Below are 57671 nucleotides of genomic sequence, written 5' to 3'. Positions count from 1 at the left end.
AAGAAGGACATGTTTATATAACGCAAGATCAGTTTATTGATGAAACTAGACAATTATTAATGAAACAGGATAAAGAGCTTGTCGAAGCAGTCGACATTTCTCGGGAAATGAAACGATTGGTAGCAGACGGAAAGCTAGTAATGGAAGATGAGAGAATCTATTTATCTGCACTTTATTATGCTGAGAAAGGCATTGTAAATGCAATCCAAAAATTATTAAGCAGTGCTCCAGATTTAGGAGAAATGACTGAAACTAGTTTTGCAAAAGAGCTAGAAGACCTCGAATCAAAAATGAATGTAAAATATGCCCCTTCACAAGCGAAAGCAATAAAAAAAGCTATGGAGTCAGCTATGATGGTCCTTACAGGTGGACCAGGTACAGGTAAAACGACAGTTATTAAAGGAATCGTTAATCTGTTTTCAACAATCCATGATTTATCATTAGATCAGCATTCTTACCCGAAAGATGATCCATTCCCTTATTTGCTTGCTGCACCTACAGGTAGAGCGGCAAAAAGAATGAGTGAAGCAACCGGATTACCGGCAGTAACAATCCATCGTTTACTTGGTTGGACAAGAGAAGGGGAGTTTAGCCATCATGAGGAAAATCCTTTAAATGGAAAGTTACTGATCATTGATGAGTTTTCAATGGTCGATGTTTGGTTAGGGAATCAATTACTCAAAAGCATTCCAGAAGGATGCCAAGTCATTTTTGTAGGGGATGAGGATCAATTACCTTCTGTTGGCCCAGGTCAAGTCTTAAAGGATTTATTAAACTCTGGTACAGTTCCAACCGTACGATTAAAAGATATTTACCGTCAATCAGAAGATTCATCGATTATTACGCTTGCACATTATATAAAAGATGGAACAATATCCGAGGATTTATTTGAACAAAGAAAAGATCGTTCATTTATCGGTTGTTCAAGTCAACAAGTTGTTGAGGTCGTCAAAAAAGTGTGTGAAAATGCCAATAAAAAAGGTTTTCCTGTAAGAGATATCCAAGTATTAGCGCCGATGTATCGTGGTCCAGCAGGAATTGATGCTCTAAATGAAGGGCTACAAGAAGTGTTTAACCCTAAAAAAGAAAAGCAACGTGAAATGAATTTTGGTGATACAACTTTTCGTACAGGTGATAAAGTTCTCCAACTCGTAAACGTTCCTGAAAATAATGTTTTTAATGGAGATATGGGTGAAATTGTAAACATTTTTTTCGCCAAAGAAAATGTTGAACAACAAGATATTATTATCGTTTCATTTGATGGAAATGAAGTGACTTATACTAGACCAGACTTTTCTCAATTAACTCTCGCTTACTGTTGTTCAATTCATAAGTCTCAAGGTAGTGAATTTGATATTATTGTGCTACCAATTGTCAAAAGTTATTATCGAATGCTTCGAAGAAATTTAATTTACACTGCAGTGACAAGAAGTAAGAAGTTCTTAATCATGTGCGGTGAACAAGATGCATTTATTCAAGGCATTGGAAGAACAGATGATGGTCAAAGACAAACTACGCTATGTATGAAACTAAAAGGGATTGAAAATGGTGAAGTACAACTAAACGAAGATTTACCATTTCAGCTTTCAGACGAATTACCAAATCTTTCACCTTATGATTTCATGTAAATGACTAAGAATATATAGTGCAAGACGATTCCTGTACTAACGTATATTTTTATGAAAATTTGGTCACAATGCTTAGAAACATTGCCTTTTTTAGGCTAAGGGAGCGAGCGTTGTGATTTGTCCAAATTGTCATAGTAAAGACTTAGGGAAAATAGGTGTAAATCAATATTATTGTTGGGGATGTTATATTGAACTAACAATTAATAAAGGTATAATTTATACCCACCAAGTTGAAGAAGATGGTACGTTAAGTTCGTTAGATGATTTGTTTGACGAAGAGGATCGAAAACTTAGTATGTAGGAGTGGGTAATTGATGGCTAGAAAAAGCTCTTTATTAGGTTTAGGTTTAGGTGCAGGTGCACTTGCGATGAAGTTAATGTACGATAACAAATGGCTTACTTCAAAGAACATGAAACGTATGAGAAAGTCATTGAAAAAAATGCTTTAATTTTTTGAGCACATGTCTATAGGGCATGTGCTTTTTTATTGCCGAAAAAGAGTATTACCAAATTTTCGTAAAAGGGTGTGGTTGATGTCCACTACGGGGTGCTCCGCTTTCCATGGGGCTAGATTCTTTAGCCTCCTCGGCGAGCCTGCGGGGTCTTTAGCCTTCCCGCTTATCCCATAGGAGTCGAGCATCCTTTTCGTTTCAATCAACTTATTCATAAATAATAGTTACACTAAAACCCCCTAATTTAATATCCTTTACTTAAAAGTAGCATAACAAATTGTTAATCAGCTTGTAGGTCAATTAAAATCGAACATCAACTTATTGTAATAACATGAATTATATTATCAATAAGATTCATTTAATATTTTAAATCCAATACAATCCTAATCATACAATCCTAATTTATTTAAAGTTTTTTCATTGAGAAAATGGTCATCATCTTTTATCATATATAAAAACATGGAAAAGAGATGGTAAATATGGGAGTGGGAGTTAAGCTTGTTAAGAATGATTTAAAGTATGCAGAGCAGGTATTTAATTTATCATCAGATTCAGGTGTGAAAGATGTTTTAGGAATAAAAGTAGATCATATTGATGATACAATCGGATTTATTAGCTATATTGTTCAGCAGGAATTAGATGGTAAAATAATAAATCGGATAATATTGAACGAACAAGATGAGGTAGTCGGTATAACTAGTTTAAAGCATATTGACCGAGGTGATGGAATTTGCCATATTGGCACCTGGATAGGGGTTCCATTTTGGGGGCAAGGGTATAATGAGGCTTCAAAAATAGAAATTTTAAAAATTGCTTTTAACGAGTTGAAAATGGATTATGTTTTTGCTGGAGCAAAAGAGTCGAATACTAGATCAAGGCGTGCACAAGAGAAATTAGCTTATATGACAATTGGTGTAGAGAAGGAATTTCCAAATGAACTAACAATCGTTGAAAAAGAGGCAAAAACGAAATGTGTATTGAATGTTGTTAAGAGAGAAGACTTTGTAAAATTTTTAACGAGTCACATAATTTAATTGAAATTCTCCATACTATTATCAGTATGGAGGTTTTTTATGGACGGTTTAAAGTTAAAATGGATATACCGATTATGTTTAATTTTGCTAATTGGATTAGTTGGAATCGTTTTTTATTATTTAAAACCGGTTTATTTGCATATTGTAATTGGTGTTTTAAAATCGATGGTTCCATTTTTGATTGGTTTAATCATTGCCTATTTGTTACATCCAGCAATTGAATATATTCATAATAAAGGGATAAAACGAGTAATTGCGATTTTATTGATCTATTTATTATTTTTTGGAGGGTGTGTACTAGGGCTTTATTTATTACTCCCTATTTTTAAACAACAGTGGCAAGATATTTTAAGAGCTTTTCCTAAAGTCATGGCATTATATGATAATTTCTTATCCAAAATCGAACGAAAGACTTCGAGGATGCCAATTTTTCTTCATAATCGTGTTGATTTAATGATTAATGGTGCTGAAAAATCGGGATTATCATTATTGAATAAATCTGGTGAATGGATGAAGCAATTAGTAAATAATATTATTTCACTATTTATCATTCCGTTTATCGTTTTTTACTTTTTAAAAGACTATAAGGTCTTATCGAATATGTTTTGGAAAATTATCCCTTACAAATGGCGATATGAAGCAAAGGGTTTAGCAAAAGAACTTAATAATACATTTGGAAAATATATTCGTGGTCAAATATTAGTTTGTTTTTTACTATTTGTATTAGCAACAATATTTCTATGGATTGTTCGAATGAAATATGCGCTAGTATTAGGAGTGGTCATTGGAATAACAGATATCATTCCGTATTTCGGACCTGTTATTGGAGCTGTACCAACTCTGTTTCTAGCCGCTTCGGAAGGGACAAGTTTATTAATTAGAGTAGGTATTACATTAATTATTTTACAATTGATCGAAGGTAACGTCCTTTCTCCGATGATAATTGGAAAGTCAATTCATATTCATCCAGTTATTATTATGTTTTCATTATTAGTTGCAGGGGAAATAGCTGGTTTTATTGGCTTGTTAATTGCCGTACCATTATTAGTTGTCATCATTTCTGTTATTCGCTATTACAGTAATAGAAAAGAACGTCTCTCAACTTGACTTTCATTTTTGACAATGATACTATTTTTTCATACAATTTATATTTGCAAAATTTTGAAGGAACAAGTATGTCACTAAACCATTTAAGCGTATGCAAAAGAGAGAAGTTTCCTAGGCTGAAAGAAACTTTAATGAAGGGTGACAGAAAAGCTACTCCTGAATGCAGCTAATCACTGACGCGTCAGACCACGTTACGGTCTCTTGAGGTGATGAATAGACTTCGAGGCATTTTGTCTAAGCAATAAGCTTTCTATTCATAATCAGGGTGGTATCGCGAGTAAATCTCGTCCCTGTTTTAGGGACGGGATTTTTTTGTTTTTATAACATTATAAATTTACTAAATGGAGGTTAATATAATGAAAAAGCTAACTGCTGCTCAAATTCGCCAAATGTACTTAGACTTCTTTAAAGAAAAAGGTCACTCTATTGAGCCAAGTGCATCTTTAGTACCAGTAGAAGATCCAACTTTATTATGGATTAATAGTGGTGTAGCAACATTAAAAAAATATTTTGATGGTCGAGTAATTCCAGAGAACCCAAGGATAACAAATTCACAAAAATCTATTCGAACAAATGATATTGAGAATGTTGGGAAAACAGCTCGTCACCATACATTTTTTGAAATGCTAGGTAATTTTTCAATCGGAGATTATTTCCGTGAAGAAGCTGTAACATGGGGTTGGGAACTTTTAACTTCATCTGAATGGTTTGGTTTTGAAAAAGAAAAATTATTCGTTACTGTTTATCCTGAAGATAAAGAAACGTATGATTTATGGATTAAATTAGGATTAGATCCTGAGCATATTATCCTGTTAGAAGGTAACTTCTGGGAAATTGGTGAAGGACCATGTGGACCATGTACAGAAATTTTCTATGATCGTGGAACAAAATATGATCCAGAAAACATTGGAATTAAATTATTAAAAGAGGATTTAGAAAATGATCGATATTTAGAAATTTGGAATATTGTATTCTCTCAATTTAATTCAAAAGATGGTTTAGACCGTAAAGAATACCCTGAATTACCAAACAAAAACATTGATACTGGCATGGGCTTAGAGCGTATGGCAAGTGTACTACAAGAAGTAGACACAAACTTTGACACTGATTTATTTATGCCGATTATCAATGTTGTTGAAACAATTTCTGGTCAAAAATATCGAAATGGACAATTAGATCAAGATACTGCTTTTAAAGTAATTGCTGACCATATACGTACAGTATCTTTTGCTGTTGCAGATGGCGCTCTTCCTTCAAATGAAGGTCGCGGATATGTATTACGTCGATTAATCCGTCGTGCTGTTCGTTTTGCTAAAAAATTAGGTATTGAACGTCCATTTATGTTTGAACTTGTTCCAGTTGTTGCAGAAATTATGGAAAGCTACTATCCAAATGTGAAAGAAAAAGTACCGTTCATTCAAAAAGTAATTAAAAATGAGGAAGAGCGTTTCCATGAAACATTACATGAAGGATTATCACTTCTTACAAATGTAATGAAGGATGCGAAAGCAAAAGGAAGTTCTGTAATTAAAGGTGAGGATGTTTTCCGTCTTTATGACACATATGGATTCCCGATTGAATTAACAGAAGAATATGCAGAAGAAGAAGGATTAACAGTTGATCATGACGGTTTCGAAGTTGAAATGGAAAAACAACGTGAGCGTGCTCGTTCTGCTAGACAAGATGTTGACTCAATGCAGGTACAAAGTGAAGCACTTCGTGAAATCAAGGAAACTTCAGCTTTTGTAGGTTATAGCGAAGGTTCGGTTGAATCTACAGTTCTTGTTCTAGTACAAGACGGAGAAAAAGTTGAAGATGTAGCAAATGGCGAAGAAGCTCATTTAATTCTTGATGTAACTCCTTTCTACGCTGAAAGTGGAGGTCAAATTGCAGACCGTGGAACTTTAACTGCTCCTGGTTTAAAGGTAGAAGTGCTTGATGTTCAAAAAGCTCCAAACGGACAAAATTTACATCGAGTGAAGGTTGTTGAAGGTGCGTTATCAGTTGGTGCTAAAGTTGAATCAACAATTAATAAAGCTAACCGTTCAAGTATTGTCAAGAACCACACAGCTACTCACTTATTACACCAAGCATTAAAGGATGTACTTGGAACTCATGTAAATCAAGCTGGTTCATTAGTAAACCAAGAACGCTTACGTTTTGACTTCTCACATTTCGGTCAAGTAACGTCTGAAGAACTTGAAATAATTGAAAAAATTGTGAATGAAAAAATTTGGGAAAGCATTCCAGTTCAAATTTCTGAAAAAGCAATTGCTGAAGCAAAAGCAATGGGAGCAATGGCATTATTTGGTGAAAAATATGGTGATGTAGTACGAGTAGTACAAGTTGGAGATTATAGTCTTGAGCTATGTGGTGGATGTCATGTTGATAACACAGCATCTATCGGTACATTTAAAATAATTTCTGAGTCAGGAATTGGAGCTGGTACGCGCCGTATTGAAGCAGTAACTGGCAAATCAGCTTACGAATATATGCAAGAACAAATTGGTCAACTTAAAGAGGCAGCTAGCCTATTAAAATCAAATACAAAAGACGTCGTTACTCGTATTGAAACTTTACAATCAGATTTAAAACAAGTACAAAAAGAGAATGATTCACTTTCTTCAAAATTAAGCAATATTGAAGCAGGAAATATTAGTAATAATGTGAAAGAAGTAAATGGAGTAAAATTCGTCGCTGCTAAAGTAAATGGAGCAGATATGAATAGTCTTCGCACAATGGTTGATGACCTTAAAAATAAAATTGGTTCTGTTGTTGTATTACTTGGTTCTGCTAATGAAGGTAAAGTAAACTTAATTGCTGGTGTTACAAAAGATTTAGTAGGTCAAGGATATCATGCAGGAAATCTAATAAAAGAAGCTGCTTCAATTTGTGGCGGAGGAGGCGGAGGCCGTCCTGATATGGCTCAAGCTGGCGGTAAAGATCCTTCAAAATTAGACGAGGCTGTTGCTTTTGTTGAAAAATGGATGAATACGATTTCAAAATAATACAAAAATCGTGTACAATAACAGATATAAAAATTTTTAGCTGATTCGTAACTGCGTAATAAAAATGGTACAATGTAATTAGCTAAAAATATACGGATAAGTGGGGTGCTTTGTATGGATTCATTTGATAAAACGATGAAGTTTAGTTTGCAAGATGAAGGTCAAGATATACGAGTTAATGAAGTTTTGTTAAAGGTTCATGACGCGTTACAAGAAAAAGGCTATAATCCAATCAATCAAATAGTAGGATACTTATTATCAGGTGATCCTGCATACATTCCTCGTCACAATGACGCAAGAAGTATGATGAAAAAATTAGAACGTGATGAAATCATTGAAGAATTAGTTAAATCTTACTTACTACAACATCGTGGAGAATAATTAATGAGAGCACTTGGGCTAGATGTAGGTACTAAAACAATTGGTGTAGCTGTAAGTGATGCTCTTGGTTGGACAGCTCAAGGTATTGAGACAGTCAAAATTGATGAAGAACGTCAGAAATTTGGACTAGACCGACTAAAAGAAATCATCGACAGCTACGAAATCGAAAAAATAGTTGTAGGCTTACCTAAAAATATGAACGGAAGTATTGGAGAACGTGGTGAAGCTTGTACGCGTTTTGGAAAAATGCTTGAAGAAGAATTCAATCTTCCGGTTATACTATGGGATGAAAGACTTTCAACAATGGCTGCCGAACGTTTTCTAATCTCTGCTGACGTAAGTCGTAAGAAAAGAAAACTAGTAATCGATAAAATGGCAGCAGTAGTTATTTTACAAAACTACTTAGATAGTATAAAGTGATAAAGAAGAATGGGGAATGGCCGACAATACTTGCAGTATAACTTATTTTTGCGGCCCCTCCAACTATTCACTTATACATAAAAGGATTAAAATAATTGAGGTGATATAAATGGAACACGGTGAAGACAGACAAATTACAATCGTCGATGAGGAAGGTAATGAGATACTTTGTAATATTATCATGACTTTTGAATCAGATGATTATGGTAAATCATACGTAATTTATAGTCCAGTTGGACAAGAGTTTGATGAAGATGGAGACCCAATCTACCATGCATCAAGCTTCATTCCTGCAGAAGATGGTGAAGATGGAGAGTTATATCCAATCGAATCTGACGAAGAGTGGGAAATGGTTGAAGAAGTATTAAACACTTTCTTTGACGAAGAAGAAGGAGAATAATATCTTTGGATTTAAAAATGCTAAGCGCTTATAAAGTGTTTAGCATTTTTTTTATGTAGAAAATTGCCGATTTAGCACATATTTGTAGTATACTATAACGTGGAAAAGGAGGTAGATAAGTTTGTCATTTAATGATTTTAATAAAAATGGATACAAGAATACAAATAAAAAAAGCAGAGGTATGCTTATTTTTACATATTTAATTATTGCTTGTATTGTCGTAGTTGGAGCGGGTTTTGCAACTTATAAATATATGTTAAAACCTGTAAATTCAGCAAATAAACAAATTAAATTGGTAACAATTCCTGAAGGAAGCTCTGTTGATAATATTGCAGCAATTTTTAAAAAGAAAAACTTAATAAAAAATACATCAATTTTTAAACTATATGTGAAGTTGCATAACAACGCTAGTCTAAAATCTGGGAATTATCATTTTAGCGAAAACCAAGGGGTTGCAACGATTGTAAACCACTTACAGGTAGGTGGTAAATATCAGGTTGCAGTAAAGAATTTAATGATTCCTGAAGGTTCTCAATTAAACGAAATCGCAGCGATTATTGCAAAAGAATTTAAATTAGATCAAGCAACTGTACTAAAACAGTTGAATGATAAAGCATTTATTCAGGGGCTACAAAAAAAGTTTCCTCAATTAATAACGAATGATATTTTTAAACCTGGGATTCGCTATCCATTAGAAGGGTACTTATATCCTTCAACTTATATGTATGGGGATTTTACTCCGAGTTTAGAGGAAATTATCACACCGATGCTAAATGAAACAGTGAGAATTTTAGACCAATATAAAGCAGAAATGAGTAACAAAAAACTTACGCCTCATCAGACATTAACAATGGCCTCGTTAATTGAGGAAGAAGCAACTGGTACAACCGATCGAAAGTTAATTTCAAGTGTATTTTATAATCGACTTAAAATAGGAATGCCATTACAAACGGATCCTACAGTTTTGTATGCATTGGGTAAGCATAAAGAACGTGTATTATATAAAGATTTAGAAGTTAAATCTCCTTATAATACTTATTACGTTAAAGGGCTACCGGTAGGACCAATCGCAAGTGCTGGCGTTGATAGTATAGTAGCTGCTCTGGAGCCTGCCAAATCAGATTATTTATATTTCCTTGCTGATAAAACAGGTAAAGTAATCTTTACAAAATCGTTACAAGAGCACAATACTGAAAAAGAAAAGCATATAAAATAAAAAGTTGGAAATACTTGTATATTAAATATTAAATTCCTCAGTAGTATAAATAGTCTACTGAGGAATTTTGTAAATTAAAAAATAGTGAAAGCGTTGCAACTATTCTTGGTACTAGCCAAGGGTCTTTTTTTTATGTTAGAATATTACGGGTCTAAAAAAATTCAGATACACAGAAATTTTACTTACACCTTGTTTTTAGACAAGGTTGTATTTCTATTGGAGGCTTTATAAGCAATGGATGACGTTTTAGTTCGTCAATACTTGGCGAATTTTTATAAACATAGAGAACCTTTTATAGAAGAAATGGAAACTTATGCATTTGAGCATCATGTGCCGATAATGGATAAAGCAGGCATGGAATTTATGCTTGGTTTACTTTATTTAATACAGCCAACTTCCATTCTTGAAATTGGTAGTGCGATAGGCTATTCAAGTATTCGAATGGCAAAAGAGTTTCCAAATGTGAAGATTGTTACAATGGAGCGAAATGCTGAGAGAATTCGAAAAGCAAAAGAGTTTATTGAGCGAAGCGATTATAGTAATCGAATTCTAATTTTAGAAGGTGATGCTTTACTTTTAAAAGAAAAGTTGCCTGAGAACAGACTATTTGATGTTATTTTTATCGACGCAGCTAAAGCTCAGTATAAACGATTTTTTGAATTATATGAGCCTTTGTTATCGGACAGAGGTGTAATCATTTCAGATAATGTTCTATTTAAAGGCCAAGTTGCTGAAAGTGCGGATTTAGTTGATGATCGACGAAAGAAAGCTTTAATAAAAAAGATTCAAAATTACAATGAATGGCTAATGAATCACCCTAAGTATGATTCGACAATTATACCAATTGGTGATGGAGTTGCTATTAGTAAGAAAAGGGGAGTTAATAATGATCAAGCCTGAATTATTAGTTACGCCAACTAACCTAAATGATATAGATAAATTAGCTGATGCTGGTGCAGACGCAGTTATTATTGGTGAACAACGTTTTGGATTACGCTTAGCGGGCGAATTTAAACGTGAAGCTGTAAAAGAAGCAGTAGAAATTGCACATAAAAAAAATGTAAAAGTATATGTAGCGATGAATGGCGTTTACCATAATGAAATTCTTGACGAAATTGAAGATTATATTGCTTTTTTAAGAGATGCAAATGTGGATGCAATCGTATTCGGAGATCCTGCAGTTCTTATGTCAGTACGTGCGATTGCACCTAATATGCAATTACATTGGAATACAGAAACAACGGCTACAAACTGGTTTACTTGTAATTACTGGGGTAAACGTGGATCTAAACGTGCGGTATTAGCTAGAGAATTAAGCTTTGAAGCTGTTGCTGAAATTAAAGAAAATGCTAAAGTAGAAATCGAAGTACAAGTACATGGAATGACTGCTATGTTCCAATCAAAACGTTCACTTGTCGGTAACTATTTTGAATACCAAGGAAAGAATTTAGAAATCGTTGAACAAAAGAAATATGAAGAAAATATGTTCTTAGTAGACCACGAGCGTAATAATAAATATCCAATTTTTGAAGATCAAAATGGAACGCATATTATGAGTCCAAATGATATTTGTATTGTTAACGAGTTAGAAGAATTAGTTGATGCAGGTATTGATTCATTCAAAATTGATGGTGTCTTAAAATCTTCAGAGTATATCATTGAAGTAACAAAACTATACAGACAAGCTATAGACCTATGTGTAGAAGACCGTGAAGCTTACGAAGAAATCAAAGACGAACTTTTCGACAAAATCGAAGCAATCCAACCTGTAAACAGACCACTGGACACAGGATTCTTCTTTAAAGAAACAGTGTATTAATAGAGGTTAGATTAATGAAGGAAAAGCAGGAAAGCCAGGGAAATCTAGAAATCAGGAAAAGCTGTATCTTAGAACTTTGTACCTTACCTGTATTAAAGAGGAGGACTAATAATGGCAATTGGACAATTAGATAAAATAGTTGATGGCAAACGTGTAATCGTGAAAAAACCTGAGCTATTAGCACCGGCTGGTAATTTAGAAAAATTAAAAATTGCAGTAAGATATGGCGCAGATGCTGTATTTATTGGTGGTAGAGAGTTTGGTTTACGTTCGAATGCAGATAACTTCTCTATAGAAGAAATGGCTGAAGGGGTAGAATTTGCAAACAAATTTAATGCGAAAATTTATGTAACAACAAATATATTTGCTCATAACGAAAACATGGACGGATTAGTTGAGTATTTACAAGGAATTGAAGCTGCAGGCGTTACAGGTATTATTGTAGCTGACCCATATATTATTGAAACATGTAAAGAAGCTGCACCTAAATTAGAGGTACATTTAAGTACACAACAATCTTTATCAAATTATCGTGCTGCACAGTACTGGAAAGAAGAAGGATTACATCGATTAGTACTAGCACGTGAGACGAGCTATGAAGAAATAAAGGAAATCAAAGAAAAAGTAGACGTCGAAATTGAAACATTTATTCATGGAGCAATGTGTATTGCTTATTCAGGCCGTTGTACTTTGAGTAATCATATGACTGCCCGTGATTCAAACCGTGGTGGATGTTGTCAATCATGTCGTTGGGATTACGATTTAGTTCAAACTGAGTCACAAAATCCAGATGCTTCAGAAAATGCTTTATTTGCTGAAGAAGATGCACCATTTGCAATGAGCCCGAAAGATTTAAATTTATTACGTTCAATTCCTAAATTTATTGAAATGGGTGTAGATAGTTTAAAAATTGAAGGACGTATGAAATCGATTCATTACGTAGCAACAGTTGTATCTGTTTATCGTAAAATAATTGATGCATATTGTGCTGACCCAGAAAACTTTGAATTTAAAGAAGAATGGGTTGAAGAACTAGATAAATGTGCGAATCGTGACACTGCTTCTTCATTCTTTGAAGGATTCCCAGGAATGAAAGAGCAAATGTATGGAAATCATAGCAAAAAAACAACGTATGATTTTGCAGGTCTTGTATTAGACTATGATGATGAAACTGGTATCGCAACAATTCAACAACGTAACTACTTCAAACCAGGTGACCAAATTGAATTCTTTGGACCTGAAATTGAAAACTTCAAACAAACAGTTGGTGTAATTGTTAATGAAGATGAAACAGAAGTAGACGCTGCAAGACATCCATTAGAAATTGTAAAAATTAAAGTGGATCAAAAAGTCTATCCTTACAACATGATGAGAAAAAAGTTAGTTTGATAAGAAAGAGGGATTGAAGTATGGGGAATAAGCCCATTGTAATTGGAATTGCTGGAGGGACTGGCTCTGGTAAAACTTCTGTAACAAAAGCAATCTATGATCAATTTAAAGGTCATTCAATTTTAATGATTCAGCAAGATTCTTATTATAGAGATCAAACGCATTTACCAATGGAAGAAAGATTGAAAACAAATTATGACCATCCATTAGCATTTGATAATGATTTGTTTATTGAGCATATAAAAGATTTATTGCAATATAAAGCAATTGAAAAACCTGTATATGACTATACAATTCATACAAGATCTTCAGAAACAATCCCTGTAGAGCCAAAAGAAGTTATTATTTTAGAAGGTATTCTAGTATTAGAAGACGAGCGTTTACGTGATTTAATGGATATAAAGATATTTGTAGATACGGATGCTGATCTGCGAATACTTCGTCGAATACAACGAGATATAAAAGAACGTGGAAGAACAGTCGATTCTGTGGTAGATCAATATGTAAATGTTGTACGCCCTATGCATAATCAATTCTGTGAACCATCTAAGAAATTCGCAGATATTATCATACCAGAAGGCGGTCAGAACTTTGTGGCTATTGATTTAATGGCTACAAAAATTCAGACTATACTTGAAAGAGTAAGTGTATTATAATACGTTCATATGAGAGAATAATTCCTAAATATAATTTTGGAAAGATGGAGAAGCAATCACTTCTTCATCTTTCTATATAAAAGAATGCGTTTTCATAAGTTGAATGTTTCATTAATTATTCTCATACACTGTTTGTACAACTACATTGTATAAACATAAATTTAGAAGTTCTACATAAAAGAAACGGTGGATACTAAAAGGAGTGTACAAAATGGCTAACGAAAAAAAATTCCCTATGACTTTAGCTGGGAAACAAAAATTAGAACAAGAATTAGAAAATTTAAAAACAGTAAAGCGTGCTGAAGTAGTAGAGCGTATTAAAATTGCTCGTAGCTTTGGTGACCTTTCAGAGAACTCTGAATACGATGCTGCAAAAGATGAACAAGCATTTGTTGAAGGACGTATTACAACTTTAGAAAATATGATCCGTAATGCTGAAATTATTACTGAAAATAATGATGCATCAGATACAGTAACTTTAGGTAAATCTGTAACTTTCTTAGAATTACCAGCTGGTGACGAAGAAACTTACACAATTGTAGGTAGTGCAGAGGCTGATCCATTTGAAGGTAAAATTTCAAATGATTCTCCAATCGCAAAAAGCTTATTAGGCAAAACTGTTGGTGAAGAAGTAACAGTTAATACTCCAGGTGGAGATATGCAAGTAAGAATACTTGCTGTTAAATAATTTGATTTGTTTAACAATTTAATTGTTTGAAAAAAGAACACCCCGTCTACACTGTAGATGAGGTGTTTTTTATATGCATAGACGGATAAAAGCCATATTAATTATAATTTCGTTACTATTTTCTTTAATTGTGTACAGATGTTTCGATATTAGTATACTTCATCAAAAGAATTTTGGCCCACAAAAGGTAAATTTAATTGAAAGAAGTGTTGCTCAAAGAACATTTCAGTTTCGGATTGATAATGGACGTGGAAAAATACTTGACCGAAATGGAAAATTATTAAGTGCAGCTTACACTCCAAAAGTTATTTTATTTCCATTTTTAAAAACAATCGATTGGCCGATTGATAAATTATCGTCGATTACAGGAGTACCGGTTGCAAATATTAAAAATCAGTTTAATGGTAAAAAAGAACCTTTTACATTAGAAGGAATGAAAAAAACATTAACATCGGAAAAAATTGATGAAATAAATAATTTACATGTTTCTGGATTAATTTCCATGTTGTCTCAAGACAAAGACGACAAACAATTGGCAGAACACCTAATTGGAATAGCCAGAGAAAATAAAGAACAATATGAAAAACAGTATGAAAGTGATCGAGATTTTAAGCCTAAAGAATTTGGAGTAATTGGTTTAGAAGCTCAGTTTGAAGATTTCTTAAAATCTGATGGCACATCTAATTTAATGCTTCACGTAGATAATTTAGGTAAACCGATGTTTGGAAACGAAGTAAAATATGCAAAACCTAGTAATCCATTTTATCCAGTTTCCCTTTCTACTACACTAGATAAAGATTTACAACAAATTTTAGAACAAGCTGTTGACCAAGCTAAACTTCAAAAAGGTGCAGCAGTGCTAATTGACGTAAAGACGAACAATTTATTAGCAATGGTTAGCCGACCAAATATGAATTTCCAAAATTTATTTTCTTCGAATGATAATACGGCGACTAATTATGCACTATTAGCTAGTACACCTGGTTCCGTCTTTAAAACAGTTGTAGCGGCTGCTTCAATAGATCAAGGTATTGTTAAAGAAAATCAAATGTATAATTGCAATAATAATCTAGTCGGTAAATACGAAGATGAAGAGAAAAAGCGAAAAGGTAATTTAACTTTTCAACAAAGTTTCTATGAAAGTTGTAATTACACATTTGGCCAATTAGGTAAGCAATTAACTTTAAAAAATAAAGATATGTTTCAAACATATGCCAAAAAGCTAGGTTTAGATGGTCCAGTAGGATGGACAGGATCTGTCTATCATGAGTCTAGTTTTAGTCAATTTCAAAATGAAGGGAAACCAACTTATTTTGTAGGAAACTCTTTAAGTGATAAGCTCTTAAATACATCCATTGGGCAACAGGATGTGAAAGTATCCCCTTTAGCCGTAGCTAATATGATGGCTACCATTGCGCGGGGTGGAAGCCCAAAACAAGTAAAAGTAGTAGATTCTGTATTATATAAAAATGGTACAGAAATGTTTAAATTCCCAGAACAGACATTGGCTGATGATTATCTAGCTCCAGATTCAATGCAACAATTAAGAGAGTTACTTCGAGGTGTAGTTACGAATCCGAAAGGAACGGGAAATCGATATACTAGTTTGCCTTACCCTTTAGCAGGGAAAAGTGGCACAGCGGAAACAAAAGTAGTAGATGGTAAAATAGTCGAACAAAACAAATGGTTTGCAGGTTATTTTCCATATGATAAGCCAAGGTATGCATTCGCAGTAGTTAGTTTAAATGTTTCAAACGAGGTTACATCTACTTCTGACACTGTTACAAGTTTAATAAAATCTATCTATAACTTTGATAAAAACCACACAAAATAGCTATTTTTAATTAATTAACTCTATGTTAAAATAGGGAAAAATTAGTTGTTTTTGGAGGATTTTGTCAATGTCTTCGATTGAACCAAACAAAAGGGTCCAAAAATTAAGACGAGTACGAAGAGGAAATTATTTTTACAGAATACTACTTATTCCACTTCTTTTTGGAATCATCTATTTAGGGATAAAAATAACTTTACCAATCGTCAACCAACAAAAGATAGAGCCTAATACTGCAAAAGCTAAAATTACTACGATTGCTCAAGAACCAAAGCAAATGACTGATATACCGAATCCATATCAAGCGAAATATCGTGAAAAAGTAAATGAGATTATTAAAGATTCGATAAATGATGAAAATATTATCGAATCGACTGTAAAAGAATGGACACCTAACAAAACAAGACAAATTGAGCCTCATACAGTTCACTATAGTCATAAGTCTCAAGACTTTTATGAAATGGAAGAAGCGGTATCAAATGCGATTTCTTTAACAAAAGAAGATTATTCAGTTTGGCATATTGGTCAAGGATACGATCCACAAAGTATAAAAGTATACGTTGCCACAAACGACTTAAGTTATAAATATGTCGTATACTTACACTGGGTTGTAAAAGAAGGCTGGCTCCCTATTTTGGTACAAGAAGTAAAAGAGTTAAAGTATTAGCGGTATTAAAATTTGAGTCCCTACAAGAGCAAACAGAAAGCTTACGCCACATAGAAAGCGAGCTCCTGTAGGGTAAATAACGCCTTTCTTTTTAAGAATTAAAGTGTTTTTTGTTGTACGTATTCTTAAAGATGAATGATATGTCGCTATATGGTAAAATGATTAAAGTTTGAAAGAGAAAGTAGGGAATTGAAAGAATGAAAATAGCTATTATTGGAGCAATGGAAGAAGAAGTACATGTATTACGTGATAAATTAGACAACCTAAGAAAAGAAGAAATTGCAGGTTCAGAATATAACATAGGTACATACGAAGGAAAAGAAGTAATTTTATTAAAGTCTGGAATTGGTAAAGTTAATGCAGCAATGGCTACAGCAATTCTTTTAGAAAAATATCAGCCAGATGTTGTTATTAACACAGGATCTGCAGGCGGACTTCATACTGACTTAAATGTTGGCGACGTTGTTATCTCAACTGAAGTGCGTCATCATGACGTAGACGTTACTGCATTCAATTATGAATATGGTCAAGTTCCAGGTATGCCAGCAGCATTCCCTTCTGATGATAAATTAAAGTCTATCGCTAAAAATTGCGCTGAAAAAATTAATGGTATCCAAGTTGTTGAAGGATTAATCGTAACGGGTGATTCTTTTATGAACGATCCAGTAAGAGTTGACTTCGTAAAAGAGAAATTTGGTGATCTGTATGCTGTAGAGATGGAAGCAGCTGCAATCGCTCAAGTTTGTTATGCTTTTAAAGTGCCATTTGTTGTAACACGAGCATTGTCAGATATTGCAGGTAAAGAATCAAATATTTCATTTGATCAATTCCTTCATACTGCAGCTGTTAATTCAACATTAATGGTTGAGGAAATGATTAAAGCGTTATAAATCGTTTAAAGAAAGATGTCTTATAGGCATCTTTCTTTTTTTATTAAAATACAATTGAGTGAGTACTCACTTTTTGTTGACTGACAATAAAAAGTGAATTAAGATAAAGGTATAAAGTGAGTACTCACTCATTTTGGGTACTATAAAAGAAATAGTCTTGAACGGAGGAATAAGATGAACAATGTTGTCCAAATCCAAAAGGTTGACCGTTTATTTGGAAAAAGAGCTGTGCTAAAAAATATTTCAATGAACATTCAAGAAGGAGAGATATTTGGGATTTTAGGTCCATCAGGTTCTGGTAAAACAACGTTAATAAAATTGATTGCTGGGATCGATAAAAGTTCAAAAGGAGAAGTATTAGTTTACAATAATGAAATGCCTAATTTCACAGTCCTTCCGTCAATAGGCTATATGGGACAATCTGACGCTTTATATAGCGATTTAACAGGTGCTGATAATCTAAGTTTCTTTGGTGCCCTATATAATCTAAAAGGTAAAGAACTTAAGTCGAGAATTCAAGAAGTAGCCCAAATCGTTGGGTTAGAGGATTCATTAAACAAGCAAGTTAATCAATACTCTGGGGGAATGAAAAAACGACTATCTCTTGCTATCTCAATCCTCCATAAACCTACATTACTAATCCTTGATGAACCAACAGTCGGAATTGATCCAGTACTAAGAAAGCAAATTTGGAATCAATTTTTTGAAATGAAAAAACAAGGTACTACAATAATCATTACAACCCATATCATGGAAGAAGCTGAAAAATGTGAACGAATCGGATTAATTAGAGAAGGAGAATTTATCGCTTTAGATACTACTGAAAATTTAATCTCGCAATCAAAAACAGGTAAAATCGAAGACCTATATTTTAATACTGAGGTGAGCTCATGAGAGTCTTTGCTATTTCTAAACGAATAATTAAACAATTTTTAAAAGATAGAAGATCTCTTGCGATGATTTTCGTTGCTCCTATCGTATTATTGTTTTTATTTTCTTATATCTTAAAACAAGATGATACAAAACCAACTTTAGCACTCGTAGATGCCCCTCCAGCATTCGAGCAAATTGTGAAAGATTATGCGAAAGTAAAAAATGTAAATCCTTCAGACATTGAAGATAAATTGAAAAAAATGGATCTTGATGGTGCAGTTTTGTTCAAATCAGGAGAGATAGTTGTACAGTTTGAAGGGACAGATAAAGCAAGAACAACTGCAGTAATGGATGCTATTCAATCTGCAGTTAAAGAAAATACACCTTCTAATCTTAAAATTGTAATGGACCCAATTTATGGTAGTAAAAATATGGAATCATTTGATTCAATTGGACCAATTTTTATTGGATTTTTCTCGTTCTTATTTGTATTTATCTTATCAGGTATTTCATTTGTAAGGGAAAGATTAACAACAACACTTGAAAGATTACTCGTCACGCCAGTCAAAAGATGGGAAATTGTTGTTGGTTATATTTTAGGCTTTGGATTTTTTGCTTTAATCCAATCGATCATTATAACAGTCTTTTCAATCAGTGTATTAGATATGTATAATGTAGGAAGTGCATGGGAAGTCTGCGTAGTTAATATTCTATTATCTCTAACTGCTCTTACACTTGGTATGCTGTTATCTGCATATGCAAATAATGAATTTCAAGTTGTACAATTTATTCCAGTTATTGCTGTCCCACAAATACTTTTTTCAGGTATATTCTCAACGGCGTTTTTACCAAATTGGTTTAAATTTATCGGGGGTATTTTACCACTGACATATGGAGCAGAAGCACTTAGAGGTATTATGATAAAAGGGCAGTCGCTTTCTGATGTTGTATATCAATTATTGATCCTTCTTGGATTTTCATTAGTATTTATTTCTTTAAATATAGTTGCATTAAAGAAACAGCGTTCAATTTAAGGAGTGTTACCAATTAAATTAGAAGAGTTTTTTCCAGAAGAAAAATTACAAGAAATGAATGAAAAAGAAATAAAAATCCTTGAAGCTGCAATTGAAATTTTTGCAGAAAAAGGTTTTGTTAGTACATCTACCAATGAAATTGCAAAAAAAGCAAATGTTGCTGAAGGTACTATTTTTCGTTACTTTAAAACAAAAAAGGATTTATTAAAAAGTATTATCAAACCGACATTAGTAAAAACAATTGCTCCTTTTGAATTGGATCGTTTTTCTAAAGCAGTATTTCATTTAGAGTACGAAACATTTGAAGATTTTCTTAATGCGCTTATAAAAAATCGCATGGAATTTGCAAAGAAAAATAAGGCAGCTGTAAAAATAATCATACAAGAAATGCCATTCCAAGACGATATGCAAGAAGAGCTAAAAAGACTCTTTAAAGATAAAATGTACCCTAAAGTAGCCACTGTATTACAATCGTTTATCGATAAAGGGCAAATAAAAGAACTTCCGATACCGACAGTACTAAGACTAATTATCTCAACAGTAATTGGTCTAGTTATCTCTTCAATCGTCCTAGAAAATACACCTTTTTGGAACGAAGAACAAGAAACTGAACGTACGATTGAGTTTATTAAGAATGGATTGAAATAATCTATAGCTAAGATAGTGAAAACATTCAAAGAAGAAAGTGATTTTAAATAAATAATCCCTTTCTTCTTTGTGTTGAAATTTACACTGGTAATACTTTAGTAATATAATTTTAGCGAAAAAGATAAAAGGGAAATCTACAAGACAATACTTATTTTATTGACAAATTGTACTTACTAATCTCTACATATAATGCCTTTAATTACCTTCACTTTTCTTGTATAAAGTATGTTAAAGTTATTAAGTCAACAAGAAGGGAAGGTGTAGTATTCGTGAATTTAAAAAAGCTACAGGCGAAGGTTAATGATTTTAAAACATTTGGAGCAATAACAACAGCATTGGCTACTTTTTTCTATATCGGGACTCTCCTTCCAAAGGACGGATTAACCCAACATAAAATATTAATGGTCGAAAGTATCGTTTTTACAATGCTGATTTTTGCATTAGGTTTCTTTCTGACATCAAATTATTTTAAACGCAAAATGCAAAAAGAAGAGCAAGCATAAAACCACTAAAATGAATGCACTCCAATTGTTAGATAAGACTAACAATTGGAGGTCATATTCATCTTTAGTGGTTTATTTTTTATCTTTTTTCTTTTCTTTTTCAGCTCTTAAAAACTCGTGGTACATTTTCATTAAAGCACGTTTTTCAATTCTCGAAACATAACTTCTTGAGATTCCTAATTTTTTTGCAATTTCACGTTGAGTTAGTTCTTTATCCATATCAATACCAAAGCGTTGAATAATTACATCCTTTTCACGGTCATCTAGAATTTTAATATATTGCTTGATTTTTTCTAATTCCATATTAAGTTGAATTTGATCAACTACATCTTCTGTCTCAGTTTTTAATATGTCTAATAGTGAAATTTCATTGCCCTCTTTATCCTGACCTATCGGATCATGTAGGGAAACGTCTTTTTTTGTTTTCTTTAAAGCACGTAAATGCATAAGTATTTCGTTTTCAATACATCTAGCAGCATATGTGGCTAATTTTGTTCCTTTACCTTGAACAAAGCTCTCAATTGCCTTTATTAAACCTATTGTGCCAATCGAAATTAAATCTTCAGCATCTTCTCCGGTATTTTCAAATTTTTTGACGATGTGAGCAACAAGTCTTAAATTATGTTCAATTAATAAATTTCGTGCTTCTCCATCCCCATTTGCCATACGATTTAAATAGAGCGTTTCTTCGGCTTGTGAAAGAGGTTGAGGGAAGGCGTTATTTTTAACATAGGAAACAAACACAAACACTTCTTTTAAGAAAAGACTTAAGGCGGTAAATAAACCAGGCATATAATCACTCCTAAGGAAGGTAAGGTTAGTTGTTATTTATATATTTATGTAATGTACAAATTCTGTGTGTCTGTACCATAAAAAAAATGTAAGCTGTGTAAAAAAAATGTTGAAAATAGTAAGCGCTACCATTCCAATAACGATGTATCTTTTATAAAAACGTTACATATTCTAGAAAAAAAATGCATTGACAGCCTATTTAAAAGTGCTTTATAATCCTCATTAATAACTTTTTTAATGAATCTTTTGAAAATTAAATAGATTGCGTTGATAAGGGCACAGTAGGCATAACTTCCCTGTTTAAGAGAGCTGACGGAAGCTGCGAGTCAGTACATAAGGTATGCTGAATTACATTCTTGGAGCAATTTCTATTTCATTTAATGAAAATAGAAACGGTCATTTTGATCGTTAACAAAATGAAGGTGGTGAACAGAGTTTTTGTTCACAACTAGGGTGGTACCGCGATTAAATAATTCGTCCCTACTGTTTATTCAGTAGGGACTTTTTGTTTTCATTTTTTACATACTTACTTCTTGATAAAAGAGGTGGTATTGGAATAGACATTAAAAATTTGAGGAGGAAAAAGAAATGAGTACAAATAATGAGTTAGTGCAATTACGTGATAAGGTTGATGAGATTAATTTGAAAATCGTTGAATTATTAAACAAGCGTGGGAAAGTTGTTCAAGAAATTGGTCAGCAAAAGATTAAACATGGTATTAAGCGTTTCGATCCAGTTCGTGAGCGTGAAGTTTTAGATATGATTGCAAATGTAAATGAAGGTCCATTTGAAACTTCAACTTTACAACATATTTTCAAGACGATTTTCCAAGCAAGCTTAGAACTACAAGAGGACGATCACAGAAAAGCTCTTTTAGTTTCAAGAAAGAAAAAGCCTGACAATACAATTGTTAAAGTGAAAAATGATATTGTCCTTGGTGATGGTTCTCAATCATTTATTATGGGTCCTTGTGCAGTTGAAAGCTATGAACAAGTACGTGCAGTAGCACAAGCTATGAAACAACAAGGTTTAACAATGATGCGAGGCGGTGCATTTAAACCAAGAACATCTCCATATGATTTCCAAGGACTTGGATACGAAGGACTACAAATTTTAAGAGAAGTGGCAAATGAATTTGATTTAGCCGTAATAAGTGAAATACTAAATCCAAATGATGTTGAAAGATCTTTAGAATACGTTGATGTAATTCAAATTGGTGCACGTAATATGCAAAACTTTGATTTACTGAAAACGGTTGGTCAAGTAAATAAACCAGTTTTATTAAAACGTGGATTGTCAGCAACAATTGAAGAATTTATTAATGCAGCAGAATACATTATTTCGCAAGGAAATGACCAAATTATTCTTTGTGAAAGAGGAATTCGTACTTACGAGAAAGCTACAAGAAATACATTAGATATCTCAGCAGTACCTATTCTGAAGAAAGAAACACATTTACCAGTTGTTGTCGATGTTACACATTCTACAGGTCGTAAGGACTTACTATTACCGACAGCTAAAGCAGCATTAGCAATTGGAGCAGATGCAGTAATGGCTGAAGTACATCCTGATCCAGCAGTTGCTTTATCAGATTCAGCTCAACAAATGAATATCCCACAATTTGAAGAATTTATGTTTGAATTAAAAGACTTCCGTGCAAAACTACAATCATAAATAATATTACTTAATGAAGGATAGGCGGTGAATGCCTTGAAAAAGAACGTCCTTTTAATTGGCACAGGATTAATCGGAGGCTCAATTGCCTTGGCAATAAAAAAAGTTCATGATGTAAATATAATTGGATATGATATAAACGAAAAACAACTTGAAATTGGTAAAAGAATTCAAGTTTTAGATGAAATCTCGGTACAGCTTAAAGACTGTGCCGAGAAGGCTCATCTAATCATTTTTTCTTGTCCTGTAGAGGAGTCAATAAAATATATACATATGTTAAGTGAATATGAACTAAAGCATGATGTCATATTAACTGATGTAGGCAGTACAAAAAGTGAAATTATGAGGCATTCGAAGACTCTTACAGGTAAAGGTTATTGCTTTATTGGAGGTCATCCGATGGCAGGCTCGCATAAAACTGGCATCGAGAGTGCAAAAGTTCATTTATTTGAAAATGCATATTTTATTTTGACACCAAGTGAAAATACTAAAAATGATCAAATTGATGAATTAAAAGAATGGCTTAAAGGAACAGGTTCACATTTTGTTGTAATTGATGAAGAAACACATGATCAAATTACCGGAGTGGTAAGCCATTTTCCACATCTAATTGCTTCTAATCTTGTGAAGCAAGTTAAAACTTACTCCAAGGACGAGCCATTAGTAACAGCCTTAGCTGCCGGAGGGTTTAGAGATATTACTAGGATTGCATCAAGCAGCCCAAAAATGTGGACTGATATTGTGATTCAAAATAAGGATACATTGCTTTCATTAATTTCGAATTGGATTGATGATATGAAACAAATGTATCAGCTTGTTGAAAGCCAGGATAAAGATGATATTTTTCACTATTTCAAGGAATCAAAAGATTTTAGAGACAACATGCCAGCAAAAGCAAATGGCGCCATCCCAAGTTATTTTGATTTGTATGTAGACGTTTTAGATCGAGTCGGTGAGCTTGCCAACATTACGACAATCTTATCGATTCACCAAGTAAGCATTACGAATCTAAGGATCATAGAATCACGTGAAGGGTTACCAGGTGTACTAAGAATAAGCCTTCAAACAGAAAATGACAGAGAGAAAGCTGAAAAATTCCTAAATGTTAATGGTTATGAGACATATATTGTTTCATAAAAAATTTCAGACTTATTTACACATTAAAAGCACTTCTGAAGGGTGCTTTTTTTGGGTTAAAGAGCGACAACGTGATCAAGTTCTTCGCTTGTTTGCAAAAGTCTATCTGACATTTCAAATAAAAATGAATAGTCAGTCTCTTTTGTGTACCAATTTTCTGAACTTTATATTATAATTTAGTAGGTTAGGTTTTTAAATCGTTAAACATGGAGGGATATCAATGTCTCAGTTTGAAAAATCATTAGAAAAATATGCTGAACTTGCGGTAAAAAGTGGTGTTAATATCGTACCAGGACAAACATTACAAATAAATGCACCAATCGGAGCTGCAGAATTCGTTCGTAAAGTTGTAAAATTCGCTTACGAAGCTGGAGCTAAAAATGTAAACATCGATTGGAATGATGATGTAATTACTCGTACTAAATATGAACTAGCTCCTGAAGAAGTTTTTGGAGAATTTCCAGGCTGGAAAGTAACAGCAATGGAAGAATTAGCTGAAAATGGAGGTGCTGTTTTATCAGTCATTTCACCAAATCCAGAATTATTAAAAGGGATCGATCCAAAGCGTATTGCAACTTTTAATAAAACAGCTAGCCAAGCATTACATAATTATCGTGAATACATGATGGCTGATAGAATTCGTTGGTCAATCGTAGCTATTCCATGTGTTGAATGGGCTGAAAAAGTTTATCCAAATGAACCAATTGATAAAGCGATGGAATTACTTTGGGACTCAGTATTCAAAATTTGCCGAGTAGACAATGAAAATCCAGTTGAAGCTTGGGTTAAACATAACGATTTCTTACAAGAAAAAGTTGTTCAATTAAATGACAAACGTTATAAAACATTACATTACACAGCACCTGGTACTGATTTAAAACTAGATTTAGTAGATAATCATGTATGGAAAGGTGGCGGGGCTAACAGTGAAGATGGAAAATGGTTTAATCCTAATATTCCAACTGAAGAAGTTTTCTCTATGCCACATAGCCATGGTGTAAATGGTACTGTTCAAGCTACTTTACCATTAAATTACGGTGGAAATTTAATTGAGAACTTCTCTTTAACATTTAAAGATGGTAAAGTTGTCGATTTCACAGCTGAAAAAGGCTATGAAACTTTACAACATTTATTAGATACTGATGAAGGTGCTCGCCGTCTAGGTGAAGTAGCATTAGTACCACATGATTCACCAATTTCAAATACAGGTTTAATTTTCTTCAACACATTATATGATGAAAATGCTTCTTGCCATTTAGCTTTAGGTAAAGCATATCCAAACAATATGAAGGATGGAGAAAAATTACCTTCAGAAGAGCAAGAAAAATTAGGCATCAACCAAAGTTTAACTCACGTTGATTTTATGATCGGATCAGCGGAATTAAACATCGATGGAATTAAAGAAGATGGTACAGTTGAACCAATCATGAGAAATGGTAACTGGGCATTTTAATAGTAAATAAAAATAGAAGGGGTGCCTCGAAAGATTTTTTGAGACACCCCTTTATTTTTACTTTTCTTAAATTGTTTGAAATTGATCGTTACTTCTTAAAACCGTTATAAAATCATCTAATATTGTATGACTCACAGAGAATCCCTTACGTTTATAAAATTCTAGAGCGTCTTCATTTCCATTTGAAACATAGATAAAATAATCCTCTACATCATCAAACTGTTTTAGCCAGTTCATTGACATTTTGAATAGTACGGAGCCTACTCCATATTTTCTATATTCCTCTTTAATGTAAAATTGAGATAAACAACCAACATTCTTTTTATGGACGGATGAAAGGTCAAAAAAAGTTGCAAATTCGCTTACGTATACTTCCTTTGGAGAAATATTTGAATAAACGTAACCAACGATTTGATCTTCATCTTTCACGATAACAATATAATTATGTATAGCTTTTTTTACTGAAGGAACCATACGTGTTTCGAAATTCATACTATCAAACAACTCGGGTTTTATCTTCGCTTTTGCCTTTTGAAATGTCATTAATTCATTACATAACTCTCTACATAATCCAATTTGATCCTCGTCAATCACTTCATAAGTTAAATTCATCTTGTCACCCCTCATTAAAATTGATTTTTTTACCTATAAATAAATTTCGTATGATTTAATTTTATAATATAGGTTCTTGAAAACAAATGAAATAATAAGTTGATCCGTTTTTGGTATATAATGGAAGTGTCATCTAGAATCAATTCATCATTCTACACATAAAACAAATGGAGGATGAGAAAATGGAAGATCTTAAGTATGAGTTTTATATTGGAGCGAAACCAGAAGAAGTGTGGAACATATTTGTTTCGCCAGAAGGAACTAAAGCTATCTTTTTCGGTTGTATCTTAAAATCAACATTTGAAGTCGGAGCAAAATATGAATATATTGGACCAGGAGAAGCTGGTGATCATACAGTGCATGTTTATGGGGAAATTCTAGCTTTTGAGCCGCATAAAATGATGAGTTATACAGAACATCCAGGCCCCGTTTACCGTGAAAATCATGCTGAATTAGAAACTAGAATTACATTTACACTTGAAGAGATGGGTGAATGCACAAAATTAACACTAGTAAACGACCAATGGCCAGAAAATCACCCTTCATATGAAAATACAAAATCTACCTGGCCAATGATTTTAAGTAATGTAAAAACATATGTAGAGACCGGTAAAACATTAGATTTTGGTTGGTAAAATTGAAAAAATAAAAAAACCTCTGGGAACAGAGGTTTCAGACTGTTGACAAACGTTCGCTTTCTTCGTTGCTTCGCCTGTCTGCGGTGCTCATTACCGTTTAAGGTAACTCCGCTCCTCACCAGGCTTCGCGCCTCGAAAGACAAACGCTTGCAATCAGTCTGAAAATCAAGTTTTTTGTAGTTTGTCTACACACTGAAACCTCTGGGAACAGAGGTTTTTGTTTTAGATTTAAATTTCTCGGTTCATCTAAAAATATGAAAACCGACATATGCACTACAAATACTAATAATAGTAGATAAAATGATATAAGATAACGCAGTTTTATACTTTTTTGCAAGCAATAATTGAATCGATTCGTAACCAAATGTAGAAAAGGTTGTAAACCCACCTAATATTCCTACCCCAATAAACAGCCACATTATAGTAGAAATCGATTTATCGAGATATAAATGGTTTATTAAACCTAAAATAAACGATCCGAGTATGTTTATAACGAAAGTTCCAAAAGGAAAATTTGTTTTAACTTTTTTATTAATGTAGTTTCCAAGGGCATAGCGAAATATTGCTCCGATTCCCCCACCTATTCCAACAATAACAATCATGATGAGGTTTCTCCTTTTACTTTATTGAATTTAACAGCCGCTTTAAAACCAAGATACGCCAAACTAATTCCGATAACTAAACTTGAGATGATATAGACTAGACTTACTAGTAATTTTTTTTCATCCATCAGAGCTATATTTTCAAGTGAAAAAGTAGAGAATGTAGTGAATGCTCCAGTAAATCCAGTTCCGATTAATAAAGTATATTCAGGTTTTAATTTAACTTTAGCCATCGGTAAAAAGAAACCTAAAAAGAAGCATCCTATTATATTAATTAAAAACGTTTGAATTGGAAATCCATTTGAAAGTGGATGGATTGATAGACCTATTATATAACGAAGAATTGCTCCAAAAAATCCTCCGATTAGTATTAATAAATAATTCATAATACACCTCATAAATACATTATAAAAACGCCCCTAGGAGCGTTTCAGACTGTTGACAAACGCTCGCTTTCTTCGTTGCTTCGCCTATTGAGCGGTGCTCATTACCGTCTAGGGTAACTCCGCTGCTCAACAGGCTTCGCGCCTCAAAAGACAAGCGCTTGCAATCAGTCTGAAAGTCAAGTTTTTAGTACTTTGTCCACACACTGAAACGCTCCTTAGAGCGTTTTTTTGTTAGTTTACAATAAAAAAAGCAATAATTGAAACTAAGTTATTTAAAAAATGGGCAAAAATCGTAACTTCGATTTTTTTTGTTTTGATATAGATAATACCAAAAATTAAACCAGCTAAAGAATAAGATAGCAATGCATAGATTGAAAAACCAGCAAGCATATGCAATAAACCAAACCCAAATGAACTTACAATTAAACCAATAATCGGCGAGTTTTTAAAAATCGAGCCAATAATTAACTTACGTGTAATCCATTCTTCTTTAATAGGTGCAAGAATAACCGCAGATATAATCATAAGGACTGGATTAGTTCGCAATAAGCCTTCCACTGCTTTTTGGTTATCTGGTGTAGCAATTGAATAATTGAAATGTTGAAAAATAACATCAAGAAGTTGTGAAGAAGCCATAAGAACCACGTATGCTCCTAAAACGATCACAACGTCAATCACATTTATATTTATACGTCTTAAAGTTAGAAGCCCTTTTTTCTTCGTATAATAATAGAGCCATAATAAGCTGAGGACACCAAAAATTGAATCCGAATAAATTGATACGGTATTTACAAGATTATCAAATTGTTTTTCAGTAAGGTTTATATCCGCAACACTAACAAAAATCATACCCCATATTGAAGCAATTAAGATTAGTAAGTTCAAGCCAACAATAAATATTAAAAAATAGTAGCCAAGTGTTTTTAAGGCGGACTTACGTTCATTCGGAATATTTTCTGGAATAATTGTTTTATAGTTTAATTCATTATCCAAATCGGCTCCTCCAATTTTTTGATCTATGTTCATAAACTTTCTAATTTACATTTATACTAACATATCCTATTTTATCTTAAATTTAAAGCTGAAAGAACTAGAAATAGAATATATGAGCCTAATTATTTTAGTAACTTTGTTATATAATATATGAAAGATTGAGTGCATTATATGAGTTGAGAATGTACTAAAACATACTTAAAAAAACAAGGTATGTTAATATACCTTGTTTTCTTAAGTTCTTATCCAAACTCCTGCGTAAATCAATTCAACTGTTCTACTTGATCTCTAATCATTTCCATTTTATAGTCTAATGAATTTACAGTTGCGGAAGCTTCGTTGAGACTTTCGATAATTGCTTTTGGGACCTTTTTATTGTATTTATAAAAAATCTTGTGTTCAAGGCTTGCCCAGAAATCCATTGCAACTGTTCTAATTTGGATTTCCACTTTAACTCTTTTCGTTTCAGAAGCAAGGAAAATTGGAATTTCAATAATCATATGAAAGCTTTTATAGCCATTTGGTTTTGGATTTTTTATATAATCTTTTATTTCTATTATATGAATATCGTCTTGTTGTTTTAATAGTTCATAGATCATGTAAATATCACTAATAAATGAACAACTAATACGAACTCCAGCTATATCACTCATATAATTTTCCAGATTATATTGTGTTAGTTCTAAACCTTTTCGCTCAAGCTTTTCTATTATACTGTCAGGTTTTTTTAAACGTGATTTTACGTGCTCTATTGGATTATGATTATGAGTTAAAGTAAATTCTTCATTTAAAATTCTAATTTTAGTATTGATTTCATCTAACGCAAATTTATAGATTAAAAGTGTGTTAGTCCATTCACCTAAGCTTTGATCTTTCAACATAGGCAACCTCCTAATGTATATTACATTAGTAATTGTACCAGTTTAATGTGAACTCAGTGTGAAATCTTGGTGAACAGTTAGTGACAAGTAAAATACAGGAATTTTAAGTGTTTAGATTAAAGGGAATAGTAAAGGGTAGCAATGGCAGGATCATTAGAAAAGGATTAAAGAAGTAGAGAGTGCAAGTTATAATAAAAGAATAAACAATTTATAGCAGCGACAGTAAGGTCATTTAGGGTTTTGTTAGTTTTGGAATAATATGTTATAAATTTATATATATTATTTTAGTTAGGAGTACATTGATGAAACAGAGTTTTTATCGTTTGTTTATAGAGTTGACGAATAATCGTTTTACTTCGGGTCTTTTGCGTAGGCTTGCTACTTCTAGATTTAGTAGGGTTTTTATTAATCCTTATATTAAAGCGTTTAATTTAAATATGGATGAAAGTAAAGAGACTGTTTTTCCTACTTTACATGCCTTGTTTACTAGAGAATTAAAGCAAAATGCTAGGCCGATTCATGCTGGTGAAAGTGAATTAGCTTGTCCGGTAGATGGTGTATTAGAGTCTTGTGGGAAAATTGAAATGGATATTAAATTTGTCGTTAAAGGAAAGACATATAGCATTATTGAGATGTTAGGTTCAAAGGAAATGGCAGATAAATATGATGAGGGTTATTATATGGTATTGTATTTAAGTCCTAGCCATTATCATCGTATACATAGCCCAATCGAAGGCGATATTGTATCACAATTCGAGTTAGGTGCTAAATCTTATCCCGTGAATAAAGCAGGATTAACGTATGGTAAAGATCCACTTTCAAAAAATTATCGAGTTATTTCAGAAGTATTTTGCTCTGAAAATAATAAACATGTTGCGATGATTAAAGTTGGTGCTATGTTTGTTAACACAATCGTAGTAACCAAAAAAGAAAATCGTTTGAAAAAAGGTGAAGAAGTAGGGTATTTTTCTTTCGGTTCTACAGTTGTTTTACTTTTTGAAGCTAATAGTTTTTCACCAAATTTGAAACTTCAATCTGGCCAAGCAATCAGAGTTGGTCAAAATCTTGGTAAATTACACTAAGTATGCACTTTTTTTCACGAAATGAGAGCCATCGTATAGAAAGATGGTTCTTTTTCTGTTATTGTAAAGAGTACTTGTATTTTAATTTCACTTGTATTATTTGCATATATTGAAAATAATAAAAATGTTTAAGATGTTTTTTTTATATAGTAATCTAGACCTCTTCGTTTAATTTCTTTTTCAATTAAATAAATGAAGGCAGGATCAAGCTTTAAACCTAGTGCTTTTTTGTATGACTCAAGTAACAACTCATCATTTAATTTGTACATATTTTTTGCCCGGTTGGGCATTCACCTCCGAGTGAGAAAAGTTTTTTGAATTTCTTCGTAAACTTAATGTATCAAATTTTTAAAAATAGAACAATCGTTCGTTTATCCACAGAAATAGGTGGATAAGTTGTGGGTAATTTGTTTATATATTCTAAAAAAGATAGGTTCTTGGACTAAGGATAATGTGTATAAGATTTATCCACAGTTAGAATGATTGTAGTTATTTGTCGAACGATTTTAAGAATATATTGAGGTGTAATAATGTTTAATAAATTTTTACCGAGTGAAACTGTTAATAATGTTTATGCAATTACGCCTGAGCATTTAAAAGGCTTAGGAATAAAAGGAATCATTACTGATTTAGATAACACGTTAGTAGAGTGGGACCGTCCATTAGCTACTCCAGAGCTAACGAAATGGTTCAAAAGCATGGATGATGCAGGGATTAAAATTACAGTTGTATCGAATAACAATGCTGAGCGTGTTGGAAAGTTTTGTGATCCTTTAGGAATTCCATTCATTCATCGTGCGCGTAAGCCACTCGCTACATCATATAAAAAAGCATATAAACAAATGAATTTAAAGCCAAATGAAGTCGTGATGATTGGAGATCAATTGCTTACAGACGTATTTGGTGGCAATCGTCAAGGCATTCATACAATTTTAGTTGTTCCGGTTGCAAGTACAGATGGAATTTGGACAAGATTTAATCGAATGGTAGAACGTAGAATTCTTTCATCCTTAAGGAAGCAAGGATTGCTACAATGGGAGGATAAAAAGTGAGTAATACAGAAGTAAGATGTATTGGTTGTGGAGTTGAAATTCAAACAGAGGATAAAGACAAGCTTGGATATGCACCTCCATCTTCATTAGAAAAAGAAGAGATTATTTGCCAACGTTGTTTCCGTTTAAAAAACTATAATGAGATTCAAGATGTAGAGTTGACTGATTCTGACTTTATTCGTATCTTAAATGGGATAGGTTCTAAGGACTGTCTTGTTATTAAAGTAGTTGATGTTTTTGATTTTTCTGGCAGCTGGTTAAATGGAATTAATCGATTCGTTGGAAACAACAAAATATTATTAGTTGGAAATAAGGCAGATTTAATTCCGAAGTCAGTTAAGAAAAATAAACTTACGCAATGGATGAGCGGAACTGCAAAACGTTGGGGACTTAGACCTGTAGGTGTGCATTTAATTAGTGCAGTAAAAGGCACTGGTATAGACGAATTAGCTGAAAGTATTGAGAAGCATCGTGAAGGTAAGGATGTGTACGTAGTAGGTTGTACAAATGTTGGAAAATCAACATTTATCAATACAATGATTAAACGTTATAGTGAAGAAAATAGTAATATCATTACAACATCGCATTTTCCGGGCACAACACTTGATATGATTCAAATCCCACTTGATGATCAGAGTGATCTAATTGATACACCAGGTATTATTAATCATCATCAAATGGCTCATTTCGTTGATAAAAAAGGTTTAAAGATTATTACACCGAAAAAAGAAATTAAGCCTATGGTTTATCAATTAAATGAAGGACAAACATTATTCTTTGGTGGGTTAGCTCGTTTTGACTATTTAGAGGGAGGAAGACGTTCTTTTACTTGTCATTTCTCAAACGAATTATCAATTCATCGTACTAAACAAGAAAATGCTGATGATTTATATGAAAGACAAGCTGGGGAATTATTAGTTCCACCATATGGTGAACAAATTAATGAGCTTCCTAAATTAGTGAAACACGAATTTATGATAAAAGATGCAAAAACTGATATAGTTTATTCAGGGTTAGGATGGATCACAGTGAATGAACCAGGTACTAAAATTGTTGCTTATGTACCAAAAGGTGTAGCTGTAACTCTTCGTAATTCTATTATATAAGAATAATTTGGGGGCTAAGAGAAATGAAAGACCAATATTATGTAATCGGTCAACCGATTGGTCATTCAATGTCACCAACTATGCATAACGAATGGTTTGGCTCTAATCATATTTCGGGTCACTATTCTGCAAAAGAAGTTGGGATAACAGAATTAGAATCAGTTATGACAGAATTTCGTTCAACTGTAAAAGGATTTAATGTTACAGCACCACTAAAAGTAGAAATTATGCAGTACTTAGATGAAATTGATCCATTAGCAAAAGCAATTGGGGCAGTTAATACTGTCATCAATAAAAATGGAAAACTGTATGGTAAAAATACTGATGGAATCGGTTATTGTAGAGGCTTATCTTATGTTTTGAAAAATCCGATTGAAGATGAAAAGATTTTAATCATCGGTGCAGGCGGTGCTGCTAGAGCAATCCTTTATAGTTTACTGCACTTGGGTGTTAAGCATATTACAGTCACCAACCGAACATTAGAAAAAGCAGAAGATCTACTAGATGGTAAGCTGATGAATGAAGTTAATATTATATCTATTTCAGATGCTGAAGAACATTTAGGTCACTTTTCTCTTATCATTCAAACAACGTCTGTTGGAATGAAGCCAAGTGAAAATAGCTCGCCCTTAGCACTAACTAATTTATCACCAGATGCAATTGTATCGGACCTAATATATAGCCCATTTAAAACAGTATTCTTAAAAGAAGCTGAAGAAAGAAATGCAACTATACAAAACGGGTTACCGATGTTTATTTATCAAGGAGCATTAGCATTTCAAGAGTGGACGGGAATTTTTCCAAATACGATTGATGCATACTCATTATTAGAAAGAAAACTTGGAGGAACAAAATGTTAACAGGTAAACAAAAAAGATTTTTACGTTCAAAAGCTCATCACTTAAACCCTATTTTTCAAGTAGGTAAAGGTGGAGTAAATGAAAATATGGTTAAACAAATTTCAGAAGCGCTTGAAGTACGAGAACTATTAAAAGTAAGCATACTTCAAAATTGCGATGATGATCGTTATGATGTAGCAGATCAGTTAGCTGAAGGTTCAAATGCTGAACTAGTACAAGTAATTGGACATACAATTGTTTTATATAAAGAGTCTAAAGAAAATAAAACAATCGTACTACCTTAATATGTTAAATACCGTTAATTAGAGGAGAAGCGGATTAATGGATAAACAAAAAGCACTTTCACTTGTAAAAGAAAAACTAACAAACGGGCGTTTTACACATACTATTGGTGTGATGGAAACTGCAGTTAGACTTGCCGAGAAGTACGGTGCGGATGTAAAAAAAGCTGAATTAGCTGCAATTTTCCACGATGTCGCAAAATGTATGCCGATAAAAGAGTTAAAATCTATTATGGAAGAAAATAAACTTTCCTTAAAGCTTTTAAAGTATAATAAAGAATTATGGCATGCTCCTGTTGGTGCATTTCTTACTGAACATGAATATGGGATTGATGATAAAGAGATTTTACAAGCAATCACATATCATACAAGTGGTCATAAAGAGATGAATTTATTAGATAAAGTAATTTATGTAGCAGATTATATTGAACCTAATCGTAGTTTTCCAGGTGTAGAGGAAGCTCGTGAATTAGCGGATCAAGATTTGGATCGAGCTTTATTATTTGCATTAAAAAATACAATTACATTTTTGATTGATAAAGAACAAACAGTCTACCCATTAACGGTTAAAACATATAACTCAATATTAAAGCAAGTTAAAAGCCAGGGGGAATAAAAGAATGAATGAAAAAGAATTAATGATGCTAGCTGTAAATGCTGCTGATGATAAAAAAGCTGAGGATTTAGTCGTATTAGAAATGACAGGAATCTCTGCGATTGCAGATTATTTCATTATTTGTCACGGTAATTCAGATAAGCAAGTTCAGGCTATTGCAAGAGAAGTGAAAGATCAAGCTCAGCAAAATGGTAAAGATGTTAAACGCTTAGAAGGATTTGACGAAGCTCGTTGGGTTTTAGTAGACATCGGTGACGTTGTCGTTCATATTTTCCATCGTGACGAAAGAAACTATTACAACTTAGAAAAACTTTGGGGAGATGCACCTTCTCTTGATGTTTACGGAGAGCTTCTTTCATGACATACAATCGCTTCGCGTATTTGTATGATCAATTAATGAATGATGTCCCATATGAAAGATGGGTTCAATTCCTAGAAGATGTATTTCAAAAATATGAAATGCTTCAGCCGTCAATTTTAGATATAGGTTGTGGAACGGGTACATTGCCCATCTCATTGGCAAAATTGAATTATTCAGTTAGCGGGGTTGATTTATCTGAGGAAATGTTAAGTGTCGCAATGGCTAAAGCAGAAATTGAAAAAGTTAATATCCCTTTTTTTCAACAAAATATGGTGGAATTAGAAGGGTTTGATCAATTAGATTGTGTAACAATTTTCTGTGATTCACTTAATTATTTAGAAACAGAAGATCAAGTAAAACAAACCTTTTTAAAAGTAAATGAAAGCTTAAAAGATAATGGTTTATTTTTATTTGATGTACATTCTCCTTATAAAATTGAAGAAATCTTTGGTGAAGAGACATTTTTTATTGATGATGCAGAGTTAAGCTTAGTCTGGTCTTGTACGCAAGGGGAACATCCTTTAAGTGTTGAACATGATTTAGTTTTCTTTATGAAAGAGGAAAATCGTGATTTATATGAACGCTTCGAAGAGTATCACAATCAAAGAACATTTCCAATAAATACGTATAAAACATTGTTAAATCAAACTGGATTTGAAGTGAAAGAAATCATAGCAGATTTCGATGAAGTTGTAGATGATACTTCTGAACGAATCTTTTTTATAGCAATGAAAAAATAAAAAACCCTTTTAAGAAAATTCCTTTTCTTAAAGGGTTTTTTACTTTGTTAGACGTACAAAATTGAATTTTGTATTTTTGTTGCGAATGGATTAAAGCAGTATAATCATTTATAAGTTAATCAAAATTGTTCCTTTACTCGCTCAATTTCCTTATCAAACTTATCATGTGTTTTTTCAAAAATTTCTTCGAATAAATCTCCTATTCGTGCTTCTAATACTTTAATACCTTCTCCAGTTATACCGCCTTTTACGCATACCTTTTCTTGAAGTGTCTCAAGCGTAAAATGTTTTTGTTCAATTAGTTTTCCAAAACCAATAATCATTTCTTCTGCTAAAATCGTTGCTTGCTCTTTTGAAATTGAAGTTTGACAAACAGCCGCATCGATAAATTTTTGAAGCAAGTAACTAAAAAATGCGGGTCCACAGCTTGCGATATCTGATGAAACTCTTGTGATATCTTCTGTAATCATGACTGGCTTTGATATGTTCGAAAAAAGCTCGATTATTTGTTCCTTACTTTTGGCCGTACACCTTTTCCCAAAATTAACTAAAGTTACCCCACTCAAAGCTTGATTCGTAATACTTGGAATAACTCGTGCAACTTGACATGGTAATATTGCTTCTAATTGTTCAACATTAATCGGACTGGTGATCGATATAACGCAATGTTTTTTAGTGAAATGTTTTTGTAAAGATGATAATAGTGGCTGAATTTCTAAAGGTTTTACACACACTAATACAACGTCTGAAGCCGTAATTACTTCTTTGGCTGTCTCAACAACCTTTAAATCAGGATATATATTTTTTAGCTCATAAGCTTTATACATTGAACGGTTTGTAACAGTCAATTCGGAGGGCTTCACGGCATTTGATCTTATAAATCCATTGAGCAAAATGGTACCCATATTTCCTGTACCTATGATTCCTACGTTCATTAGTACATCCCTTCCTTTGCATACATTCTCTCCTACACTATATGAAGCAAGGTCGAAAATAATGATATAAGTTAAAATGGAGGACTAATAATGAAAAAATTAATTCATAATAAACTAGTTTGGATTTGTCTCGTAATTGTCTTTATTTTAGTCGTAAATTTTTATCAAACTGAGCGTAAAAATGAAGTAGTTTTTGCAAAGAAATCACTTGAAGAAGAGATTGTAAAGAAAGACGATAATCAGAAAAAAGAAGTTAGTATGGCAGTGAATTCGAAAGTATTTATGGTAGATGTAAAAGGAGCAATACAAAGACCGGGTGTAATCCAATGTAACGAAGGAGAACGTGTTTATGACGCGATTAGATTGGCGGGGGGATTTAAAGAAAAAGCTGATGTTAATAAGGTTAATTTAGCTGAAAAAATTTTTGACGAGATGGTCATTTATGTACCGTTTATTGGAGAAGAAACTGATCGAACTATAATGACTAATAAGGGGGATGAAACCAAAGAAAATGAGACGATTGATATAAACCATGCATCACAGTCAGAATTGGAAAAAATTCCGGGTGTTGGTCCGGCAAAAGCAAAAAATATTTTAGATTATATTGATAAAAACGGACCATTTACTTCAGTAGAGCAATTAGAATCTGTAAATGGAATCGGAAAAAAATCCCTTGAAAAAATGACTCCGTTTATTGTCATTCGTTAAATTAAATTAAGATGAGTATTTATCTGGCTTATATTGTATTTGTTCAAATAATAACAATCGTCTTTTTTAAAAGCTATAATTTAATCTTTATATTAATATTACTGGTTTTAATGATTTTATTAGTCGGAAAGAAAAAATGGCTACTTTTATTAATTTGTATTATTTCGCTATGTAGTACGTCTAGTATATGTTACCTTCAAAACAATAAATTGAATTCCCCTAAACCAAAGCCCTCGCAAAATTTTCAAGGTGAGATCGTCTCTACCCCAATAATAGATGGTAATAAAGTTACGTTTACATTTAAACTCCATAATCAAGAAATCTTACTAAATAGTTTTGCTAATACAAAAGAACAATTAAAAGTTTTTCAAAAAAGAAAAATAGGTGAAATTTGTGATGTAAAAGGTGAGGTTACTTTGCCTTTAGAAAGCTCGAACCCATACTTATTTAATTATAAGAAGTACTTATTAAATCAAGGGATTCACTGGATTATTACAGCTAATCCAAATAGTTTAGGGGATTGTGAAAATGGAAAACGAACCATCATTCAATCAATAAATTATAGTCGTCATGCCTTAACTAAATATGTAGAGGTAAATTTCAATTCAAATACAGAAGGGTATATTAATGCTCTACTATTTGGGGAACGTTCAAAAATGAATGCAACTACAGAATCTCAATATCAAATAGTAGGAATTGTGCATTTACTTGCGATTAGTGGTTCTCATATTAGTTTATTGAGTCTTGGCATCTATTTTTTATTAATTAGAATTGGAGTAACGAAGGAAACCAGCTTATTTATAACGATTTTGTGTATTATGTCGTATGGTTTTCTAGCAGGTGCTTCAGCATCAGTTGTCAGGGCAGTTATTATTGGTGTTCTAATTTGCTTCTACAAGTTGGCAAAAATGAAAGTTGACATTACTTCACTATTATTCACTTCCTGTATAATCATGTTATTTGCAAAACCAAATTATATTGATGATATTGGATTTCAATTTTCCTTTGTAACTAGTTTTGTACTGGTTTTAACTTCTGAACAAATTTTAAATTATAAATCTTGGTATGCAAGGGCTCTTTATACATCGAGTATTACCCAATTAGCATCAATACCTATATTACTTTTTAATTTTCACGAATTATCACCATACAGTATAATAATTAACCTACTTTTCATTCCTTATATTAGTTTTATTATTATGCCACTATGTATTTTTTGTTTTGGTTTAAGTTTTATTAAGTTAGAAATCAGCGAAATGTTAACTTTACTGCTGACATTCTTTATTAACATATCAGATAAATTGCTAAGTATATGCATGCAATTACCGTTTATTAAGTTGATTTTTATACATCCTTCAAAAGGAATTCTGTTTATCTATATCGTACTAATATTTTTAATTTTATACTATATGGAAAGTCAAAAAGGGAAGAAATTATTGATGAATTGCCTGATCGGATTTTTTATTCTTATTTTCGGGCATTTATTATATCCCTCTATTAATCCAGTTGGAAAGATTATGTTTATAGATGTAGGGCAAGGTGACTGTATACTTATAAAATTGCCTTTTAATAAAGGGAATTATGTAATTGATACTGGGGGTAAGTTAACTGGAAAAGAAGAAACATGGATGAAGCGTAAAAAACCATTTTCAACTGGAAATGATCTATTGATTCCAATATTAAAAGGAGAAGGAATTAGTAAAATAGATAAATTAATATTTACACATGGTGATATTGATCATATTGGAGGTGGAAAGGAGGTACTACAGTCATTTAATGTAAAGCAATTAATCGTAGGTGACAAGACGAAATTTACTTCAGCAGAAAAAGAAAGAATGAATATAGCTGTAAAAAAGGGAGTCGAGATTAAAAAAATAAGCGAAGGTATGAGTTGGAAAATCGGTACAAATTATATTCAAGTGATTTCACCAATTAAAGACTATGTAGGTGAGGAAAACCAAGGGTCAATTGTTTTAAAGGCACATATAGGCGGGAAGAATTGGCTATTTTCTGGTGATTTAGATGAAAATGGAGAAAGTCGGCTGATCTCTAAATATCCTGATTTAAAGGCAGATGTTTTGAAAATAGGGCATCATGGGAGCAAAACTTCTACTTCTGAAAAATTTATTAGAGCAGTTATGCCTAAAATTGGCATTATTTCAGTTGGAGAAAAAAATCGATATGGTCATCCAACAAAAGAAGTACTTGATCGATTAAAAAAGTACAATGTTAAAATCTTACGTACTGATGAACTTGGTGCAATAACTTATGAATTTAAAAGAGGACAAGGTACCATTTATACATTTAAAGCATATCGTAAAACAAATAACAGAAACCAAGAAGAAAATTAAAAAGACTGCCGAGGCAGTCCAATCATTTGATTCTATGTATTATCGCGTAACAAACTCCACAATAGTTGCGATGATAAATAGAGTTGCGAAGAAACCAAATGAAACAGCAAAGCCAACGCCAGAATCTGTTGAATCATTACGTTTGCTTTGAACATTTTTTTCAAAAGTATTCACAAATAACCCCTCCTAATTCAATTTTAGTATAAATCAATATAACTAAAAAATCCATAGTATGTTTGTTTAGTTATACCGTTTTAAATGAAGAAACCGGGTCTTTATTTAAAACGTTAATATAAATTAGAGATTAGTATTTACTAATCTCTTCCTTCTCATGTAGGACATGTTATACTATACTAAGAAAATTAGTGTAGAGGAGCAAAACATGATTAATGATTTACATAAAAAATTGAAAAAGAATGTATCGCCAATGTATTTATTGGTAGGTACTGAAGATTTTTTACTTCAAGAAGCAGAAAACTTAATCGTGAAAGCAGCTTTACAAGGAGAAATTGATGATTTTAACTATCAAACATATGATTTAAAAGAGTCTTATTTAAGTGAAGCTCTTGAGGATGCTCAAACACCGTCCTTTTTCGGTGGAAACAAAGTTATCATCATAAAATCATGTTTGTTTTTAACAGCTCAAAAAGAAAAAATTGTACAAGATATAGAACCATTATTTGATTATATTGAAAATCCTGCGCCTTTTTCTACTGTTGTTTTTGTTGCTCCTTTTGAAAAATTGGATGAACGTAAAAAAGTAACAAAAGCGATAAAAAAACAAGTAGAGCTAGTAGAGTGTCATCCTGTTGAAACGAGTAATTTAGACGGCTGGATTAAAGAGCGGTTCAATGGAAATGTAACGATTACTAAAGAAGCAATTGAAAAATTAAAATTACTCGTTGGAAATAATTTATCAATCTTAAAACTTGAATGTGAGAAGCTACAATTGTTTATTGGGAATGAAGGAGAAGTTGATGCAGACCTAGTAGAGATGATGGTAGCAAAAACCATTGAACAAAACGTTTTTTCTCTTATCGAAAAAACAGCAGTAAGACAGACAACTGAGGCACTTAAAATTCTTCATGAATTATTATTTATAGGTGAAGAACCGATAAAAATAGTTGCATTGTTAGCTAGTCAGTTTAGATTATTGTATGGAATAAAACAATTATCAAGTAGTGGATATTCAAATAATCAAATTGCCTCTTCAGTTGGTGTATCACCAGGAAGAGTGTTTTATGGGCAAAAGCAAGCGAATAACTTTCAAGCAAGTGAATTGAAAGAAGCAATACGATTAATTGCTGAAGTTGATTACAAAATGAAGACTGGTCAAGGAGATAAGGTTATGATCCTTGAAATGTTGATTCTTCAATTAAATAAATAATTGTAAGAAGTTTAGTATTAAATGATTAGATTAAAAAATTAAATAACAAATCAAATGGCAGTCCGATCGCATTAAATTGGACTGCCATTTTTGTGATATAAAAAGGCAGCAATTTTCCGTCTATAACTTTTTACAATTTGTTATAATGTAGTAATTGTGAATGTTTACCAAGAAGTGGTATTTGGGAGATGGCTGAATGGAGGAAATTCCTAAAGAAATAAACGTTGTATTAGATACATATTTTCATTATTTTGATTTAAAATTACCTAATTTAATTGAATCTTTTTATCTTTATGGGTCGATTACATTAGGTGCTTATAAGATTGGATTTAGTGATATCGATTTTATGGCTGTTGTAATGCGCAAAGTAACTGATGCCGATTTAAAAATATTGAAAGAAATTCATAAAGATGTGCAAAAAAAGTTTCCTAATACAATTTTGGATGGGTGGTATATTCTTAATGAAGATATCGAGTCCTTAAATAAAGAAGGAAATTCAAGTATTCGTTTCAATGATGGGAAGTTTCAAGGTTTAAATAAATTTCAAAAGAACTCCTTAGATGCTTTTCAATTAAAAAAATACGGCATAACTGTAAGAGGGATAAATATTGATAATGTGGATCTTTTGGTAAACTGGGATACAATACTATCTAATATGGGTGATAATCTTAATTCGTATTGGCTTAGCTGGTTAAACAACTGTAAGAAGTTCCCTACAGTTAAATACTTGAGTTTATTTGTAAGTTTAAGAAGTATTGAATGGGGAATTTTGGGAGTTTCTCGACTTTATTACACATTTAAAGAAAAAGATATTACATCGAAAGTAGGAGCAGGTGAATATGTTTTAGAGGTTGTTCCCAAAAGATGGCATAAGATTATTAATGAGTCAATGAGATTGCGAACTGAACATAAAAAATCATATTACAAATCAATTTTTACAAGAAGAAAAGATGCGATTGATTATATGGAGTTTATGATTCGAGAAATTAATAAACTTATTTGATAAGCGATCCCGTTTTTTAAAACTAACATATATGGTTCGATTGCAAATATGTATTAAAAAAACGCTAGTGAAAAACTTTATTGCACGAAAAAATGGTGTCTCAAATGAGACACCATTTAATTCATTACGCGTTCATAGCGTTAACTTTTTTAGCTAAACGAGACTTTTGACGTGAAGCAGCGTTTTTGTGGATTAGATTACTGTTAACAGCTTTATCTAATTTTTTAGAAGCAGTTAATAAAGCTTCTTGCGCTTTTTCAGTTTCGTTATTAGTAACTAAAGCTTCAACAGTTTTCACTGCAGTACGCATTTCTGATTTTAGAGATGCGTTGTGAGCACGATGAGCTTCAGCTGTTTTTACACGTTTAATAGCTGATTTAATATTTGGCATACCTTTCACCTCCCGAATGCAGTCGAGAAATTTGCCTCGAATACAAATAGAACAAAACTTATTTTATCAAAACAAGTCCCATTTGGCAATAGAATTCATAAAGCTATTTTCGCCTTTTCAAAAGAAAAATAAACAATTCGTTTAGAATTGGTAACATCTAGCTAAACTAGTTAAGAAGAGAATTGTTAAATTTCGATGAGTATTGTGGAGGCTAGATAAATGAGTGAGTTAGATTTAAGTCAATATAGTGTTCGAACAGATTTAGCAGTAGAGGCAAAAGAGATGCTTGAGGAGCGTGAACAGACAAAGGAAGAAATTACCGGCGTAATCGTTAAAGAACGTGAAGCAGATGGTGTAAGTATTTCTCATGTTCATATTAAAGAATCGGCATCTGAAAGAATCGGTAAAAAGCCAGGAAATTATTTAACACTTCAAGTTCAAGGTATTCGTGAACAAGATACTGATCTTCAAGAAAAGGTTGAAAAAGTTTTTGCAAACGAGTTTTCTGCATTTTTAAAAAATTTAGGCATTACGGAAGATCAAACTTGTTTAGTAGTCGGATTAGGAAATTGGAATGTGACGCCTGATGCACTTGGTCCAATGGTTGTTGAAAATTTAGTTGTTACGAAGCATCTTTTTGAATTACAGCCTGAAAGTGTACAAGATGGTTATCGTCCAGTTTGTGCTCTATCTCCTGGGGTAATGGGGATAACTGGTATTGAAACGAGCGATATTATTTCAGGTGTTATTGATAAAGTAAAACCAGATTTTGTCATTGCGATCGATGCACTTGCAGCGAGATCCATTGAGCGAGTAAATACAACAATCCAAATTACAGATAATGGCATTCATCCAGGGTCTGGAATAGGGAATAAACGTAAGGAATTAAGTAAGGAAACACTAGGTATTCCAGTAATTGCTATAGGCGTTCCAACTGTTGTTGATGCTGTTGCTATAACAAGTGATACAATTGACTTCATTTTAAAACATTTTGGACGAGAAATAAAAGAGGGAGACAAGCCTGCTAAAGCGCTAATCCCCTCAGGAATGGCATTTGGAGAAAAGAAAAAGTATACCGACGAAGATATGCCTAGTGAAAAGGAACGAATGGCTTTTATGGGGATTGTAGGAACACTTGAAGAGAATGAAAAACGGAAATTAATTCATGAAGTACTGTCACCACTAGGTCATAACTTAATGGTTACACCAAAAGAAGTGGATACATTTATTGAAGATATGGCAAATATTATTGCTGGCGGTATGAACGCTGCTCTGCATTCTAAAATTAATCAAGACAATATGGGCTCATATACTCATTAATATTTCATAAGTGAGGAGAAACAAATGAAATATATGGTTCGGTATTTTACGCTAATCATCATTTTTTCGATAACAATCATTACTTGTATGCAAGTTGCGAAAGATGGAATAAGTAAAGTTACTTCAACTGATTACTATCATGTAGACGATGTAGTGAAAATTTCAAAAGAAGATGGGAAAGCTGGTCCAGTACTTTTTGGAAAAGATTACACGAAAGAAGGACTAGCAATTAGAGAAGATCATTTAGAAAGATTAGGGGCATTTAATTATTTTACAGTTGTTGGTAAAGGACTATCCCATTTTGTTACGTATGTAACTGAAAAAGGGGTTAAGATTGTTGAAAAAATTCCTTCTATTATTGATAGCTTTAATTAGACCTTCTAAACTTCATTCGACATATACTGCTAATAGAGATTGAATATTTCCCTATTTTTTTGATATAATCAAAACTATCTATGCTGTCGAGAAATTTAGGAGTGATGAAATGAATAAAGAGTCAAGATCAGAAAGACAAAAGAGAATTAGAAACTTTTCAATCATCGCACACATTGACCATGGAAAATCTACATTAGCAGATAGAATTCTTGAGAAAACAAATGCACTAACTCAGCGTGAGATGAAGTCTCAGCTATTAGACTCAATGGATTTAGAGCGTGAACGTGGAATTACCATTAAATTAAATGCTGTGCAGTTACAATATAAAGCTAAAAATGGAGAAGAATATATTCTTCATTTAATCGATACACCTGGACATGTCGACTTCACTTATGAAGTTTCACGTAGTTTAGCAGCTTGTGAAGGCGCAATTCTTGTAGTTGATGCTGCACAAGGTATCGAAGCGCAAACATTGGCGAACGTATATTTAGCTTTAGACAATGATTTAGAAATCTTACCAGTTATTAATAAGATTGACTTACCGAGTGCAGAGCCTGAACGTGTAAGACAAGAAGTTGAAGATGTAATTGGATTAGATGCTTCTGAAGCGGTATTAGCATCTGCTAAAGCAGGAATCGGAATAGAAGATATTCTAGAACAAGTTGTAGCAAAAGTACCAGCTCCAACAGGTGATCCAGATGCGCCTTTAAAAGCACTTATTTTTGATTCATTATTCGATCCATATCGTGGTGTTGTAGCTTATATTCGTATCGTAGAAGGTACTGTAAAAGTAGGTCAAAAAATTAAAATGATGGCTACAGGTAAAGAGTTCGAAGTAGTTGAAGCTGGTGTATTTACTCCTCGTACTACACAACGAGATGAATTAACTGTAGGTGACGTAGGTTTCTTAACAGCTTCTATTAAGAATGTTGGAGATACTCGCGTTGGGGATACAATTACCCTTGCTGAGAATCCAGCAACTGAACCACTACCAGGTTATCGTAAATTAAATCCTATGGTATTCTGTGGATTATATCCAATTGATACTTCTAAATATAATGATTTACGTGATGCACTTGAAAAGCTTCAATTAAATGATGCAGCTTTACAATTTGAAGCAGAAACTTCACAAGCTTTAGGATTTGGTTTCCGTTGTGGATTTTTAGGATTATTACACATGGAGATCATTCAAGAGCGTATTGAACGTGAATTCAAAATTGATTTAATTACAACAGCACCAAGTGTTATTTATAGTGTTTACACAACAAAAGGCGAAACGATTACAGTTGATAATCCAGCTCATATGCCTGACCCTCAATCAATTGATCGAGTGGAAGAGCCTTACGTAAAAGCAAAAATCATGGTTCCAAATGATTTTGTAGGAGCAATCATGGAGCTTTGTCAAAAGAAACGCGGTAACTTTATCGATATGCAATACTTAGATGCAAACCGCGTAACGTTAACTTATGAAATTCCATTATCTGAAATTGTTTATGATTTCTTTGACCAATTAAAATCAAGTACAAAAGGCTATGCTTCATTTGACTATGAGTTAATTGGCTACAAAGCGTCTAAACTTGTGAAAATGGATATTTTATTAAACGGTGAACAAGTAGATGCTCTATCATTTATCGTTCATAGAGACGCTGCTTATGATCGTGGAAAAATTATCGTTGAAAAATTAAAAGAACTTATTCCAAGACAACAGTTCGAAGTACCAGTTCAAGCGGCAATCGGACAAAAAATCGTTGCTCGTTCAACAATTAAGTCAATGGGTAAAAACGTATTAGCAAAATGTTACGGTGGGGATATCTCTCGTAAACGTAAGCTATTAGATAAGCAAAAAGAAGGTAAAAAGCGAATGAAAGCTGTTGGATCTGTAGAGGTTCCACAAGAGGCATTCATGGCTGTTTTACGTATGGATGATTAATAATTAATTTTGGAAATCATCAATTATAGAATGGATGATTATCTAAAGATGCCACCGTAATTTATTTGCGGTGGCATTTTTAAATTTTAGATAGATAATTTTTTACTCAAATTGTTATGAATAAAAAGTAAGATGTAAATAATGATTAATAATAGTAAAGCGATTAATTAGACAAATATCATAAGAAAATATACAATCATAAAGTTGAAATCAACAAGAGTCCCTGAATCTGCACCTTAGAAGGTATTGGATCAGGGGCTTTTCACATAGAAAAGAGGAGAAGGTATGGCATCTTCCGTTTATATTCATATACCATTTTGTCAGCAGATTTGTTACTACTGCGATTTTAATAAATTTATGATGGACCGTCAGCCGGTTGATCAATATTTAGACTATCTAGAAAAAGAAATTGTTGAAAGTTTAAAAAGAAATCCGATTTCAGATTTGAAAACAGTTTTTGTAGGTGGAGGAACTCCAACTGCATTAACATTACCCCAAACTGAGCGCTTAATAGAAATAATTAATAAACAGATCATTAAAGGGAAAAAAGAAATCGAAATGACTTTTGAAAGTAATCCTAACGAAATTTCAAAAGAGAAGCTACAGATTTTAAAAGATGGTGGTGTGAATCGAATTAGTTTTGGAGCACAAACATTTGATGAAGGTTTACTGAAAAAGATTGGAAGAACACATTCACCAAATGAAATAGAAGAAGCAATTCAAACCGCCAAAGAAGTTGGAATTGATAATATTAATCTTGATTTGATGTATGCATTACCTGGTCAAACAATGGAACAATTCGTTGATTCTTTAGATAAAGCAATGAAGTTACCGATTCAGCATATCTCAGCATATTCATTAATTATTGAACCAAAAACGGTTTTTTACATAGAAATGAATAGGGGCAAGCTTAAACCAGCCCCAGAAGAAGATGAAGCGGCTATGTATGACTTTTTAATGAACTATTTAGAGAAAAAAGGCTTTCATCAATATGAAATCAGCAATTTTGAAAAGAATGGCTTAGAAAGTAAGCATAATCTTGTTTATTGGAAAAATGAAGAGTATTTTGGATTTGGTGCAGGAGCACATGGCTATATTAATGGAATTCGATATTCAAATGCAGGACCATTAAAGAAATATTTTCAGTTGATCGATGATACTGGTGTCCCAATTGTTCATGAGCATACAGTAACGAAGCAAGAAATAATGGAAGAAGAAATGTTTTTAGGGCTACGTAAAATGAAGGGCGTTTCGGAAAAAAAGTTCCAAGAAAAATTTGGTTCAAACTTTAATGAAGTATTTCCGAACGTAATTGAAAAACTAATGAAAGATGGATTAGTCGAGATGAATGGAGTATTTCTTCGATTAACCCACAAAGGAAAGTTATTAGGAAACGAAGTATTTCAAGCATTTTTACTTTAAAAGCAGTAAGTGTGAACAAAAGGAGAAGCGGATTAGATAAGGGGCAATAGATAGATCTGCTTTATTTAATGTTTCCTAATCCACTAATCCTGCACTTCTTTATTCCTTCCCTTAACTTCTTGACATCGTATAAAGGATTTGTTAAGTTAATAATATATTTAGCACTCACTAGATAAGAGTGCTAATAGAGGTGATAAACATGTTGACTGAAAGACAGTTATTGATACTCCAAATTATTATCGATGACTTTATTCGCATGGCACAACCTGTTGGTTCAAGGAGTTTATCTAAAAAGGAAGGTATTTCATTTAGTTCAGCAACGATACGAAATGAGATGGCTGATTTAGAGGACCTTGGTTATATTGAAAAGCCTCATAGCTCTGCAGGTCGAATACCTTCTGAAAAAGGGTATCGTTTTTATGTAGACCATCTGTTATCACCACAAATTGTTAATGACGATGATGTTCGTTCGATAAAAGGTATTTTTGCCGAGCGTATTTTTGAAATAGAAAAGCTTGTGAAAAATTCAGCCGATATACTATCAGATTTAACAAATTACACAACAATTGCTCTAGGACCAAAAGTTACTGAAAATAAGCTTAAAAATATTCAGCTTATTCCAATAGGACCTAATACAGCAGTATCAATTATTGTGACAGACACAGGTATTGTTAAAAATCGAACAGTAACCATACCACCTGGTGTGTCTATGAGTGATATTGAGAAAATGGTAAATATATTAAATGAGCGACTAGTAAATGTTCCAATTCATCAAATAAATGACAAGCTTTATAAAGAAATTGCAATGATTTTACGTACGCATATTTCGAATTATGAAAGTGTTATTAAGATGATTGGTGGCACTATTGACGTACCGATTGAACAAAAGCTGATTTTAAGTGGAAAAACGAATATTTTAGCTCAACCAGAATTTCATAATGTTGAGACAATGAAAGTATTGTTAAACATGATTGAAAAGCAAGATGAACTAAAAAGTATTATTCCTTTTGAACAGATGGGTTTAAGTGTCAAAATTGGTAAGGAAAATGAAAAGTCTGGATTAGAAAATGTAAGTATCATTAGCGCAACCTATTCTTTAGGTGAAGATCAAATTGGTACAATCGCAGTATTAGGACCAACTCGAATGGAATACTCCCGAGTAATCTCATTAATGCATTTAATTACAGGACAATTGAATTTATTATTTTCATCTAAGGATGTTGAATAAATCCATTGTGAAAAGAAACAATGGATTACATATAAAAAAATAGGAGGTGAAGGTGACATGACAGAACGTCAGGAAGAACTTTTAAATGAAGAAGTAGTGAATGAAGAAACTACTGTTGAAGAACCTTCAATCTTTACAGAAGAAAATACAGAAGAGAAAACTGACAATGTGAATTCTTCTGAAGAAGAGCTTCAAAAACTTCGTGCAGAAGTAGATGAGAAGGAAAATAAGTACTTACGCCTACATGCTGATTTCGAAAATTATAAACGTCGTGCACTTTTAGACCAACAATCTTTAATGACTTATCGTGCTCAAAGTTTAGTAACGGATTTATTACCAGTACTAGATAATTTCGAACGCGCATTACAAGTTGAAGCAACAGATGAGCAAACTGCTTCATTAAAACAAGGGATGGAAATGGTTTACCGTTTACTTGTTGAAGCTGTGAAAAAAGAAGGAGTAGAAGAAATCCCAGCACTTGGTGAACAATTCGATCCGAATGTCCATCAAGCTGTAATGCAAGAAAGTGATGATTCTAAACCATCTAATGAAGTTTTACAAGAATTCCAAAAAGGCTATAAGCTAAAGGACAGAGTAATTCGTCCATCAATGGTAAAAGTAAACGAGTAATTCGTTAAGCGTCTATTTAAATCGCTAACATAAAAATAAAATATTTTAAAAAAAACTAAAATATAACTTTTGTAAATTTTAGGAGGAACATGCAATGAGTAAAATTATTGGTATTGACTTAGGTACAACTAACTCTTGTGTCGCAGTATTAGAAGGTGGAGAGCCAAAAGTAATTCCGAATCCAGAGGGTGGACGTACAACTCCGTCAGTTGTTGCGTTCAAAAATGGTGAGCGTCAAGTTGGGGAAGTAGCAAAACGCCAAGCAATTACAAACCCTAACACAATCATGTCAATTAAACGTCATATGGGTACAACACATAAAGAAAACATTGAAGGTAAAGATTTTTCTCCACAAGAGATTTCTGCAATTATTCTTCAAAACTTAAAGGCATCTGCTGAAGCTTATTTAGGTGAAGCAGTAACGAAAGCAGTTATTACAGTACCTGCATACTTCAATGATGCTGAGCGTCAAGCAACTAAAGATGCTGGTAAAATCGCAGGTTTAGAAGTAGAACGTATCATCAATGAGCCAACTGCGGCTGCATTAGCATACGGTTTAGATAAAATGGATGAAGACCAAACAATCTTAGTTTACGACTTAGGTGGCGGTACATTCGACGTTTCAATCCTTGAATTAGGTGATGGAATTTTTGAAGTTAAAGCTACAGCTGGTGACAACCGTTTAGGTGGAGATGACTTCGACCAAGTTATCATTGATTACTTAGTAGCTGAATTCAAAAAAGAAAACGGTGTTGATTTAAGCCAAGATAAAATGGCATTACAACGTTTAAAAGATGCTGCTGAAAAAGCGAAAAAAGATTTATCAGGTATTACTTCAACTCAAATTTCATTACCATTCATTAGCATGGGTGCAGCTGGTCCATTACACTTAGAGTTAAACTTAACTCGTGCAAAATTCGAAGAGCTTTCTCACAACTTAGTAGAAAGAACTTTAGGCCCAACTCGTCAAGCAATGAAGGATTCTGGCTTAACTGCTAGTCAAATTGATAAAGTAATTTTAGTGGGTGGTTCAACTCGTATTCCTGCTGTTCAAGAAGCAATCAAAAAAGAAACAGGAAAAGAACCACATAAAGGTGTAAACCCTGATGAAGTAGTAGCATTAGGTGCTGCAATTCAAGGTGGAGTATTAACTGGTGATGTAAAAGACGTAGTATTACTAGACGTAACACCATTATCATTAGGTATCGAGACAATGGGTGGAGTATTTACTAAGTTAATTGAACGTAATACAACAATCCCAACAAGTAAATCTCAAGTTTTCTCAACAGCTGCTGACAATCAACCTGCTGTAGACATTCACGTACTACAAGGTGAGCGTCCAATGGCTAATGACAATAAAACATTAGGTCGCTTCCAATTATCGGATATCCCACCAGCACCACGTGGAATTCCTCAAATTGAAGTATCGTTTGATATCGACAAAAATGGTATCGTAACAGTACGTGCGAAAGACCTAGGTACTCAAAAAGAACAAAACATCGTAATTCAATCTTCTTCAGGTTTAAGTGATGAAGAAGTAGAACGCATGGTAAAAGAAGCAGAATTAAATGCTGATGCAGATGCAAAACGTAAAGAAGAAGTAGATCTTAAAAACGAAGCTGATCAATTAGTATTCCAAGTAGAGAAAACTTTAAAAGATCTTGAAGGAAAAGTTGAAGAAGCAGAGGTTACAAAAGCTAACGAAGCTAAAGACGCATTAAAAGCTGCTTTAGAAGCTGGTAACTTAGATGACATCCGTACGAAGAAAGATGCTCTTTCTGAAATCGTTCAAGCTTTATCAATGAAGCTTTATGAGCAAGCTGCTGCTGCACAGCAAGCTGCAGGTGGAGCTGAAGGCGGAGCGAAACAAGACGATGTAGTAGACGCTGAGTTTACTGAAGTTAAGGACGAAAAATAATAACGAAAAGTGGAAGGCGTTTGGTCAGCCCCGAAAAGCATAAGAACAATAACGGAAAAAGTTGGTTTTTAACTTTTACCGTTATTGGGCTTATGACCTCGAGGGGCTAACGCCTTGAACTAGACAATATATATATCTAAAAAAAGGGAAGTCAAAGTCAGGGAAGCCTTGGCTTTGACTTCTTCTTTTTCTTTAAGAAAAGCACAGGATGTGTTAAAATATTCTTTATGTGAAAGGAGCGGATTGTAACACTATGAGTAAACGTGATTACTATGATGTGCTTGGTGTTAGTAAAAGTGCATCACAAGATGAAATAAAAAAATCGTTTCGTAAATTAGCAAAGACATATCATCCGGACGTTAATAAGGATCCTGATGCACCTGAGAAGTTTAAAGAGGTGCAAGAAGCATACGAAAATTTATCAGATGATCAAAAACGTGCTCATTATGATCAGTTTGGTCATACAGATCCAAACCAAGGTTTCGGCGGTGGCGGATTTGGCGACGGCGGATTCGGTGGATTTGAAGATATTTTCAGTCAGTTTTTTGGTGGTGGACGTCGTCGTGACCCGAACGCACCAAGAGCTGGAGCTGATTTACAATATACAATGACGATCCAATTTGAAGAAGCAGCATTTGGAATGGAAAAAGAAATTGAAATTCCAACTGAAGAAACATGTCATACATGTAGTGGTTCAGGTGCAAAACCTGGTACATCAAAAGAAACTTGTAATCATTGTCAGGGCTCAGGACAAATGAGTGTTGAACAAAATACTCCATTTGGACGTATTGTGAACCGTACGACATGTTCACACTGTCAAGGTACTGGTCAGATTATTAAAGATAAATGTAATACTTGTCATGGTGCTGGTCGAGTGAAAACTCGTAAGAAAATCATGGTTAAAGTACCAGCTGGTATCGATGATGGACAACAAATTCGACTTTCAGGCCAAGGAGAACCAGGTAAAAATGGTGGTCCTGCTGGAGATTTATATATTGCATTCCATGTTCGTGAGCATGAATTCTTTGAACGTGACGGAAATGACGTATACTGCGAGCTTCCATTAACCTTTGCACAAGCTGCATTAGGTGATGAGGTTGAAGTTCCTACATTACATGGTAAAGTTAAAACGAAAATTCCTGCTGGCACGCAAACTGGTACTAGAATGCGTTTAAAAGGTAAAGGAATCAAAGATGTCCGTGGTTATGGTCAAGGTGATCAGCACGTAATCGTAAAAGTTATCACACCAACAAAACTAACAAGCCGTCAAAAAGAATTGCTTGAAGAGTTTTACAATATTGGCAAAGGTCAAAAAGACGACAAACACGATTCTTTCTTTACAAAGTTAAAGCGTGCAGTTAAGAATTTTGGCGAACAATAAGGAAGTTATTAATTCAGTACGTTAGTTAAGGTAAAAAGTGGAAACACTAATATAGAAGAAGTAATTTAATGGCACCCTCTAATTCTGACTATGATTAGAGGGTATTGCCAAGTAAAGAAGAGTATGAATGGAGTTGGTAGTTTATGAAATGGTCAGAATTAAGTATTCACACTACACAGGATGCGGTTGAACCGATTTCTAACATTTTACACGAAGCTGGTGCAAGTGGTGTTGTCATAGAGGATGTGTTTGATTTGACGAAGGAGCGAGCACAGGTTTACGGTGAAATCTACCAACTTAACCCAAAAGATTATCCAGAGGAAGGTGTAATCGTCAAAGCATACCTTCCTGTGAATAGTTTTTTAAACGATACGATCGATGGGATAAAAGAAGCAATTAATACTTTAATTTCATATGATATTGATTTAGGAAAAAATACATTCGCTGTGCATGAAGTAAACGAAGAAGATTGGGCGACTGCATGGAAAAAATATTATCATCCAATTTCAATCTCAGATCGATTTACAATTGTACCTTCTTGGGAAGAGTATGAAGTTAAATCATCAGACGAATTAATTATCGAATTAGATCCAGGAATGGCGTTTGGCACTGGTACTCATCCTACAACTGTTATGTGTATTCGTGCACTTGAGAAAGTAGTTAAATCAACTGACCGTGTAATCGATGTAGGTACTGGTTCAGGAGTATTAAGCATTGCAGCTGCTAAACTTGGCTCTACAAATATAGAAGCTTATGACTTAGACGATGTAGCTGTTCGAAGTGCAAGAGAAAACGTTGTATTAAACAAAGTTGACGATGTTATAAAAGTTGGACAAGGTAACTTACTACAAGGTATTGAAGGTCCGTTCCAAGTAGTTGTTGCAAACTTACTTGCTGAAATTATTCTTCGTTTCGTAGATGATGTGTTTAATGTTTTAGAACCAGGTGGAACATTTATTTCTTCAGGAATTATTGGTGCTAAACAAGAAGACATCGAAAATGAGCTAAAACGAGTTGGTTTTGAAGTGAAGGAAGTATTACATTTAGAGGACTGGGTTGCAATTATTGCAAAAAAGCCAGAACAAGGAATGTAATATGCAAAGATATTTTATAGAAGTAACGCAGCTTCAAAATGATCTTGTTACAATAACTGGTGATGATGCTCATCATATCGCAAATGTTATGAGAATGAAGCTAGATCAAGAAATCATTTGTACAGTTCCAGGTTCTTCAACTGTTCGTTGTACACTTACAAATATTTCTAGTGAACAAATAACTGCAGCTGTTGTAGAATATGTTGAGAATACAAATGAACTGCCAATATCAATTATGATTGCTAGTGGACTACCAAAAGGTGATAAACTAGAGTTAATCATACAAAAAGGTACGGAGCTTGGTGCTTCTGGTTTTTTACCTTTTGCTGCAGCTAGATCAATTGTCAAATTAGATGATAAAAAAGCTGGTAAAAAGGTTGATAGATGGCAAAAAATTGCAAAAGAAGCGGCTGAACAATCATATCGATTTATTGTCCCAACCGTGGAACAGCCAACATCTTTTCAACAATTACTTAACTCAATACAGTATTATGATGCGTGTATTGTTGCATATGAAGAAAGTGCAAAAACAGGAGAATCAGCAGGACTTGTTCAGACATTCCAGTCATTAAAGGAAGGTTCACGATTATTAGTAGTTTTCGGACCAGAAGGTGGTTTGTCAGAGAAAGAAGTTAATCAGCTAGAAGAAAAAGGTGCTAAGCTATGTGGACTTGGACCAAGAATTCTACGAACAGAAACAGCACCATTTTATGTTTTAGCTGCTGCCTCCTTTCATTTTGAATTAATGGGGTGAAGAAATGCCACAAGTAGCTTTTCATACATTAGGCTGTAAAGTTAACCATTACGAAACAGAAGCAATTTGGCAACTGTTTAAAGCAGCAGGCTATGAACGTACTGAATACGAGACAAAAGCTGATGTTTATGTAATTAATACTTGTACAGTTACAAATACAGGTGACAAAAAAAGTAGACAAGTAATCCGTCGTGCCGTGCGCAAAAATCCAGATGCAGTAATTTGTGTAACTGGATGTTATGCACAAACATCTCCAGCCGAAATCATGGCAATTCCTGGGGTGGATATCGTTGTTGGTACCCAGGACCGTACTAAAATGTTGGATTATATCGAGCAATATCGAGTAGAGCGTCAACCAATTAATGGCGTAGGAAATATTATGAAAGCACGAGTTTATGAAGAGTTAGATGTACCTGCTTTTACTGACCGTACACGTGCTTCTTTAAAAATTCAAGAAGGTTGTAATAACTTCTGTACGTTTTGTATTATTCCATGGGCACGTGGTTTAATGCGTTCTCGTGATCCAAAAGAAGTTGTAAAACAAGCTACGCAATTAGTTGAATCAGGCTATAAGGAAATTGTTTTAACTGGTATTCATACAGGTGGATACGGTCAAGACATGAAAGATTACAACTTAGCAATGTTATTAAAAGATTTAGAAACAGTAGAAGGATTAAAACGTGTTCGTATTTCTTCAATTGAAGCTAGTCAAATTACAGATGAAGTTATTGAAGTTCTTCGTCATTCAAATATTGTAGTTCGTCATTTACACGTACCATTACAATCGGGGTCAGATACTGTCCTTAAACGTATGCGTCGTAAATATACAATGGCTGAATTTGCTGAAAGAATTGAAAAACTACGCGAAGTATTACCAAACTGTTCAATTACATCTGATGTAATCGTAGGTTTCCCAGGTGAATCTGAAGAAGAGTTCATGGAAACGTACAATTTCATTCGAGATAATAAATTCTCTGAATTACATGTATTCCCATACTCTAAGCGCACAGGTACACCAGCTGCACGTATGGAAGATCAAGTTGACGAAGAAATTAAAAATGAACGTGTACATCGTTTAATTGAATTATCAAATCAGCTTGCAAAAGAATACGCATCAATGTTTGATGGAGATGTTCTAGAAGTTATTCCGGAAGAAAAGTATACTGAAGATGGCGCAGAAGGTCTATTAATAGGTTACACAGACAATTATCTAAAAGTCGTGTTCGAAGGAACAGAAGACATGATCGGTAAAATTGTAAAAGTTAAAATCGCTGAAGCTGGTTATCCAGTTAATAAAGGTGAATTTGTCCGAGTATTAGAAGATGTAGCTGTTAACTAAGGATAAAATAAATAAAAGGATAGATAATCTAGAATTCATTGGATTATCTATCCTTTTTTGCTGTTATTGCCAAGAGCACTTTGACTGAAGAAAAATGAAGTTCAAAATGATTAAACCTTTGAAATAAACCTAAATAATTAATTCCCTCAAACTACCTGTAATTTAAAATTTATATCGATACACAATATAAATACAGAGGTGAAATAATAATGTCAAAAGATAATCAATCAAGAAAAACTGATGACAATCATATCCACGTTGCTACTAACTCATACTTGGACACGAGCGAAAATGATGATTCTAATAAAATTAATTATGACGAAGGTGGCAGTCCATACTTAGATACAAGTGAAGACGCATCTTCAGCAGCCAACACAAGACGAGGAGCTCCATATTTAAATACTTAACGGTGAGAGGAATGGGGGAAAGATGGAAAAATCTTTTCCCTATACCCTTTTTACTTATCTCTTTTCTGCAGTCCTATTAATATCTTCAACCTCAATTATTGGCTTATGATAACCAGCTTTTGCAATATTGATCATTGATCGACCAATTTGTTCTGAAGTTGTGATTGAGTTAGGAAAGACTTTTTTTAGTATTGGATAAATAGGTTTAGTAACGTTATAACCGTATTGATATAGTTTAGTTTTTGATTTTATATCTTTATGTGGAATGATTGCACCTGGTCGATACATGTATGCAGCTTTAAACGGTAACTTTAACAAATCATTTTCTGTTTTTCCCTTCACTCTAGCCCACATTATACGACCTTTCTCAGTACGATCGGTACCTGATCCAGTGACATAAATGAAAGTCATTTGAGGATTCAATATTGATAATGTACGTGCGATGGATAGGGTAAGGTCATATGTAATCTTACGATAATCTTCCTCTGTCATTCTAAATGATGAAACACCTAAACAAAAAAAACATGCATCAAATCCAGATAATTGACTTTCAATTTGAGATAAATCAAGCAGATTAGAATGCTTAATTTCATAGAATTTTTCATGTTGAATCCCTGTAATACTACGACCAATTGAGTAAATCGAGCTAACAGAAGGATCTTGTAAGCATTCTCTTAATACACTTTGACCAACCATTCCAGTTGCTCCAAAAAGTAAAACCTTCATAATGTAACCCCCATAAGTTATTTTCACCGCATTCATCTCATGGGCAAATAATAAATGATAAATCATTTTTAAGCAATTTAAAACTAAAAATTAATCGTTCAAAATGCTTGAAATATAAAACGGTCATTAGGGAAAACGTACATTAAGTGAACATTTATCAATGATTAAATTAATTTTTTGGATGTTCTATTAATGGTTTTAAATGTTAATATGTGTTAGCATTTATATGATTCCAATAACACTAGTGATGGTTTTTTTCAGAGAATAAAAATATTATGAGCTAATTTTTACAAAAACAAATTCAATTGATTAGTTTATAAATTAAATATTAATTGACCTACAAATTGATTAATAAACAATAGTTATTTTAAACTAAGTGAAGGATATTTGATTAGGTTTTTGTTGCAGACTTTTTTTGATGAACAAGTTGATTGGAGCGGATGTTGCTCGACTCCTATGGGA

At 33.2% G+C, this 57671-nt stretch carries 61 protein-coding genes and 1 other annotated feature (1 of these 62 running past the window's edge); of the genes, 50 read left to right on the top strand and 11 right to left on the bottom strand.

Translation table 11 applies throughout. The features are described from left to right. The 22 genes from recD2 to COI44_RS12945 form a co-directional block, all read left to right on the top strand. Nucleotides 1-1628, top strand: the 3' portion of a protein-coding gene (gene recD2, locus COI44_RS13055) for an SF1B family DNA helicase RecD2 (protein ID WP_098428352.1). Its footprint begins 730 nt before the window's first position; 1628 of the gene's 2358 nt are visible here — the last part of the coding sequence; its start codon lies beyond the left edge, outside the window; its stop codon occupies nucleotides 1626-1628. 112 nt (nucleotides 1629-1740) lie between these two features. Next, nucleotides 1741-1929, top strand: coding sequence for a hypothetical protein (locus COI44_RS13050; protein ID WP_069035137.1), 189 nt, complete (start codon nucleotides 1741-1743; stop codon nucleotides 1927-1929). Between the two features lie 13 nt (nucleotides 1930-1942). Then, nucleotides 1943-2077 (top strand): DUF3918 family protein, encoded by a 135-nt coding sequence (locus COI44_RS13045; RefSeq protein WP_082459514.1) that lies wholly within the window; start codon nucleotides 1943-1945, stop codon nucleotides 2075-2077. A gap of 482 nt (nucleotides 2078-2559) precedes the next feature. After that, nucleotides 2560-3114 (top strand): GNAT family N-acetyltransferase, encoded by a 555-nt coding sequence (locus COI44_RS13035; protein ID WP_098428350.1) that lies wholly within the window; start codon nucleotides 2560-2562, stop codon nucleotides 3112-3114. 39 nt (nucleotides 3115-3153) lie between these two features. Then, the gene (locus tag COI44_RS13030; RefSeq protein ID WP_098428349.1) at nucleotides 3154-4221 is read left to right on the top strand and encodes an AI-2E family transporter; all 1068 of its coding nucleotides are present in this window, start codon (nucleotides 3154-3156) and stop codon (nucleotides 4219-4221) included. Between the two features lie 356 nt (nucleotides 4222-4577). Beyond that, on the top strand, nucleotides 4578-7229 hold the full coding sequence (alaS, locus tag COI44_RS13025; protein WP_098428348.1) for an alanine--tRNA ligase: 2652 nt from the start codon (nucleotides 4578-4580) through the stop codon (nucleotides 7227-7229). Nucleotides 7230-7343: 114 nt separating this feature from the next. Further along, nucleotides 7344-7610, top strand: coding sequence for an IreB family regulatory phosphoprotein (locus COI44_RS13020; RefSeq protein WP_069035133.1), 267 nt, complete (start codon nucleotides 7344-7346; stop codon nucleotides 7608-7610). Between the two features lie 3 nt (nucleotides 7611-7613). Continuing rightward, nucleotides 7614-8030, top strand: coding sequence for a Holliday junction resolvase RuvX (gene ruvX / locus COI44_RS13015; protein ID WP_098428347.1), 417 nt, complete (start codon nucleotides 7614-7616; stop codon nucleotides 8028-8030). A gap of 109 nt (nucleotides 8031-8139) precedes the next feature. Then, entirely contained in the window at nucleotides 8140-8430 is a 291-nt protein-coding gene (locus COI44_RS13010) for a DUF1292 domain-containing protein (RefSeq protein ID WP_098428346.1), read from the top strand. A 181-nt stretch (nucleotides 8431-8611) separates the two neighbouring features. Then, entirely contained in the window at nucleotides 8612-9646 is a 1035-nt protein-coding gene (gene mltG / locus COI44_RS13005; RefSeq protein ID WP_098428373.1) for an endolytic transglycosylase MltG, read from the top strand. Nucleotides 9647-9880: 234 nt separating this feature from the next. After that, on the top strand, nucleotides 9881-10546 hold the full coding sequence (locus tag COI44_RS13000) for an O-methyltransferase (protein WP_098428345.1): 666 nt from the start codon (nucleotides 9881-9883) through the stop codon (nucleotides 10544-10546). After that, nucleotides 10533-11465 carry a peptidase U32 family protein gene (locus COI44_RS12995; protein WP_098428344.1) on the top strand — a complete coding sequence of 311 codons (933 nt, stop codon included), beginning with the start codon at nucleotides 10533-10535 and terminating at the stop codon, nucleotides 11463-11465. The genes COI44_RS13000 and COI44_RS12995 overlap by 14 nt, the downstream gene beginning before the upstream one ends. A 111-nt stretch (nucleotides 11466-11576) precedes the next feature. Then, complete coding sequence (locus tag COI44_RS12990) at nucleotides 11577-12854, top strand: peptidase U32 family protein (protein WP_069035129.1); 1278 nt, start codon at nucleotides 11577-11579, stop codon at nucleotides 12852-12854. Between the two features lie 20 nt (nucleotides 12855-12874). Next, nucleotides 12875-13510 carry a uridine kinase gene (gene udk / locus COI44_RS12985; RefSeq protein ID WP_056472723.1) on the top strand — a complete coding sequence of 212 codons (636 nt, stop codon included), beginning with the start codon at nucleotides 12875-12877 and terminating at the stop codon, nucleotides 13508-13510. A 211-nt stretch (nucleotides 13511-13721) separates the two neighbouring features. Beyond that, a complete protein-coding gene (gene greA / locus COI44_RS12980) occupies nucleotides 13722-14198 on the top strand; it encodes a transcription elongation factor GreA (protein WP_056472726.1) in 477 nt (158 codons plus the stop codon). Between the two features lie 73 nt (nucleotides 14199-14271). Continuing rightward, nucleotides 14272-16032: a peptidoglycan D,D-transpeptidase FtsI family protein gene (locus COI44_RS12975; RefSeq protein WP_098428343.1), complete on the top strand. Its 1761-nt coding sequence runs from the start codon at nucleotides 14272-14274 to the stop codon at nucleotides 16030-16032. Between the two features lie 67 nt (nucleotides 16033-16099). Further along, nucleotides 16100-16696, top strand: a complete 597-nt coding sequence (locus tag COI44_RS12970) for a YrrS family protein (RefSeq protein ID WP_098428342.1) — start codon at nucleotides 16100-16102, stop codon at nucleotides 16694-16696. A 197-nt stretch (nucleotides 16697-16893) separates the two neighbouring features. Further along, nucleotides 16894-17586, top strand: a complete 693-nt coding sequence (mtnN, locus tag COI44_RS12965) for a 5'-methylthioadenosine/S-adenosylhomocysteine nucleosidase (protein ID WP_098428341.1) — start codon at nucleotides 16894-16896, stop codon at nucleotides 17584-17586. A 174-nt stretch (nucleotides 17587-17760) separates the two neighbouring features. Next, entirely contained in the window at nucleotides 17761-18480 is a 720-nt protein-coding gene (locus COI44_RS12960) for an ABC transporter ATP-binding protein (protein ID WP_098428340.1), read from the top strand. Further along, nucleotides 18477-19493, top strand: a complete 1017-nt coding sequence (locus COI44_RS12955) for an ABC transporter permease (RefSeq protein ID WP_098428339.1) — start codon at nucleotides 18477-18479, stop codon at nucleotides 19491-19493. Before COI44_RS12960 ends, COI44_RS12955 begins: the two co-directional genes overlap by 4 nt. Nucleotides 19494-19496: 3 nt before the next feature. Then, entirely contained in the window at nucleotides 19497-20141 is a 645-nt protein-coding gene (locus COI44_RS12950) for a TetR/AcrR family transcriptional regulator (RefSeq protein ID WP_098428338.1), read from the top strand. 269 nt (nucleotides 20142-20410) lie between these two features. Further along, nucleotides 20411-20644, top strand: a complete 234-nt coding sequence (locus COI44_RS12945; RefSeq protein ID WP_179887111.1) for a YrhC family protein — start codon at nucleotides 20411-20413, stop codon at nucleotides 20642-20644. Between the two features lie 72 nt (nucleotides 20645-20716). On the opposite strand, the gene sigK is transcribed toward COI44_RS12945, so the two are convergent. Further along, entirely contained in the window at nucleotides 20717-21436 is a 720-nt protein-coding gene (gene sigK / locus COI44_RS12940) for an RNA polymerase sporulation sigma factor SigK (RefSeq protein ID WP_069035122.1), read from the bottom strand. Between the two features lie 258 nt (nucleotides 21437-21694). Then, nucleotides 21695-21921 (top strand) — a binding site (T-box leader). A gap of 103 nt (nucleotides 21922-22024) precedes the next feature. Between sigK and COI44_RS12935 the strand changes: the two genes are divergently transcribed. The 3 genes from COI44_RS12935 to COI44_RS12925 all read left to right on the top strand — a co-directional run bounded on the left by COI44_RS12935 (nucleotide 22025) and on the right by COI44_RS12925 (nucleotide 25700). Next, nucleotides 22025-23110, top strand: a complete 1086-nt coding sequence (locus tag COI44_RS12935; RefSeq protein WP_098428336.1) for a bifunctional 3-deoxy-7-phosphoheptulonate synthase/chorismate mutase — start codon at nucleotides 22025-22027, stop codon at nucleotides 23108-23110. A gap of 36 nt (nucleotides 23111-23146) precedes the next feature. Continuing rightward, nucleotides 23147-24247, top strand: a complete 1101-nt coding sequence (locus COI44_RS12930) for a prephenate dehydrogenase (protein ID WP_098428335.1) — start codon at nucleotides 23147-23149, stop codon at nucleotides 24245-24247. Nucleotides 24248-24467: 220 nt separating this feature from the next. Then, nucleotides 24468-25700: an aminopeptidase gene (locus COI44_RS12925; RefSeq protein WP_098428334.1), complete on the top strand. Its 1233-nt coding sequence runs from the start codon at nucleotides 24468-24470 to the stop codon at nucleotides 25698-25700. 66 nt (nucleotides 25701-25766) lie between these two features. Here the strand turns inward: COI44_RS12925 and COI44_RS12920 are convergent, their stop codons facing one another. Continuing rightward, entirely contained in the window at nucleotides 25767-26312 is a 546-nt protein-coding gene (locus COI44_RS12920) for a GNAT family N-acetyltransferase (protein ID WP_098428333.1), read from the bottom strand. A 182-nt stretch (nucleotides 26313-26494) separates the two neighbouring features. Here COI44_RS12920 and COI44_RS12915 point away from each other — a divergent pair, with 182 nt between their 5' ends. Then, nucleotides 26495-26947, top strand: coding sequence for an SRPBCC family protein (locus tag COI44_RS12915; RefSeq protein ID WP_098428332.1), 453 nt, complete (start codon nucleotides 26495-26497; stop codon nucleotides 26945-26947). Between the two features lie 245 nt (nucleotides 26948-27192). Here the strand turns inward: COI44_RS12915 and crcB (COI44_RS12910) are convergent, their stop codons facing one another. The 4 genes from crcB (COI44_RS12910) to COI44_RS12895 all read right to left on the bottom strand — a co-directional run bounded on the left by crcB (COI44_RS12910) (nucleotide 27193) and on the right by COI44_RS12895 (nucleotide 29812). Next, nucleotides 27193-27552 (bottom strand): fluoride efflux transporter CrcB, encoded by a 360-nt coding sequence (gene crcB / locus COI44_RS12910; RefSeq protein WP_098428331.1) that lies wholly within the window; start codon nucleotides 27550-27552, stop codon nucleotides 27193-27195. Then, nucleotides 27549-27938 carry a fluoride efflux transporter CrcB gene (crcB, locus tag COI44_RS12905; RefSeq protein WP_098428330.1) on the bottom strand — a complete coding sequence of 130 codons (390 nt, stop codon included), beginning with the start codon at nucleotides 27936-27938 and terminating at the stop codon, nucleotides 27549-27551. Before crcB (COI44_RS12905) ends, crcB (COI44_RS12910) begins: the two co-directional genes overlap by 4 nt. A 231-nt stretch (nucleotides 27939-28169) precedes the next feature. Next, the gene (locus tag COI44_RS12900; protein WP_176522628.1) at nucleotides 28170-28931 is read right to left on the bottom strand and encodes a CPBP family intramembrane glutamic endopeptidase; all 762 of its coding nucleotides are present in this window, start codon (nucleotides 28929-28931) and stop codon (nucleotides 28170-28172) included. Between the two features lie 263 nt (nucleotides 28932-29194). Then, nucleotides 29195-29812, bottom strand: a complete 618-nt coding sequence (locus COI44_RS12895; RefSeq protein WP_069035113.1) for a GTP pyrophosphokinase — start codon at nucleotides 29810-29812, stop codon at nucleotides 29195-29197. Between the two features lie 302 nt (nucleotides 29813-30114). Between COI44_RS12895 and COI44_RS12890 the strand changes: the two genes are divergently transcribed. Then, on the top strand, nucleotides 30115-30894 hold the full coding sequence (locus tag COI44_RS12890; protein ID WP_098428329.1) for a phosphatidylserine decarboxylase: 780 nt from the start codon (nucleotides 30115-30117) through the stop codon (nucleotides 30892-30894). A 128-nt stretch (nucleotides 30895-31022) separates the two neighbouring features. On the opposite strand, the gene sda is transcribed toward COI44_RS12890, so the two are convergent. Next, nucleotides 31023-31184 carry a sporulation histidine kinase inhibitor Sda gene (sda, locus tag COI44_RS12885; protein ID WP_483295483.1) on the bottom strand — a complete coding sequence of 54 codons (162 nt, stop codon included), beginning with the start codon at nucleotides 31182-31184 and terminating at the stop codon, nucleotides 31023-31025. Between the two features lie 240 nt (nucleotides 31185-31424). On the opposite strand from sda, the gene COI44_RS12880 reads away from it, so the two are divergent. Genes COI44_RS12880 through COI44_RS12850 form a run of 7 tightly spaced genes read left to right on the top strand, consistent with a single transcriptional unit; the run spans nucleotide 31425 to nucleotide 35910 of the window. Beyond that, nucleotides 31425-31946: a YqeG family HAD IIIA-type phosphatase gene (locus COI44_RS12880; protein WP_069035111.1), complete on the top strand. Its 522-nt coding sequence runs from the start codon at nucleotides 31425-31427 to the stop codon at nucleotides 31944-31946. Beyond that, complete coding sequence (gene yqeH, locus COI44_RS12875; RefSeq protein ID WP_098428328.1) at nucleotides 31943-33052, top strand: ribosome biogenesis GTPase YqeH; 1110 nt, start codon at nucleotides 31943-31945, stop codon at nucleotides 33050-33052. The genes COI44_RS12880 and yqeH overlap by 4 nt, the downstream gene beginning before the upstream one ends. A 23-nt stretch (nucleotides 33053-33075) precedes the next feature. Further along, a complete protein-coding gene (aroE, locus tag COI44_RS12870) occupies nucleotides 33076-33912 on the top strand; it encodes a shikimate dehydrogenase (RefSeq protein ID WP_098428327.1) in 837 nt (278 codons plus the stop codon). Next, nucleotides 33906-34196, top strand: a complete 291-nt coding sequence (yhbY, locus tag COI44_RS12865) for a ribosome assembly RNA-binding protein YhbY (RefSeq protein ID WP_098428326.1) — start codon at nucleotides 33906-33908, stop codon at nucleotides 34194-34196. The genes aroE and yhbY overlap by 7 nt, the downstream gene beginning before the upstream one ends. Before the next feature lie 37 nt (nucleotides 34197-34233). Next, nucleotides 34234-34809 carry a bis(5'-nucleosyl)-tetraphosphatase (symmetrical) YqeK gene (gene yqeK, locus COI44_RS12860; protein WP_098428325.1) on the top strand — a complete coding sequence of 192 codons (576 nt, stop codon included), beginning with the start codon at nucleotides 34234-34236 and terminating at the stop codon, nucleotides 34807-34809. Nucleotides 34810-34813: 4 nt separating this feature from the next. Beyond that, nucleotides 34814-35170 (top strand): ribosome silencing factor, encoded by a 357-nt coding sequence (gene rsfS, locus COI44_RS12855; RefSeq protein WP_098428324.1) that lies wholly within the window; start codon nucleotides 34814-34816, stop codon nucleotides 35168-35170. Then, nucleotides 35167-35910 (top strand): class I SAM-dependent DNA methyltransferase, encoded by a 744-nt coding sequence (locus tag COI44_RS12850; RefSeq protein ID WP_098428323.1) that lies wholly within the window; start codon nucleotides 35167-35169, stop codon nucleotides 35908-35910. The genes rsfS and COI44_RS12850 overlap by 4 nt, the downstream gene beginning before the upstream one ends. 119 nt (nucleotides 35911-36029) lie before the next feature. Here the strand turns inward: COI44_RS12850 and comER are convergent, their stop codons facing one another. After that, nucleotides 36030-36845, bottom strand: a complete 816-nt coding sequence (comER, locus tag COI44_RS12845) for a late competence protein ComER (RefSeq protein ID WP_098428322.1) — start codon at nucleotides 36843-36845, stop codon at nucleotides 36030-36032. Nucleotides 36846-36935: 90 nt separating this feature from the next. On the opposite strand from comER, the gene COI44_RS12840 reads away from it, so the two are divergent. Together COI44_RS12840 and COI44_RS12835 are read left to right on the top strand one after the other, a co-directional pair. Continuing rightward, the gene (locus tag COI44_RS12840; RefSeq protein WP_098428321.1) at nucleotides 36936-37553 is read left to right on the top strand and encodes a helix-hairpin-helix domain-containing protein; all 618 of its coding nucleotides are present in this window, start codon (nucleotides 36936-36938) and stop codon (nucleotides 37551-37553) included. Nucleotides 37554-37564: 11 nt separating this feature from the next. Next, on the top strand, nucleotides 37565-39904 hold the full coding sequence (locus COI44_RS12835; protein WP_098428320.1) for a DNA internalization-related competence protein ComEC/Rec2: 2340 nt from the start codon (nucleotides 37565-37567) through the stop codon (nucleotides 39902-39904). A gap of 39 nt (nucleotides 39905-39943) precedes the next feature. On the opposite strand, the gene COI44_RS12830 is transcribed toward COI44_RS12835, so the two are convergent. Beyond that, on the bottom strand, nucleotides 39944-40078 hold the full coding sequence (locus COI44_RS12830; RefSeq protein WP_097978154.1) for a YqzM family protein: 135 nt from the start codon (nucleotides 40076-40078) through the stop codon (nucleotides 39944-39946). 208 nt (nucleotides 40079-40286) lie between these two features. Here COI44_RS12830 and holA point away from each other — a divergent pair, with 208 nt between their 5' ends. After that, nucleotides 40287-41291, top strand: a complete 1005-nt coding sequence (gene holA / locus COI44_RS12825; protein WP_179887108.1) for a DNA polymerase III subunit delta — start codon at nucleotides 40287-40289, stop codon at nucleotides 41289-41291. A gap of 196 nt (nucleotides 41292-41487) precedes the next feature. Then, nucleotides 41488-42294 carry an aminoglycoside adenylyltransferase domain-containing protein gene (locus COI44_RS12820; RefSeq protein ID WP_098428318.1) on the top strand — a complete coding sequence of 269 codons (807 nt, stop codon included), beginning with the start codon at nucleotides 41488-41490 and terminating at the stop codon, nucleotides 42292-42294. Nucleotides 42295-42418: 124 nt separating this feature from the next. On the opposite strand, the gene rpsT is transcribed toward COI44_RS12820, so the two are convergent. Then, on the bottom strand, nucleotides 42419-42685 hold the full coding sequence (gene rpsT, locus COI44_RS12815) for a 30S ribosomal protein S20 (protein WP_056472820.1): 267 nt from the start codon (nucleotides 42683-42685) through the stop codon (nucleotides 42419-42421). A gap of 219 nt (nucleotides 42686-42904) precedes the next feature. Between rpsT and gpr the strand changes: the two genes are divergently transcribed. From gpr to COI44_RS12755, 12 genes are all read left to right on the top strand, one after another. After that, complete coding sequence (gene gpr / locus COI44_RS12810) at nucleotides 42905-44005, top strand: GPR endopeptidase (protein ID WP_098428317.1); 1101 nt, start codon at nucleotides 42905-42907, stop codon at nucleotides 44003-44005. A 24-nt stretch (nucleotides 44006-44029) separates the two neighbouring features. Next, nucleotides 44030-44380: a DUF3679 domain-containing protein gene (locus tag COI44_RS12805; RefSeq protein ID WP_069035097.1), complete on the top strand. Its 351-nt coding sequence runs from the start codon at nucleotides 44030-44032 to the stop codon at nucleotides 44378-44380. A 109-nt stretch (nucleotides 44381-44489) separates the two neighbouring features. After that, nucleotides 44490-46310, top strand: a complete 1821-nt coding sequence (gene lepA, locus COI44_RS12800) for a translation elongation factor 4 (protein WP_098428316.1) — start codon at nucleotides 44490-44492, stop codon at nucleotides 46308-46310. 285 nt (nucleotides 46311-46595) lie between these two features. Next, complete coding sequence (gene hemW, locus COI44_RS12795; protein WP_098428315.1) at nucleotides 46596-47732, top strand: radical SAM family heme chaperone HemW; 1137 nt, start codon at nucleotides 46596-46598, stop codon at nucleotides 47730-47732. 199 nt (nucleotides 47733-47931) lie between these two features. Next, the gene (gene hrcA / locus COI44_RS12790) at nucleotides 47932-48960 is read left to right on the top strand and encodes a heat-inducible transcriptional repressor HrcA (RefSeq protein WP_098428314.1); all 1029 of its coding nucleotides are present in this window, start codon (nucleotides 47932-47934) and stop codon (nucleotides 48958-48960) included. 57 nt (nucleotides 48961-49017) lie between these two features. Next, nucleotides 49018-49590 (top strand): nucleotide exchange factor GrpE, encoded by a 573-nt coding sequence (grpE, locus tag COI44_RS12785; protein ID WP_056472839.1) that lies wholly within the window; start codon nucleotides 49018-49020, stop codon nucleotides 49588-49590. A 94-nt stretch (nucleotides 49591-49684) separates the two neighbouring features. Next, nucleotides 49685-51508, top strand: coding sequence for a molecular chaperone DnaK (dnaK, locus tag COI44_RS12780; RefSeq protein WP_069035092.1), 1824 nt, complete (start codon nucleotides 49685-49687; stop codon nucleotides 51506-51508). Between the two features lie 253 nt (nucleotides 51509-51761). Continuing rightward, the gene (gene dnaJ / locus COI44_RS12775) at nucleotides 51762-52889 is read left to right on the top strand and encodes a molecular chaperone DnaJ (RefSeq protein ID WP_098428313.1); all 1128 of its coding nucleotides are present in this window, start codon (nucleotides 51762-51764) and stop codon (nucleotides 52887-52889) included. 143 nt (nucleotides 52890-53032) lie between these two features. Next, a complete protein-coding gene (gene prmA / locus COI44_RS12770; protein WP_098428312.1) occupies nucleotides 53033-53983 on the top strand; it encodes a 50S ribosomal protein L11 methyltransferase in 951 nt (316 codons plus the stop codon). 1 nt (nucleotide 53984) lies between these two features. Further along, nucleotides 53985-54737: a 16S rRNA (uracil(1498)-N(3))-methyltransferase gene (locus tag COI44_RS12765; protein WP_098428311.1), complete on the top strand. Its 753-nt coding sequence runs from the start codon at nucleotides 53985-53987 to the stop codon at nucleotides 54735-54737. Nucleotides 54738-54741: 4 nt separating this feature from the next. Then, nucleotides 54742-56076, top strand: coding sequence for a tRNA (N(6)-L-threonylcarbamoyladenosine(37)-C(2))-methylthiotransferase MtaB (gene mtaB / locus COI44_RS12760; protein WP_098428310.1), 1335 nt, complete (start codon nucleotides 54742-54744; stop codon nucleotides 56074-56076). Between the two features lie 209 nt (nucleotides 56077-56285). Next, nucleotides 56286-56483: a hypothetical protein gene (locus COI44_RS12755; protein ID WP_098428309.1), complete on the top strand. Its 198-nt coding sequence runs from the start codon at nucleotides 56286-56288 to the stop codon at nucleotides 56481-56483. A gap of 54 nt (nucleotides 56484-56537) precedes the next feature. On the opposite strand, the gene COI44_RS12750 is transcribed toward COI44_RS12755, so the two are convergent. Beyond that, the gene (locus COI44_RS12750; RefSeq protein ID WP_098428308.1) at nucleotides 56538-57209 is read right to left on the bottom strand and encodes a Rossmann-fold NAD(P)-binding domain-containing protein; all 672 of its coding nucleotides are present in this window, start codon (nucleotides 57207-57209) and stop codon (nucleotides 56538-56540) included. Nucleotides 57210-57671 lie beyond the last annotated feature (462 nt).

This window comes from Bacillus sp. AFS088145 (genome assembly GCF_002564465.1).
In the GTDB taxonomy this organism is placed as follows: Bacteria; Bacillota; Bacilli; order Bacillales; family Bacillaceae_G; genus Gottfriedia.
Note: the sequence above shows the minus strand (reverse complement) of the source record. Positions and strands in the feature narration are given on the sequence as shown.

Coding starts and splice junctions, on each gene's coding strand:
- COI44_RS13045 (WP_082459514.1), top strand. CDS start 1,943: ATGGCTAGAAAAAGCTCTTTATTAGGTTTAGGTTTAGGTGCAGGTGCA.
- COI44_RS13035 (WP_098428350.1), top strand. CDS start 2,560: ATGGGAGTGGGAGTTAAGCTTGTTAAGAATGATTTAAAGTATGCAGAG.
- COI44_RS13030 (WP_098428349.1), top strand. CDS start 3,154: ATGGACGGTTTAAAGTTAAAATGGATATACCGATTATGTTTAATTTTG.
- alaS (WP_098428348.1), top strand. CDS start 4,578: ATGAAAAAGCTAACTGCTGCTCAAATTCGCCAAATGTACTTAGACTTC.
- COI44_RS13020 (WP_069035133.1), top strand. CDS start 7,344: ATGGATTCATTTGATAAAACGATGAAGTTTAGTTTGCAAGATGAAGGT.
- ruvX (WP_098428347.1), top strand. CDS start 7,614: ATGAGAGCACTTGGGCTAGATGTAGGTACTAAAACAATTGGTGTAGCT.
- COI44_RS13010 (WP_098428346.1), top strand. CDS start 8,140: ATGGAACACGGTGAAGACAGACAAATTACAATCGTCGATGAGGAAGGT.
- mltG (WP_098428373.1), top strand. CDS start 8,612: ATGCTTATTTTTACATATTTAATTATTGCTTGTATTGTCGTAGTTGGA.
- COI44_RS13000 (WP_098428345.1), top strand. CDS start 9,881: ATGGATGACGTTTTAGTTCGTCAATACTTGGCGAATTTTTATAAACAT.
- COI44_RS12995 (WP_098428344.1), top strand. CDS start 10,533: ATGATCAAGCCTGAATTATTAGTTACGCCAACTAACCTAAATGATATA.
- COI44_RS12990 (WP_069035129.1), top strand. CDS start 11,577: ATGGCAATTGGACAATTAGATAAAATAGTTGATGGCAAACGTGTAATC.
- udk (WP_056472723.1), top strand. CDS start 12,875: ATGGGGAATAAGCCCATTGTAATTGGAATTGCTGGAGGGACTGGCTCT.
- greA (WP_056472726.1), top strand. CDS start 13,722: ATGGCTAACGAAAAAAAATTCCCTATGACTTTAGCTGGGAAACAAAAA.
- COI44_RS12975 (WP_098428343.1), top strand. CDS start 14,272: ATGCATAGACGGATAAAAGCCATATTAATTATAATTTCGTTACTATTT.
- COI44_RS12970 (WP_098428342.1), top strand. CDS start 16,100: ATGTCTTCGATTGAACCAAACAAAAGGGTCCAAAAATTAAGACGAGTA.
- mtnN (WP_098428341.1), top strand. CDS start 16,894: ATGAAAATAGCTATTATTGGAGCAATGGAAGAAGAAGTACATGTATTA.
- COI44_RS12960 (WP_098428340.1), top strand. CDS start 17,761: ATGAACAATGTTGTCCAAATCCAAAAGGTTGACCGTTTATTTGGAAAA.
- COI44_RS12955 (WP_098428339.1), top strand. CDS start 18,477: ATGAGAGTCTTTGCTATTTCTAAACGAATAATTAAACAATTTTTAAAA.
- sigK (WP_069035122.1), bottom strand. CDS start 21,436: ATGCCTGGTTTATTTACCGCCTTAAGTCTTTTCTTAAAAGAAGTGTTT.
- COI44_RS12935 (WP_098428336.1), top strand. CDS start 22,025: ATGAGTACAAATAATGAGTTAGTGCAATTACGTGATAAGGTTGATGAG.
- COI44_RS12925 (WP_098428334.1), top strand. CDS start 24,468: ATGTCTCAGTTTGAAAAATCATTAGAAAAATATGCTGAACTTGCGGTA.
- COI44_RS12920 (WP_098428333.1), bottom strand. CDS start 26,312: ATGAATTTAACTTATGAAGTGATTGACGAGGATCAAATTGGATTATGT.
- COI44_RS12915 (WP_098428332.1), top strand. CDS start 26,495: ATGGAAGATCTTAAGTATGAGTTTTATATTGGAGCGAAACCAGAAGAA.
- crcB (WP_098428331.1), bottom strand. CDS start 27,552: ATGATTGTTATTGTTGGAATAGGTGGGGGAATCGGAGCAATATTTCGC.
- crcB (WP_098428330.1), bottom strand. CDS start 27,938: ATGAATTATTTATTAATACTAATCGGAGGATTTTTTGGAGCAATTCTT.
- COI44_RS12895 (WP_069035113.1), bottom strand. CDS start 29,812: ATGTTGAAAGATCAAAGCTTAGGTGAATGGACTAACACACTTTTAATC.
- COI44_RS12890 (WP_098428329.1), top strand. CDS start 30,115: ATGAAACAGAGTTTTTATCGTTTGTTTATAGAGTTGACGAATAATCGT.
- sda (WP_483295483.1), bottom strand. CDS start 31,184: ATGCCCAACCGGGCAAAAAATATGTACAAATTAAATGATGAGTTGTTA.
- COI44_RS12880 (WP_069035111.1), top strand. CDS start 31,425: ATGTTTAATAAATTTTTACCGAGTGAAACTGTTAATAATGTTTATGCA.
- aroE (WP_098428327.1), top strand. CDS start 33,076: ATGAAAGACCAATATTATGTAATCGGTCAACCGATTGGTCATTCAATG.
- yhbY (WP_098428326.1), top strand. CDS start 33,906: ATGTTAACAGGTAAACAAAAAAGATTTTTACGTTCAAAAGCTCATCAC.
- yqeK (WP_098428325.1), top strand. CDS start 34,234: ATGGATAAACAAAAAGCACTTTCACTTGTAAAAGAAAAACTAACAAAC.
- rsfS (WP_098428324.1), top strand. CDS start 34,814: ATGAATGAAAAAGAATTAATGATGCTAGCTGTAAATGCTGCTGATGAT.
- COI44_RS12850 (WP_098428323.1), top strand. CDS start 35,167: ATGACATACAATCGCTTCGCGTATTTGTATGATCAATTAATGAATGAT.
- comER (WP_098428322.1), bottom strand. CDS start 36,845: ATGAACGTAGGAATCATAGGTACAGGAAATATGGGTACCATTTTGCTC.
- COI44_RS12840 (WP_098428321.1), top strand. CDS start 36,936: ATGAAAAAATTAATTCATAATAAACTAGTTTGGATTTGTCTCGTAATT.
- COI44_RS12835 (WP_098428320.1), top strand. CDS start 37,565: ATGAGTATTTATCTGGCTTATATTGTATTTGTTCAAATAATAACAATC.
- holA (WP_179887108.1), top strand. CDS start 40,287: ATGATTAATGATTTACATAAAAAATTGAAAAAGAATGTATCGCCAATG.
- COI44_RS12820 (WP_098428318.1), top strand. CDS start 41,488: ATGGAGGAAATTCCTAAAGAAATAAACGTTGTATTAGATACATATTTT.
- rpsT (WP_056472820.1), bottom strand. CDS start 42,685: ATGCCAAATATTAAATCAGCTATTAAACGTGTAAAAACAGCTGAAGCT.
- gpr (WP_098428317.1), top strand. CDS start 42,905: ATGAGTGAGTTAGATTTAAGTCAATATAGTGTTCGAACAGATTTAGCA.
- COI44_RS12805 (WP_069035097.1), top strand. CDS start 44,030: ATGAAATATATGGTTCGGTATTTTACGCTAATCATCATTTTTTCGATA.
- lepA (WP_098428316.1), top strand. CDS start 44,490: ATGAATAAAGAGTCAAGATCAGAAAGACAAAAGAGAATTAGAAACTTT.
- hemW (WP_098428315.1), top strand. CDS start 46,596: ATGGCATCTTCCGTTTATATTCATATACCATTTTGTCAGCAGATTTGT.
- hrcA (WP_098428314.1), top strand. CDS start 47,932: ATGTTGACTGAAAGACAGTTATTGATACTCCAAATTATTATCGATGAC.
- grpE (WP_056472839.1), top strand. CDS start 49,018: ATGACAGAACGTCAGGAAGAACTTTTAAATGAAGAAGTAGTGAATGAA.
- dnaK (WP_069035092.1), top strand. CDS start 49,685: ATGAGTAAAATTATTGGTATTGACTTAGGTACAACTAACTCTTGTGTC.
- dnaJ (WP_098428313.1), top strand. CDS start 51,762: ATGAGTAAACGTGATTACTATGATGTGCTTGGTGTTAGTAAAAGTGCA.
- prmA (WP_098428312.1), top strand. CDS start 53,033: ATGAAATGGTCAGAATTAAGTATTCACACTACACAGGATGCGGTTGAA.
- COI44_RS12765 (WP_098428311.1), top strand. CDS start 53,985: ATGCAAAGATATTTTATAGAAGTAACGCAGCTTCAAAATGATCTTGTT.
- mtaB (WP_098428310.1), top strand. CDS start 54,742: ATGCCACAAGTAGCTTTTCATACATTAGGCTGTAAAGTTAACCATTAC.
- COI44_RS12755 (WP_098428309.1), top strand. CDS start 56,286: ATGTCAAAAGATAATCAATCAAGAAAAACTGATGACAATCATATCCAC.
- COI44_RS12750 (WP_098428308.1), bottom strand. CDS start 57,209: ATGAAGGTTTTACTTTTTGGAGCAACTGGAATGGTTGGTCAAAGTGTA.